Origin of the sequence: Microbacterium sp. Cr-K20, assembly GCF_000708325.1 — a bacterium.
Classification (GTDB): Bacteria; Actinomycetota; Actinomycetes; order Actinomycetales; family Microbacteriaceae; genus Microbacterium.
The window spans coordinates 282,153-335,394 of the sequence record NZ_JARE01000050.1 but is presented as its reverse complement, the minus strand read 5'-3'; the positions used below and the strand labels follow the sequence as shown (position 1 = coordinate 335,394).

Sequence of the window (53,242 nt, the reverse complement as noted above, 5' to 3'; positions counted from 1 at the left end):
TGGCTGTCGAACCCGCGGGAACACTCGGGAACGTAACGATCAAGCCGTCACTCCGGCGGAGCAGATGTGCGACCCCGACTGCCGGCGCCGTAACTGGGGCAGTGCTAGTGAGCGCTGCAGACGTCGCCAAGAACATCGCAGCACCTCCCGTCGCCGGCACCCGAACAGCGGGCAACGTGACCTTGCCGCTCGCGTCGGTCGTTCCGGTGTACGTCGTGGACCCGTCGGCAAACGTGTAGCCGTCGGAGAGCGTGACGGTGACCGGCTTGCCGGCATCCGGCGCACCGGACGAGTTCGTGAGGGTGGCCTGGACGTTCGTGATCTCCGTGCAAGCGGTACCGGCATAGGCAGGGAGCGTGAAGCTGAGGGCGCCGTCCCCCGAGGCTGCAGCGAGCGGCGTGGCAACGGCGGCCGCGATCACGGGGATGCTCCACGCGGCACCCTGAACCACGACACGACGGGAGAAGCCCGCTTTCGTCGTCGCCTGAATGTCGTCGCTCGTGGATTCGGAGGGTGATTCATTCACAGCGCTGGTTGCCTTTCGTCGCAGATTCGGGTGCTGCTCCATCGCGGCTTTCCAGCGGCGGGTGCTGAAGCAGTGTCAGTTTCTCGACAGGACATTCCCGACTGAAGAGCGCGGGCCGCATCTGCGACAAAGAGGTTCCTCGTGACAGAAAATGTTCCGTCGAGGCTTGCCTTCGGGCACGCCGAGCCGCGAGGCAGCGACGAGCGTGGGAGCGGTCAGTTCCCGCGGGGCGCGCGATGTCCCGCCCTCGTGAGCGCACGTCGCATCGTGACGACGGAGGTGAATCCGGACTCGGCGGCGATGTCCGCCATCGAGGAAACGCGCTCCCCGTCGTCCAATGCGAGACGACGCAGACCCTCCGCGACGCGATGACGCTCGATCTCTCTCCGCGGGCTCATGCCCATCGGCTGATAGGCGCGATGCAGCGAACTGGCACTCACGGCGAGGTCTCGGCATAGCACCCCGACGGTCAGGGCGGGGTCGCGAAACCGCTCGGAGATGAGCGTCTGCGCGGCGAGGAACAGGCCATCTCGGTGAACAGGATCGGTGCGGGACCGGGACGAATGCTCATAGGCCGCAGCGGCGGCCAGATGCTCCATCGCGATCCGCGAGTGGATGGAGGGCTTCACCCCGGCCCGGTTCGCGTCGAGCGAGGTGTTGGCCACAGAGGTCATGGCGAGGAGGGACTCTCGCGTGATCGACCGCGGCTCACCCAACAGTCGGCGATATTCTCGCCCCCGCAGGATGCTGTCGCGGAAGAACCAGCCGTAGCGCGCCCACGGCTTCGGCGAATGTGCATGGAGTTCAGAGTCGCCGTCGAGCAGGATGATCTGTCCCGCCTCGATCTGCACTTTGCTGCCGTCCACCGTCACCTCGGCGGTTCCCTCCACGATTGCCGCCACGTGGACGATCCCCGCGCGGCTGAGGAGCGCGGTGCTCATCCCTCCACTCCACAGCCGCGCGAACCCGAAGTCATCGGTGGCCGTCTCGTCGTACTCGTAGACCTGCGGTCGAGCGTCGTAACTCCACCCGTGCCTGAGGCTCTGGTTCAGCACCTCCACCTCGACCGCCGGTGTCAGTTCGTATAGATCACGTCGACCGCGTGGATCTCACCGGTGAAGGCGAAGGGCGCACGGTCGAAGTAGTCGAGCGAGACGGAACCACCCAGGCAGACGCCGATGTCGAGACAGTCATTGGCGGTGAACAGCAGCGGAACGCTGACGGGCACGGTGCCCGTCGCTATCTGCCGGCCGTCGAGCGAGATGTCGATGCGCAGCGGTCCGGCCGGCCGCGCTTCGACGTAGCCGGTCTCCACGACGATCTCCGCGCGCCCCACGGGTAAGCGCTCTGCGGACCGGATCTTGGTGCGGTGCACGATGAACGTGTTGTACTCGTAGCAGAGGTAGCCGTCGTCCAGGTAGCACGTGAGGCCTCCTCCGGCGCCGCCCAGCGCGTAGAGCACTCCCTCGGCGTTCTCCGGCAGCGATGCGTCGATCGTCACCCTGTTCGCGCGGTTCCCGAGCGCCGGTGCGATGAACTCCGGCATCCGTCGCAGGTCGCCGGTGAAGCTCCAGCTCCGGTACGGCGTCGAGATGCGGAACTCGGGGTGGTAGATCGGCACCCAGAGGCCACCGCCGACCGGATAGACGCTGTTCTTCGCCGCCTCGATCGCGAACAGCTCCTTGAGCTGGGCGAGCTTGTCGGGGTGCGCGTCTGCGAGGTCATGAGTCTGCGTCCAGTCCTCGTCGAGGTGATACAGCTCCCAGGCATCGTGGTCTGGGCTCCAGTCGGCGATCCCCTCCGGCAGTCCGGGAACCCAGGGGGCTCGGGGACCGAAGGCCGACGCCATCCACCCGTCGTGATAGATGGCCCGGCTGCCGAGGATCTCGAAGTACTGGGTGACGTGTGTCTCCTCGGCCTCCGGATCCGTGAGCGCCGCGGCGAAGCTGGATCCGTCGATCGGATCCTGGTGCACGCCGCGGACCTCGCGAGGCGGAGTGATCCCGATCAGGTCGTAGAGGGTGGGGACCACATCCGTGCAGTGCACGAACTGCGCCCGCGGCGTGGAGTCCGGGGTGATCCGCGCCGGCCAGCGCACCGCCAACGGATTGCGTGTGCCACCGAGGTGGGAGGCGAGCAGCTTCATACCCTTGTACGGGGTGCTGCCCGCCCAAGCCCATCCCGCGTGGTACATGTTGTCGGCCTTGGCTGTGCCGAGAGCGTCCAGGCCGCCCATCTCGTTCATCGCCTGGATGTGCATCTGCACGGTCGACGGGATGCCGTTCTGGGCGAGCAGTTCGCTGATCGTGCCGTTCTGCCCCTCACCGGACGACCCGTTGTCTCCCCAGATGTACATGATCAGTGTGTTGTCCCCGTATCCGAGCGCCTCGATCTCGTCGATGACGCGTCCCGCCTGCACGTCGGCGTGCTCGCCGAAACCGGCGGCGATCTCCATCAACCGGGTCTGGAACTCCCGTTCGTCTTCGGGGATGTCATCCCACGCGGGCATCCGCGCGTCCCGCTCGGTCAGCTCCGCCGATTCGGGGATCCAGTTCTTCTCCTTGGCACGCGCGAAGACCCGCTCGCGGTATTCGTCCCAGCCACCGTCGAATCGTCCCGAGTACTTGTCCGCCCACTCCTTCATGATGTGATGCGGGCCGTGCATCGCGCCGGACGCCCAGTAGAGGAAGAACGGCTTGTCCGGAGCCAGCGCCTTGTGGTCGCGGAGCCAGCCGATGGCATCGTCGGCGAGATCCTCACTGAGGTGGTATCCCTCGGCGGCGGTCTTCGGCGGCAGGACGCTCGTGGTGTTCCTCACGAGGTGGGGCTCGTACTGCGACGCTTCACCCGCGAGGAAGCCGTAGAAGTACTCGAATCCGATGCTGGAGGGCCAGTTGTGGAACGGCCCGGTGGCTCCCGTCTCGATCGCGGGGGTGTTGTGCCATTTGCCGAATGCGGCGGTCGAGTACCCGTAGTCCTTCAACACCTCGGCGCCGAGCGCACTGGAGCGCGGGATCTCGCCCGCGTACCCATCCCAGTCGTTCGCCAGCTCGGCGATCTGTCCGTTCCCGATCCGATGGTGATTGCGACCGGAGAGCAGAGACGCCCGCGTCGGCGAACACATCGCGGTCGTGTGGAACCTGTTGAAGCCGATTCCCTCGTCGATCACGCGGGACAGTGTGTCGGTGCGCACCTCACCGCCGAAGGTGTCCGGAAGCCCAGGTCCGGCATCGTCGATCAGGACGATGAGGATGTTCGGCGCGTCATCGGGAAGCCGCGACGGAGCCGCCCTCTGGCCGTACACCGATTCCTGCATCGTGCGACCCGCGATGCTCGCGGACGGGGTCGGCGGGAACGGGAGGACGTCTTGCGGGTTCATGAGGAGTACCTTTCGGGGGTCGACGGCTGCGCCTCGCCGTCATGGAGGACGAGACGCCGACGCAGCGCGACGAGATCAGCGGGGTCGAGACCGAGCCCATCCACGGCGTAGCCCTCGATCCCTCCGAACCTCGTGTGCGCCTCGTCGATCGCTGCGTCGAGATACTCAGCACGCACGCCGAGGACGGGAAGGAGCAATCTCGTGTCCACTCCCTTCGCCGCGGCGGCCGCGAGAAGCGGCTGCAGAGCGGGCAGCAGGTCGGTGTTGGTCTCGAGATAGTCGGCACGCACGTCGCCCTCGCTGACGCCGAGCAGCAGAAGCAGCGAAGCCGCCGCCCACCCCGTGCGATCCTTGCCCGTCGTGCAGTGGAACAGCGCCCCACCGCGACGAGCCGGATCGATGAGGTCGAGGTAGAACGCCCGGTAGGCCGCGAGTGCGGACGGGAGACTCACGATGTTCCGGTAGGAATCCCGCATCAGCTCGACGCCGCGCCCGTCTCCGAGCGTCGCAGCGAGCCCGACCGGGTCACTGGCGAGTTGGCCGACGCCCGCCGCGACATCCGTGGTGCTGTCGGCCAGCACATCCAGCCCGACGAGCCGCACGCCGTCGGGCAACCGATCGGGTGACGCGCCGCGCTCGCCGACCGTACGGAGGTCATAGACGGTCGTGATGCCCAGCCCGAGGAAGGCCTCGACGTCATCGCCTTCCAGCCGAGCGAGTGTGGCCGAGCGATAGACGGCACCGGACCGGAGGACTCCCCCGGCTGCGCGCAGCCCGCCGAGATCACGCAGGTTCGGGGCGCTGCGCAGGGGAATGCGGCGGGTGATCGGAATGCTCATCGACTCTTCTCCTGTTCTTCGACCGTCGTCAACGTTCGTCGGTCGGAATCGGCTCAGGCCGTGGCGGGACCCAGCTGCCATCGAGGACCGACTGCTGCGGACGATAGAGCCGCAGTGTGTAGTTCCAACCCGGCATGATGGGCAACGCGTTCGAGTGGCCCACCGGGTCGGCGCCGAAGTGGATGGTCACTCCGCCGTCGTCGTCTGCGACCGCCGTCAGACTGTTGATGCTGTTCACCCCGAGAGTGTTCTGCTCGAAGTAGCCGGCGGCGTTGTAGAGCGACACCGACCAGAAAGCGTCGACCGGCACGTCTTCGAGTCGCAGCCGGTAGTCAGCCACCGGCAGCCCCTCATCGATGCTGATGTAGGTGGCCTCATATTCGGGAAGGCCGCCCCAGCCGCCGGCGGTGCCGAGCAGATGCATGACCGGATCGACCTCCGCCGGCGTTCCGAAGGCGTGGTCGTAGGTGGCGACGCCGCGTCCAGGGTGAGGAGCGCGTCGCGGGTCTCTGCTTGCGACGCTTCGTCGTACTCCGGCAGCGGGAACGCCCCCACGCCGCCACCCTCCAAGACGATCGCATCCTGGAGACGGTTCACTTCCAGGACGTCGATGGCATCGTTCGGGTCGACCAGGATGCGCACCAGGATCACCGCGTAGTCGGTCCCGATCGCGTCGCGGGTGAGCACGTGGGGACCGGCATCCCGCAGCAACAGTGGACCGTAGTGGTCCTGACTCACGACGAACGCGGAGATGTAGCGACCCGCGGTGTCCGGCAGCGTGAGGGTGACATCTTCGCGCACATCGATGACGGCGCTGCTGTAGAGGGTGTCACGGTTCTGTCGGATGATCGGCTGATCATCGAGAGGCTTCAGGCCGCGGCTGTGATTCCACGCGCCGAGTCCGACCCCGGCCGCGAGGCGGGAGAACATGAGGTCGGACTCGGCGCGAGCGAAATTGCGAACGGTCACTTTCGTTGCGGGCATGAGGTTCTCTGCTATCGGTGTCAACGGATCAGGCGAGAGCCTTGGCCTTGAGCCGGTCGAACTCCTCGGAGCTGATCGCGCCCGCATCACGGAGTCGGGCCGCGGCCTCGATCTCCTCGGTCGCCGTCTTGCCTGCGACCTCCCGGATGTAGGACTCGGTCGCCTCCGCCGATTCACGCGCCGCCCTGCTGCTCCGCTCGGCCATCCCCTGGCCGCGCGCGATGAGGTAGACCAGGACGGTCAGGAACGGCAGGAAGATCAGGAAGACGACCCACACCGCCTTCCACCACCCGTTCAGGCCGCGATCGCGGAACAGGTCCGCGATGATGGCGAAGAGCGCGAACAGGTAGCCGATGAAGACGGTCGCCCACAGCATCCAGCCGAGCGTTTCCCAGAAGAGCATGTCTGTTGATTCCGTTCTCCCGCCGGAGCGCATTCGCGTCCCGCGAGGATGAAGAGCAGTGTCGGGTGCCCGTTCTGCGGTCTGGCCGAAGACACGAGCGTCGCTGAAATTCTGGCCAGTCCCGCCCCCTCGGAATGCGCTTCTCATCCGCGCCGGATGAGAGCCGGAGTCATCCGCCGCCCCCGCCTCTCCCGGCGCCGATATCGTTGACGCGTGATCGACGCCGTCCGCGAGGACATCTCCCCCACTGATCCGGAGCTCGCCCGTACGGCTCTGCGCCGGAACTGGCTCCGCCTCATCCTCGAGTCCCGGACCCGCGAACTCGAGCAGCTCTGTCTCGCTCAGCCGGATCCGCACGACGCGCACGTTCTCCTGATCCGCGCGTGCTGCCGCGACCTGCTCGGCGACTCGCACGGTGCGACATTCCTGCGCGGTCAGGGGTTGAGCGTCGCCGCAGAGGACTTCGTCGTCTGCTTCACCGAGCTTCTTCTCGCGACGGATGCTTCTGCCAAGGCCGTCGCCGCGGACCGTGCCCGGGACGCCCTCACCCGATGCGGCCCGGAGGACGACTATCCCTCCGCGCTCTTCCTGCTGGGGTGGACCGAGGTCCGACTCCGGCGGGACCTCGGCGAGGCCATCGCACTGCTCCGCTCCGCAGCGGACGAGGCGCGTCTGCACGACCGAGACGAGACCTTCCGGCTCGCCCAGTCGAACCTCGCCTTCGCGCTGACCCACGCCGGGCTCTTCACAGAGGCCGAGCAGACCCTCGATGCGCTCCCGGTCGCGGCGGCACCGTCCGATTGGGACGTCTTCGAAGGCGGTCTCCCCCAGGCGAATCGTGGAACCATCGCCTACTGGCGCGGGGACTACGACGAGGCGATCCGCCACCTGGATCCTGCGGTCGCCGATACCGCTCCCGGCCACAACTTCGAAGCCCTCGCCCGCCTCTACCTGGTGATGAGCCTCGTCGCGTTGAAGCGTGACGACCGCTACTACGCGGCATCCGAGCTGGTCCGTGGCGTGAGCAGGGCCGACAAGCACGGCATTCCGTGGGACACGCTACGGCGTGTGGTTTCCGCGCTGCTCGCGCATGCGGAGGGGCATGACCAGCGCGCGCGAACCATCGCGGCGCCCGCGCTCACACGACCCGGTGCCGCGGTGGCGCACGCAGTGCTCGCCGAGCTCTATCGGGTCCTCGATGAGCCAGCGCTCGCGGCTCAGGCGCTGCGGTTGGCGTCGGCCGGCGCCCTGCCCCGGTACGCACGTGTGAGCACACTGATCACCTCCGCCGCGCTGCGGTCTGCGGCCGGTCGCGGGCCGGAAGCACACGAGTTCCTGGACCGAGCGCTGGAGGCCGCCTCCTCGGAGCGGATCCTCGCCCCGTTCCTGTCGGACGACCCATTGATCGGTGACCTCCTCAGCGCACACGCGCATCGGGGATCACGTCATGATCCCTTCCTCGCCGTCGTCCTGGAGCGACGAGGACAACTGTCGCGACGCCTCGCCGGCGTGCTCACGCCGCGGGAGAGCGAGGTTCTCGGGTGCCTGCGCACGACGATGACGGCCGAGGAGATCGCCGCGCACCTCGGTGTGGCCTACCCGACCGTCAAGACGCACATCCGCTCGGTCTACCGGAAGCTCGGTGTGACCACCCGACGCGAGGCCGTGCGCTCGACGCTTGCCCGATGATGTGCACAGCCCGGTGGGAGAAGACGCGCACGACGACGAAGCGCCCGCCGGTCATCCCGGCGGGCGCTTCTCCGATCACAACGTCGATACGCGGTGGTTACGGCACCTTCGAGCCGGAGGTCTTCTCGCTGAGGAAGTCCGACGAGAGCGTGGTGTTCACGTACGTGTCGACGAGCGCACCCCCCGCGGACGGCAGGAGCCAGAGCACCGGCAGCTGCACGAGGTTCTCCGCGCCGTTCAGCACACCGCTGTAGGTGTAGGTCACGCTCCCCGAGGTGCCGTCGGCCGGAAGCGATCCGACGCGGGTCCATCCGTGGAGGTTCTGCTCCTGGATGCGGTAGCTGCCCGGGTTGGTCACGCCGTTACCGGCACCCCACGCGACGGTGACGGTGGCGGTCCCCGACGTGAACTTGCCCGCCGGCTCCATGTCGCCGGTGGTGCCGTCGAAAGCGTTGAAGCCGAGGGTCTGCCCCGTGTTCACCTGCACGCGGTTCGGCTGCGTGGCCGTCCAGGTCTGGACCGAGGTGCCGCCCTGCCACGACGAGAGCCCCCCTCCAGGGGCCGGCTGCGGCTGGGGGTCGGGCGTGTTCTCGCTCGCGGCGGCGAGCGGGGTGGCGACGGCTACCGCGATGACCGGTGCCGACCAGGCCGCCGCCTTGATCACGGTGCGGCGGTCGAAGCCGGTACCGCGCTGGTTCTCGTTCTCATTCATCTCGATGTTCTCCTTGGGGGTAGGCACCGTCCACTCGGGCGACCGGTGTCACGGCGTCTCGCCGCGTGGCACTGGCCACGCGGAGCTTCGACGCATCGGCACACTCGCTGAACCCGTGTGGATCGCGCGGCGGGTTCCGCGCTCGTGCGGCAGCCGCGAATGGGAGTACGGCCGGCCATCCGTCATGCTGGCAGCGGGGACGAACGGCACTTCCCGTCCGGCACGCACATGTCGCTTTCCCGACCAGGGGTGTCGCGCTGGGTATGACGCGCACCGCCGACGGGGGTCACCCCTCTCGTCGCCGTCGGACCTCCGACGGGGCACGCCGCCCCTCCTGCGCCATCGCCCGCGCCAGGCTCGACCCGCCGGAGAGGCCTGAGTACCGACCGATCTCCTCGATGCTCAGGCGGTCGTACGCGGGATCCGTGAGCAGACCGATCGCATGCTCGACGCGCGATCGGCGGATCTCCCGTTCCACCGTCGTACCCTGTGCCCGGAACGCACGTTGCAGCTGACGCAGGGAAAGCCGGAGCTGCTCGGCGACGCCGCGCGGCGACAGCACAGGATCTGACGCCTGCGCGGTGATCAGGTTCAGGGCATCGCGATGATGATCGGGCGGAAGGCCGGCCGCCGCGGCACGGGTGGCCTCGACGGCCACACCCAGCACCATCTCCTGCAGGAGACGCTCGAGGTAGTAGCTCCCGAAGGTGCTCACCGGATCGGCGTCCACGACGGCCGCCCGCTCGGCGAACGCGACCGCCGGGTCAAGCAGTGACGTCGACGGTGACACGGGCCGGATCTCGCCCGGCGTCGGCGCCGCGAACCCGGCGAGCACCTCCGCGGGCAGGACGATCGAGAGCAGACGCAGTCGCTTCAGCGGCGAAGTCAGAACGGTCGCATCGTGGTTGAGCAGAAAAGCATCGTTCTCCGCCAGTCGCACCGTTCCGGACGGGGAGCCGATGTCGATGCTGCCGGAGCGGACACTGTGCAGTCCGATCAGTCCCGGCACGCGGTCGAGCCTCGAACGCGCGTCATCGCGCCCCGCCACGAACTCGCGGATGCGCACGCTCCCGAACATGGCCAGCGTGCGCGCTCTCGTCACGGGCACGACACGACTCCCGATCGCGCTCGACAGACGCCCAGCGCCGGGAAGGGCGACGGGCGGTTCTCTCCGGCCACCTCAGCGGCGTCGCGAGAGAGTCAGCGTGTGCTTCCCCCTGAGCGCACGTGGCGCGTCGGGTTCGAACGTCGACGACCGGTCGACTTCTCTCGGTGAAACGCGTCCCCACAGCACAATGAAACCCTCCCCATGCGGTTCCCCACCGCAGCCCGGCCCCCCGGGTACGGGGCCCTCGATCCCACCATATCGGTCCGGCAGCCGTGCCGAGGCGACCGACTACGCCGCCGCGCGGACTCTGCGCTTGACCGCCGGGCACACGAATGATCAACTGGTGAGTCTGACCATCGACCGGGGGAACCATGCGCCGTAGAAGAGTGATCGCGAAGGCCGAACCGCGCACACCTGTGGAAGCCGCGCCGTCACAGCCGTCGAACGCGGTGGCCGCATATGCGCGCACGAACCCGTTCATGTTCGGTCTGCTCGGTGCGCTCGGGGTGCTGGTCGCGTTGGCGGTCGGCAGCATCATCGGTCAGCTCGCGACCGTGCTCGTCTACATCGGCGTGGCGATCTTCCTCGCCCTCGGACTGGACCCGATCGTCACGTTCATCGAGAAGAAACTCCCGCGCCCGGCCGCTGTCACCATCGTCGTCGCCGGTGTGGTCCTCGCCTTCGCGGGAATCATCCTCGCCATCGTCCCGATCCTCGTCGAGCAGATCAGCAACCTGATCAAGGACGGCCCGCAGATGGTCGAGGACTTCATGGCCAGCGCCTGGTACAAAGACGTCAGCGGCCAGTTCGGCTCGAGCATCCAGGATGCCGTCCAGGGCATCCTCGATTTCGTCGGAGACCCGGACAACTTCCTCGACATCGGCGGCGGCGTGTTCGCGGTCGGCGCGGGGATCGCCGGTGGGTTCACCGGCATCACGATCGTCCTGATCCTGACGCTGTACTTCATGGCGTCCCTGCGGAGCATGAAGCATGTGGCCGCGCGCTTCGTCCCCGCCTACCAGCGGGGAACCTTCAGCGGCCTGCTCGAAGACGTCTCCGGCGCTGTCGGGCGCTATGTGATCGGCCAGGCCAGCCTGGCGCTCATCAACGGCGTCCTGAGCCTGATCTTCCTCAGCATCATCGGGGCGCCGGTCCCCGCGCTGCTCGCCCTCATCGCCTTCATCGGATCCATGATCCCTTTGGTGGGAACGCTGACGGCATCGATCATCAACTCGCTGATCTGCCTCTTCGTCTCGCCGCTGACCGCACTGATCGCGATCATCTACTACCTGATCTACATGCAGATCGAGGCATATGTGCTCTCGCCGCGCATCATGAGCAAGGCCGTCGCGGTTCCCGGGGCGCTCGTGGTCATCGCCGCGGTCGCCGGTGGCGCATTGGGCGGCATCCTCGGAGCGCTCGTCGCCATCCCGGTCGCCGCGAGCATCATCATCATCGTGCAGAAGGTGACGTTCCCCGCTCAGGACCGGAAGATCGTGCCCCCGGTCACCGCCGTCTGACCCGCGCAGTCCACCGACCGAACACCTTTCAGCGTACGAGCAGAGCGCCGGCTTCCACGCGCACCTCGAATGCGGAGATCTCGCCCATCTCCTCGCCGTCGATCTCGAACATGAGAGGCGTCTCCAGCTGCACGGAGATGTTCTCGACGGGCAGGTGGCGCGCAGAATCGGTGCTGACCGCCTCATCGGTCGCCCCGAAGATCCGCCGGATGCCGTTGTCCCAGACGAAGGAGCGCAGGGTGTCCAACCACTGCAGGGCGCCGTCGGCACTGATCATGAGCACATCGAGCTTGCCGTCGTCGAGAACGGCATCGGGGAGCAGACGGATGCCACCCTGCACCATTCCGCAGTTGCCGATGAGCATGGTGTGCCCACGCACCGCCACGGCCTTCTCCCCGTCGATGGCGAGGGTGATGTCGGTCATCTCGGTCCCGGCCAGGGCACGACCCATCGCCTCGACGTAGGCCAGCCAGCCGGCCTTCGACTTGAGGTCGTCGTCTGTTTCGACCAGCATCTGCGCGTCGATCCCGAACCCGACCATGACGGCGAACGCGTGCTCGGTGCCGTCGTATGACACCCAACCGAGATCGATGCGACGCGGCTCCGCGTCCCGAACCCTCTGGAGGGCTGCGGCGACGTTGTTCAGCGGCACTTCGAGATTGCGGGCGAGGAGGTTGCCGGTGCCCTGCGGAACGATCCCGAGGGCGGTCTCCGAACCCGCCAGCGACTCGGCGACCGCACGAACAGTGCCGTCTCCCCCGACGGCGATCACGATGCCCCGGCCGTCTTCACGAGCCTCCCGGGCCATGCCGCGGCCCGGGTCCTCCGGCGTCGTCTCCCACCAACGGATGTCGTACTGCTCGTCGAACACGTCGCTCACCGCGTCCTGCAGAACGTTCTGATCGACCTTCGAGGGATTCCAGACGATTCCGATGCGCGTAGGGGTCATATCGTCAGCTTGGGACACGTCGCCCGATACTGCAAACCGAGGCGGTGGTTATCCGTAGAACAGCTCCTCGAAGGTCTTGCGCGCGCGTCGGGTGACGCCGAGGTAGTCCTCCTCGAGCTCGGTCGCCGAACGCTCGGGGTATCCCAGCAGGCTGCCGATCGCATCCAGCTGGCGCCGATCGGCGGGGAGCAGATCGCTCGTCTGCCCGGTGAGGAGTGTGATCGCCGAGCGTAGCCGACTCGACAGGCGCCACGCCTCCCGTAACCGCTCGGCGTCGCCCTCCTCCACGAGGTCGGCTGCGACGGCGGCGTCCAGCGCACCGAGTGTCGCTGTGGTCCGCAGGCCGGGGATCGCGTGCGCATGCTGCAGCTGCAGCAGCTGCACCAGCCACTCGACGTCGCTGAGCGTGCCGGGGCCGAGCTTCAGATGTCGCCGCGGATCAGCGCCCTGCGGCAGCCGCTCCCCCTCGACCCTGGCCTTGATGCGCTTGATCTCACGCGTTCCCTGGAGGTCGACCGATTCCGGGTAGCGGATCGTGTCCGCGAGGGCCGTGAACCGCTCGATGAGCTTCGCACTCCCCGCCACCCCCCGCGCGCGCAGGAGCGCCTGCGCCTCCCAGGAGAGCGACCAGCGCCGGTAGTACTCGGCGTACGCGGCGATCGATCGCACGACCGGTCCGTTCCGCCCCTCCGGTCGGAGGTCGGCGTCGAGATCGAGTGGGAGCCTGTGATCGGTCAGGTGCTCGCGGAGTCCTGCCACGATCTGCGTGGCGAGCTTCTGCGCCCGTTGCGAGTCGACCCCGTTCGCGTCGTACACGTAGAGGATGTCGGCGTCCGACCCGAAACCGAGTTCGGCACCTCCGAAACGCCCCATGGCGATGACGGCGAAGTCGAGCTCTGCGGCGTCATCGGGAACCACCTCCCGGATGACGGCGCGCAGGGCCGCCTGGATGGTCGCCTCGGTGATCTCCGTGAGCGCGACAGCCACCTCTTCGATCGTCAGCACGCCGAGGACGGCGCCCATCGCGGTCCGCAGCAGCTCCCGACGGCGCAGAGCCCGCACCGCTCGAAGGGCGTCGCCGATGGTCTCGTGACGGGTCTGGATCGCGCGCGCCTCTTCGTCGAGCGCCGCCGCACCGCGCGGACGCAGCCGTTCGGTGCTGTCGAGCCAGGCCACGGATTCCGGGATCCACTCCAGCAGCTCCCCGACGTAGCGTGACGAGGACAGCAGTCGTGTGAGGCTCTCGGCAGCACCCGACGAGTCCCGCAGCATCCGAAGGAACCACGGGGTGTCGCCGAGGCGTTCGCTGATGCGACGGAACGCGAGAAGCGCGTAATCGGGGTCGCTTCCGTCGGCGAACCACCGCACCATGATCGGCATCAGCGCCCGCTGGATCGTCACCTTGCGGCTGAGCCCGGTCGTGAGTGCACCGATGTGCCGCAGGGCGCCCGCGGGGTCGCGGAACCCGATGGCCGCCAAGCGGTCATGCGCCTGCGCCGTGGAGAGTGTGCGTTCCTCCTCGGGAAGACCGGCCACCGCGCTCAGAAGCGGGCGGTAGAACAGCCGAGTGTGGATCTCGCGCACTTCGCGGCGCACAGCCTCCCATCGCGTCCATACACCGTCGCCGCTCTCGGCGAGTGCCGTGCTGCGCGCCAGTACGCGCAGACCGGCGGGAGTCCGAGGAAGCAGATGCGTGCGGCTCAGTTCGCGCAGCTGCAGGCGGTGCTCCATGAGTCGCAGGATGCGGTAGTCGTCGGCGAACGTCGCGGCATCCGCTCGTCCGATGTACCCGCCGGTGACGAGGGCGTCGAGACTCTCGAGCGTGCCGCGCGTGCGGATCGACTCGTCCGTGAGGCCGTGGACCAGCTGCAGCAACTGCACGGTGAACTCGATATCGCGTAGACCGCCCGCTCCGAGCTTGAGCTGATATGGCGCGTCGTCCGGATCGATGTGCTCGGTCACGCGCTCGCGCATCCGCTGGACGCTCTCGACGAAATCCTCACGAGCGGCGCTGGACCAGATCTTCGGCTGCACCGCCTCGACGTACTCGGCGCCCAGGTCGGCGTCTCCGGCGAGAGGTCGTGCCTTCAGGAGTGCCTGGAACTCCCAGCTCTTGGCCCAGCGATCGTAGTAGGCGAGGTGCGAGGCGAGCGAACGCACGAGGGCACCCTGCTTGCCCTCGGGCCGCAGGTTGGCGTCGACCTCCCACAGCGGGGGCTCCACCTCGATGCTGTCGAGACCGCGCATCGTCTCGCGGGCCAGCCGCGTCGCGATGTCGATCGCGCGGGCCTCCGTCACGACCTCCTCGTCGCTGGTGCCGCCCACGAAGATCACGTCCACGTCGCTGACGTAGTTGAGCTCGCGGGCGCCCGCCTTTCCCATGCCGATGATCGAGAGCCGCGTCGCCGCTACCTGCTCCCGCGGGGTGGTCTCACTGAGACGCGCGCGTGCGATCGCGAGCGAGGCCTCCAAGGCCGCTCCGGCGGCGTCCGACAGTGCGGCGGACACCGCGGCAACCACCGTCTTCGGCTCGGGGTGGGTCAGGTCATAGGCGGCGATGGCGGCGAGGCTGCGTCGGTACGCGACACGCACGGCCACGACCGCGGCATCGTCCGCTGACGTCGCGAAGCCATCTCGGGCGCCGACCGATGCCAGCAGCTGCGTCCGGAGCGACTCCGGCGACGGCAACGCGTCGAGGGCCTCCCCCAGCACCGAGAGCTGATCGGGATGGCGGAGGAAGAAGTCGGCCAGCCCTTCCGAGGCACCGAAGACCCGCCACACGCGGTGACGCGTCTCAGCGATGTCGAGCAGGCCCTTCAGGGGTCCGGGGTCCCGTCGCGCGACACGGACCATTCCCCGCACCGCGGCGTCGGGGTCGGCAGCATCCGCTCCTTCGAGAAGTGACGATCGCGAGATTCCGAGAACCGTCGCCAACTCGGACAGGGATGCCGCCGCCTCGCTCAACTCGGCGAAACCGAGCCTCGCCAGGGCGGAGAGGGAGACGGAGTCGTCCGGTCGGGCCATCGGCGCAGGTCAGAGCAGTTCGAGGTTGCTCTTCAGCTCGAACGGGGTGACCTGGCCACGATAGGCCTCCCATTCCTTGCGCTTGTTGAGCAGCACGTAGTTGAAGACCTGCTCCCCCAGCGTCTCGGCGACGAGTTCGGATGCCTCCATGTACTCCAGAGCGTGGTCGAGGCTCGCAGGAAGCGCCTCGTATCCCAGTGCACGCCGCTCGGCGTCGCTCAGGGACCACACGTTGTTCTCGGCCTCGGGCGGCAGCTCGTAGCCCTCCTCGATGCCCTTGAGTCCTGCCGCGAGCAGCAGCGCGTAGGCGAGGTACGGGTTCGAGGCGGAGTCGATGCCGCGGTACTCGACGCGCGACGACTGGCTCTTGTTCGGCTTGTACATCGGCACGCGGATGAGGGCCGAGCGGTTCGCATGCCCCCAGGTGACGAAGCTCGGCGCCTCGTCGCCTCCCCAGAGCCGCTTGTAGGAGTTCACGAACTGGTTCGTCACGGCGGAGATCTCGTTCGCGTGTCGGAGAAGACCCGCGATGAAGTGTCGGCCGGTCTTGGAGAGCTGGTACTTCGCGCCCTCCTCGTAAAAGGCGTTCTGATCACCCTCGAACAGCGACATGTGGGTGTGCATGCCGCTGCCGGGCTGATCGCTGAGCGGCTTCGGCATGAACGTCGCGTAGACGCCCTGCTCGATCGCCACCTCCTTGATCACCGTGCGGAAGGTCATGATGTTGTCGGCCGTGGTGAGGGCATCCGCGTAGCGGAGGTCGATCTCGTTCTGTCCGGGTCCACCCTCGTGGTGGCTGAACTCGACGGAGATGCCGAGGTCTTCGAGCATCCGCACCGAACGGCGACGGAAGTCGTGAGCGGTGCCACCGGGAACGTTGTCGAAGTAGCCGGCCGAATCGACGGGCACGGGACCGTCAGGTCCGAACGACGACGACTTGAGCAGGTAGAACTCGATCTCGGGGTGCGTGTAGAACGTGAAGCCGGCATCCGCGGCCTTCGCGAGGGTGCGCTTGAGCACGTGCCGCGGGTCGGCGACGGCCGGCTGTCCGTCGGGCGTCGTCAGGTCGCAGAACATGCGCGCCGTCGGATCGATCTCGCCGCGCCACGGCAGCGTCTGGAACGTCGTCGGATCCGGCTGCGCGAGCAGGTCCGACTCGTAGGTGCGCGTCAGCCCCTCGATCGCCGAACCGTCGAAACCGATGCCTTCCGCGAACGCCCCCTCGACCTCGGCCGGAGCGATCGCCACGGACTTGAGCGTGCCGATGACGTCGGTGAACCACAGCCGCACGAACTTGACGCCGCGCTCCTCGATCGTCCGGAGGACGAAATCCCTCTGCTTGTCCATGGTTACTCTGCGCCCTGGCCCTTTGCGTCGCCCGCGTTCTGCGAGCCCTTGGCGTCCCAGCCCTGCTCCACGGCTTCCTCTTCGGCCCAGGCGCGCGAACGCTCCTTGAGCACCTCGGGCGCGCGGCGGGCTTCGGCCTCCGTGTCGAAGGGCCCGATCCGGTCGATGGAGGGCGAGATCATGCCGAACTCGACCTCGCCGGTCTCGGAGTTGTACCAGTACTTGTGGTCACCGTCAGACATGCCTGTCCCTTCTTCACGTGATGTCATCGATCCTACTGGCGTGCACCGTGGTCGCTAAGCTATCGCCCATGGCAAAAGCGATCGGCGTCGACATCGGCGGCACGGGAATCAAAGCAGGAATCGTCGACCTCGAGCACGGAATCATGGCATCCGACCGGGTGCGGGTCCCCACCCCTGAAGGCGCATCGCCTCAGGATGTCCTGAACGCCGTGCAGACCGTTCTGAAGACCCTCGACGTGCACGACTCGACCCTCCCGCTCGGTGTCGCCTTCCCGGCCATCGTCAAGCGCGGCAAGACGCTCTCCGCGGCGAACGTGTCGAAGGAATGGATCGATTTCGATGCGGAGCGCTTCTTCCGCGACGGACTCGGCCGCAACATCGTGTTCGTGAACGACGCGGATGCCGCCGGCGTCGCCGAGGCCCGCCACGGCGCGGCCAGGGACGTGCGCGGCTTCACCTTGCTCACGACCCTGGGCACCGGCATCGGGTCCGCCTTCCTCTATGACGGCGTGCTGCTGCCTAACACCGAGCTGGGCCACCTCAACTTCGGTGAGTACGAGTCGGTCGAGACGTATGCCGCGACATCGGCACGCGAGCGCGAGGGCCTCAGCTGGGCCGCATGGGCGGAGCGCCTGCAGGCTTTCTACTCGCACATCGAGTTCCTGTTCAGCCCCGACCTGTTCGTTGTCGGCGGCGGCGTGTCGAAGAACGCCGGAGACTTCCTCCCGCTCCTCGACCTCAAGACCCCGATCGTGCCGGCCATCCATCGCAACAACTCCGGGATCATCGGCGCGGCGTCGCTCGCCGGCGACTGATCCTCACCCGCTCCTGAACCTCGAAGGCCCCGATGACTCTGCAGTCATCGGGGCCTTCGTCATGAGTCGGGCGGCGTGGACGAACCCGTCTCGACCGGTCAGCGGCGCTCCGTGCGAACCCCGAGGTGGGCGCGGGCAGCGATCGCGACGGAGGACTCCGGGTCGGCGGCCAGCGTCTGCAGCACCGATTCGACGTCGGGCCCGGGGATGCACGCGAGCATCCCGACCAGGCGCCGACGACCATCGGCGTCGGTCATCGCCATCACCGCCGTCGAAGCACGGACGAGCTCGCCCGTGAACCCTTCACGAGAGGCGAGCGCCTCCAGAGCGTCGCTCGCCTCCATGTCGAGCTCCCCCGCGGCCACCTGCGCGACCAGTGCGGCGACCACGGCGATGTCGCCCGACATACTCCCGACGATGTTCGCGCGAGCACGAACTCGCGGGTCCGCGTGCGTCGTCTGCCGGGCCACGGACGCCAGCGCTCGAGGCGTGCCGATCTTGAGGAGCGCCTCCAGCGCACGGTGTCGTCGCTGCGCGTGCGCTGAGGTGAGCTCCCTCGCGAGAACGGGAACCGCGGGGTCTCCGATCAACGCGAGGGACCAGAGGACCGCGCCGGCCACGTTCGGTTCATCCTCGCGGAGCAGAGCCTCGATGAGGACGGCCGTGTCGCGCTCGTCGCCCTTCTCGAGTGTCAGAGCCAACCTCTGTCGGCCGGACGCGCTCACGGAATCGAATCCACGAATGAGTGCGATGACACGAAGCGCATCGGCCACGTCGCGAGGATCGCTCGCGCGAATGCGATCCAGACGCGAGACGAGTTCGGTCGCGGCGCTCTGTTGGGCCCGCGCGCGCTCGACGAGGCGCTCGACGAGATCCGCCGATGCGAACGCCTCTGAGTCGAGTGCGTCGGCGACCTCCGCCAAGCTGAGGCCGAGCGATCGGAGACTCTCCACGTGGAGCAGCCGCTCGACATCCACTTCCGCGTACTGGCGATAGTGGCCGCTGGTGCGCGCCGTCGGCGAGACGAGACCGATGCGGTCGTAGTGGCGCAGCATGCGTGCACTCACCCCGCTTCGCCGAGCGACCTCGCCGATGAGCATGTCAGTCGTCTCCGACCGTCCGTGCGTCCCGAAGCGCGACCACTCGCCGGGCTTCCTCGATGGCCGCCTCGAAACCATCGTCCGGGTATGCCATGACATGTGCTGTGGCCAGCGCGTGCTCACGAACCCCGGGGTCCGGCGCATCCGTCGCCGCGTCGACGACGGACTCGGCGGCGGGGCCGAGCATCGCGATCGCCCGGCTCAGGCTTCGCTGGAGCTCACGATCTCCGCGGCCGAGGTTGCGAGCCAGGTCGCGGGCGAGTGCGGGGTGCTCACTCTCCGGCGCGAGGCCTGCCGCGGTGCGCCACGCCGCCTTCGCGACTTCGACGTCGTCGTCACGCAGCAAGTCCACGGTGATCGCTGACCAGGCACGCCGGTCGCCGAGCTTCGAGAGGCTGTGCAGGGCCTGGCTCCGGGCCTGAGCAGTCGTCGAGTCGAGCTCGGGCAGCAGGAGATCGACGGCCTTCGTCCGATCCTGGCGGGTGATCGCCCATGTGAGCATGTCCCGCACGTAGAAGTCGGGCTCGACCGAGCACCGCTCGATGAGCACCGGCAGGTACGCGTCGTCCGTGTGGATCCCTGCAGTGAGCGCCGTCTGCAGCCTGACTGATGCGTCCGACGTGCTCAACGCTCTGCGCAGCCGGCTCTCGGGGGATGTCATGTTGTCTTGGGTCATGAGGACCACCTCCACATCCCACTTCACACCTTGTCAGCGTGTCAAGGTCAAGACGGGAACAAGACGCAGTTCCGAGGTGCCTCGAAAGTGACCAGCGGATCAGGCCGATTCATGCGAATGGGCCGACCTGTACGCCGGGTTCTGTTCCGGGGTTCTTCGCCCCTTCGACGGCCATCTCTCTCGGCGACACGTTGCCGTGGCACTCTAGCGGTCTACCCGAGGACTCGGCGAGCCGCGTCATCATCCTCTGTCTGACCTTGCTCCGGACGAGGTTTACCTGGCGGGCCATGTCACCATGGCCCCCGGTGGTCTCTTACACCACCCTTTCACCCTTACCCCTTGCGGGGCGGTCTATTCTCTGTGGCACTTTCTCGCGGATTGCTCCGGGTGGGCGTTACCCACCGTCCTGCCCTGAGGAGCCCGGACGTTCCTCGGTGCGGTCACCCGCCACGCGGCCGTCCAGTCGACCCATTCGCACTCCCAGTCTACTTCTCGGGAGGCCATTCCTACTTCTCGGCGGACTCTGCGATCCGGAGGTCCAGGGGCACGTCGATCGGGAAGGACCCGAAGAGGCGGGTCGTCGCGACCGCGGCCGCTTCACGCACGGCCTCGGCCGCCGCTTCTGCGTGCTCCTGCGGAACGTGCAGGATGACCTCGTCGTGCAGGAAGAAGGCCAGGTGCGGTGCCTGCGCGAAGGGACCGGATGCCGCGGCCGTGGTGAAGCCCTCGGGGATCTGCTGCAGGCGGTGACGGATCTCGGCGAGCCAGATCAGCGACCACTCGGCGGCAGTCCCCTGCACGACGAAGTTCCGGGTGAATCGCCCCCAGTCACGCGCCCGGCGCCGAGCGAGCGCCACGACTGCCGGATCGGCATCAGCGCCGGTGGCATCGGCCTGCAGACGCATCCACTCCACCGAGGGTCGGGGCGATGATCGGCCGAGCCAGGTGGACACGATGCCGCCGTCCTCGCCCGTGCGCGCCGCCGCGTCGACGAGCGCCATGGCGCGCGGATACACCTTCCTCAGCCGTGGAACGAGCCGCCCACTGTCGCCGGTCGTGGCGCCGTACATCGCACCGAGCACCGCGTACTTCGCCTCCTCCCGCGTGGCCACCGCTCCGGAAGCGACGACGCCGGCGTACAGATCGCTCCCCCGCGCCGCCCGCGCCATCGCCTCGTCGGAGGCCATCGCAGCGAGCATCCGCGGCTCCAGCTGCGCGACGTCCGCCACGACGAGAGTCCATCCAGGGTCGGCACGCACCGCAGGGCGCAGACTGCGCGGAAGCTGAAGCGCGCCTCCGCCGGCAGAGGCCCAGCGCCCGGTGACCACGCCACCGGGGATGTACACGGGACGGAACCGCCCGTCGTGCACCCACTCGGCGAGCCACGCCCAGCCGTTGGCACTGAGCAGCCGAGAGAGCTTCTTGTACGCGAGCAGCGGTTCGACGACCGGGTGGTCGTGCTCGGCGAGCTCCCACCGGCTCGTGGACTCCACCTGCACCCCGACACGATGCAGCGCCCTGAGCAGCTTCTGCTGACTGTCGAGGTGCAGTGAGGGGTCGCCGAGGAGTTCCCGCACTCGATCGCCGAGCTCGACCATACGACTCGGCGTTCCACCGGCGACCGGACGCGTGCCCAGCGTGTCGGTCAGGATCGCATCGTGCACGCCCTCGTCCCAGGGCAACCCCGCGGCCCGCATCTCCTCGGCGATGAGTCCGCCCGCCGACTCCGCCGCGCACAGCAGCGTGAGGCGACCATCCGGCGCCGCAGCGATCGTCTCCCGCTGCGCCCGGTACTGACCGAGGGCCGTGACGATCGGGTCCTCTCCGCTCGTGTCGTCGAACACGTCGAACAGCGACGGCGCCGCAACGGTCGGCTCACGCCGCTCCCACTCGTGCGACGCGGGAAGCGGGGTCGGCACCGCAGAGGTGTCGCGCAGGATCGCATGGCACAGCACCAGATCATGGCTGCGAGAGATCCGCACTCCGTCGCCGAGGAGGAGGGCGTAGGTCTCCGCGGCGGTGCGCATGATCCAGCGCGGAGCGTCGGAGGTCTCCGCGGCGTGGACCCATGCGGACAGCTCGTCGGTGCGCAGAGACGTGCGGTTCTGCTCTTCGTCGTCGGCGTCGAGCTCGATCGCGACGTACTCCTGTGCGCCGACGGAGATGAGCGCGATGCGGCGTTCGATCCCCGACGCCGGCGCTGTCATCGGCGGCGGGCGCGGGCACCGCTCATGCGAGCCCGGATTCCTCGGTGCGCACGAGGATGCAGCCGCACTCGGGGCAGGAGACCACGAAGTCGTCCGCCGCGCGGCGGATGTCGTTCAGATCGGTGCTGGGAAGCAGGATGCGGCATCCTTCGCAGGTGCCGCGGGTGAGAAGAGCCGCGCCGGCACTGTTCGTCGCGCGACGGGAGTACTCGGCCAGGAGTTCCGGCGAGACGCCTTCGGCCACGGCCGCTCGATCGCGGGCGAGCTGCGCACCCAGATCCGTCGCCGCGGCGACATCTGCCTTGGCCTGGGCGGTGAGCGCCGACCCCTCGGCGGTGGTCGTCTCCAGGAGAGCCTGCTGTGCGGCGACTGCGGCCTCCGCCTCTTCGAGCCGCCCCATGACGTCGAGTTCCGCGTCTTCGAGGTCGCTCTGCCGCCGGGCGAGGCTCGCCAGCTCGTGCTCGAGCGCCTGCGCGTCCTTCGAGCTGGTCGACGCGGCGAGTCGCTCGGCGTCACGGTTCCGGCGCGCCTCGACGACCGCGACATCGGACTCAAGGCGCTTCAGCTCGGTGCGCACATCGTCGCGAGTGCCGGTGAGGGTCGTCAGCTCGCGGAGCTGCTCCTGGCGGATGGCGACGAGCTCGGTGATCCGCCCCGCCTGGCTCGGCTTGGTACGGGCACGCTCGGCCTGCGCGATGCGCCGGTCGAGGTCGGCGATGTCGAGCAGGGTGCGCTGGTTCTCGGGGCTGGCGTTCACGCTCTCAAATCTAGTCGCTGCGCCGACATCCGCCCATCAGCTCACGTCGCCGTCGACGTAGTACCACTGCCGGTCCTCGCGGACGAAGCGGCTGCGCTCGTGCAGGGAGCCCCGCTCGGCGCCCTGCCGCCAGATCGCCTCGAACTCCACGATGCCCTGGTCATCGAACGGACCGCCGGCCACGCGATCGAGCACGAGCAGCCGCAGCCACTCGAGATCCGGCTCGAAGTCGATCGTCCGCGGCCTCGATGTCGGATGCCAGGTGCGCAGCAGGTGACCCGCATCGTGGCGCCCGAACGCCGTGTACCGCGACCGCATCAGGCGCTCCGCCGTCGGAGCGGGGGCGCCGCGCAGCAGTGGACCACAGCAGCCGCCGAACACCTCGCCGGACGAGCACGGGCATCGCATCGCGTCGTCGATCACCACGTCATCCGACGCCATGTCCGTCTCTGCTGTCATTCCCTCAGCGTACGCTCGGAGGAAACGCAACGGAGGAGTCACGATGACCACTGTCCCCACCTTCACCGCCCACAACGGCTTCGCACTCCCGGCGATCGGGCTCGGCACGTATGCGCTCAACGGCGATGCCGGAGCGGATGCCGTCACAGGGGGCATCGAAGCGGGGTACCGGTTGATCGACACGGCCTTCAACTACGAGAACGAGGGTTCGGTCGGCCGAGGAGTTGCCGCATCCGACGTCGACCGCTCGGAGATCATCGTCACCACGAAGCTCCCCGGACGCCACCACCCGTCTGCGAAGGCGCGCACCAGCATCGAGGAGAGCCGTTCGCGTCTCGGGCTCGAGGCGACGGACCTGCACCTGATCCACTGGCCGAACCCGAGCCAGGACGAGTACGTCCAGGCCTGGGCTGCGCTCGTCGACGCGCAGGCGCGCGGCGTGGTCCGGCAGATCGGCGTCTCGAACTTCCTGCCGGAACACCTGGAACGCATCGAGCGCGAGACCGGTGTGCGCCCCGTCGTCAACCAGATCGAGGTGCACCCGTACTTCCCGCAGGAGGAGCAGCTCGCCTACCACCGCGAGCACGGCATCCTCACCGAGGCATGGAGCCCTCTGGGACGCGCCAAGGAGCTGCTCGACGAGGCAGTGATCCATGAGGTCGCCGCCGCGCACGGCGTGACACCGGCGCAGACGGTCCTCGCATGGCACGTCGCCCGTGGCACGGTGTCGATCCCCAAGGCGTCGTCCCGGGAGCACCAGGTCGCGAACCTCACGGCGGCCGAGATCGTGCTCGGCGATGCCGAGGTGGCAGCGATCACCGCACTCGGGCGCCCCGACGGACGGCTGTTCGACGCCGACCCGAGGACCCACGAGGAGTCCTGACCCGCGTCTGGTCAGACGTTCTGCGTCCCCAGCACCCGCAGGAACTCGAGTTTGCTCGCTGCCTCGCTGCCCGGCGCCGCCGTGAGCACGATCAGCGCCTGGGACTCGTCCTCGGTGAACAGCGCCTGACAGTCGACCTCGATCTCGCCGAGCTCGGGGTGCACCATCACCTTGTGCTGCTCGAACCGGCGGCTCACCTCGTGCGCGTCCCACAGCTCGACGAACTCCGGACTCCGCGCAGTGAGCGCCGAGACGATCTCGCCTGCCCGTGAACGCGCCCCCATCACACCGTGGGCCGCACGCAGCGACCCGACGAGCGCACGAGCCTGTCTCGCGTGGTCGGCCTCGCGATACCGACGCCGCTCGTCGTCGGGATAGGCGAACCACCGGTAGATGCCACTGCGGTCGAGACCGGTGAGCGTGCTCGCGTCGCCCACGAGCGCGCGGGAGGCGTCGTTCTGCACGAGCACCTCGTCGAGAAGCGAGACGACGAAAGCCGGGGTGTCGTGCAGCCGGTCGAGCACGCGGAGGATGCCGGGGCGCACGTAGTCGGTGACATGTGCTCGGTCGGGTGCGCTGTGTCCGCAGAGTCGGAACAGGTAGTCGCGCTCGTCCTCGGTGAGCCGGAGTGCGCGCGCGAGCGCCGCGAGGATCTGCACGCTGGGTTGCGGACCCCGCCGCTGTTCGAGGCGGGTGTAGTAGTCGGTCGACATGGTCGCCAGCTGCGCGACCTCCTCGCGGCGCAGGCCCGCCGTGCGACGCCGCGGCCCCGTCGACAGCCCGACGTCGGCGGGCGTCAGAGCATCACGGCGGCGGAGGAGGAATTCGGCCAGTGCATCACGGTCCACCCCCGAAGTATCTCCCGGCGGCGTGATCCGATCCAGGGAGCGCCCGTCCCTGGATGACCGCTCTCTGGAGGGAGCTCGCCGTCGCTCGGATGCTGAATCCATGGACATCAGCGGAAACACCATCTTCATTCCCGGCGCGACCAGCGGCATCGGCCTCGCTCTCGCTCTGCGCCTGCACGAACGCGGCAACACCGTCATCGTAGGCGGACGCCGACAGGACCGGCTCATCTCGATCGCCGCGGAGCATCCCGGCATCCACACGGTCCGGATCGACACGACGGATGGGCGCAGCATCGATGAGGCCGCGCAGCTTGTACTCGCCGAGCATCCTGCACTCAACGTGCTCGTCACGATGGCCGGCGTCATGCGCGCCGAGGACTGGACCACGCCTTCCGGATTCCTGGAGATCGCGGAAGAGACGGTCGCCACGAACATCCTCGGTCCGATCCGCCTCATCGCCGCGTTCATCGACCACCTGCGTGCGCAGCAGGACGCCACGATCATGACCGTGTCGTCGGGGCTCGCTTTCGCCCCGCTTCGTGTGACGCCCACATACAACGCCAGCAAGGCCGCGATCCACATGCTCAGCGAATCACTGCGCCTGCAGCTGGCGGGGACGAGCGTCTCTGTGCTCGAGCTCGAGCCGCCGGCGGTCCGTACGCAGCTCATGCCGGGTCACGAGGACAACGAGGCAGCGATGCCGCTCGACGAGTTCATCGACGAGGTGACGGCACTGATCGAGTCACAGCCGCACCCCACCGAGATCCAGGTCGAGCGGGTGAAGTTCCTCCGCTACGGCGAGGCTCGGGGCGACTACGACCAGGTCGTCGCGACGCTGAACCGGACCGACCCGCACGGACGCTGAGAGCGAGGGGCTGCCGGTTCGCGCCGGCGTCCCCTCAGCGGCGCAGATCGGCCGCGGCCGTCTGCAGCGCATCCGCGGACTGACGGAGCAGCCCGAGCTCATGGTCCGAGAACGAGGTGTTACGGATGGGCACGGCACCCTTCGCACTCACGATCGACGGCACGGACAGCGCGACCCCGTCGAGACCGTGGAAGTCGCGCAGCACGGTGCTCACGGGCATCACGGCGTGCTCGTCGCGCAGGATCGCCTCGACGATCCGCGCGCTGGACAGACCGATCGCGTAGTTGGTCGCGCCCTTGCCCTGGATCACCTTGTACGCGGCGTCTCGGACGTCGACCGCGATGTCCTGGAGCTCATCAAGGGTGAATCGTGGGTGCCCAGGCGTCTCCCACTCGAGGATCGGGACCGTGCCGATCGTCGCCCGCGACCACAACGGGAACTCCGTGTCGCCGTGCTCGCCGATGATGTGCGCATGGACGCTGGCCGTCGACACTCCGGCGCGCTCTCCCAGCTTCCACCGCAGCCGGGAGGTGTCGAGCACGGTTCCGGATGCGAAGATCCGCTCGGGCGGAAGACCCGTCTCCTCCTGCGCGATCACGGTGAGCACATCGCAGGGGTTGGTGACGATCACGTAGACGGCGTTCGGCGCGACCGCGAGCAGATCCGGCATCATGCGACGGATGATGCCGGCGTTGACCTCGGCGAGCTCGATGCGGGTCTGTCCCGGCTTCTGCTTCGCTCCGGCGGTGATGACCACGACATGCGACCCCGCGGCCACCGAGATGTCGCTGCCGCCGACTATGTCGCTCGAACCGGTGAACTGCGTTCCGTGGGCGAGGTCGAGCACCTCGGCCTCCACCTTCTCGGTCGCGATGTCGTAGAGCGCGACGTGTCGGGCCGACCCGCGGATCAGCGCCGCGTAGGCGACACTCGATCCCACGCTTCCCGCACCGACGACCGTGAGCTTCGAGTTCTCGATGATCTCCATGCGCTCAGTCTTGCAGTGCCGGGCGCCGATCCGGGAGGGGTGGCGCCGGGAGATCTCAGAGCGCTGCGGCGACGGCGGCGGCCGCGGTGGCGTGCGTGAACCGGAACCCCGTGCGCTCGAGCACCTGAGGGCGCACGTCCGCGTCCGGGAGCAGCAGAGACTCCGCCGCATCGCCGAGTGCGAACCGGAGTGCCCAGGTCGGCACCGGCAGCCAGAACGGACGGTGCATCCGGGCCGCGAGGGCACGGCCGATGTCGTTCGCGGAGGCAGGAGTGGGCCCCGTCAGATTGACGGGACCGGCGATCTTCTGGTCCAGCACGTGACGGATCGCCGCCACCTCGTCGTCGAGTGAGATCCACGGCCAGATCTGCGTGCCGCGTCCGAGCGGGCCGGAGACGCCGAACCTGGTCAGCTGGATGAGGGGCTTGAGCACTCCGCGCCGGTGGATGACGGGCGCCGTGCGCAGCAGCGCGACCCTGGTGTGGTCCTCGGCCTGGCGCGCCTCGGCCTCCCAGCGCACGGTGAGGTCGGCCAGGAACGTCTGACCAGCAGTGGAATCCTCCGTGAGCACCTCGCCGGGAACGGACCCGTAGTAGCCGACAGCGGACGCCGACACGAGGGCCGGGGCTTCGGAGCGCAGAGAACGCAGAGCGGTCGTGATCGTCCGCGTCGCCTGCAGACGAGAGTCGACCAGCTCACGACGGTACCCCTTTGTCCACGGCAGCCGCCCGACACTCGCACCGCCCAGTGCGACGATGGCTTCGGCCCCGGCGAGCACGTCCGGATCGAGGGCACGCTCCCCCGGTGCCCATTGCGCCTCGGCGTCGGACCGCGGAGCCCGGCGGACGAGTGCGGTCACCTCGACGCCGTCGGCGCGGAGCGATGATGCGAGGGCGGACCCGATCAGTCCCGATGCCCCGCTGATGACGATGCGTCGCGCCATTTGTGAGAACTCCCCGTCCCTGATCATCGAGTCTTGCCGTGGGTCCGAGGGTACGCGCTCGAGGCTCGAGGAGCTGCGGGCCTTGCGCCGATCGCTCGCGAAGGGTAGGTCCGGTGCTCGATTCCTTCCCCGTCTGTCGCAGTCAATCGGCGCGTCGGTAGTGCGTCCAGATAGCTCCGTTCCGGAGCGGCGTCGCCGAGATCAGCGCGAGCCGTCGCGTGCTCGGCAGTCCGCTCTCGTAGAGGGTCGGTCCGTGACCGACGATCCGGGGCTGGACGAGGAACCGGTACTCGTCGACGAGGCCGAGCCGGTCGAGTTCGGCAGCCAGAGAGATGCTGCCGAGCAGCACCCCCGCCGGTGTCTCGTCCTTGAGCTTCTGCACACCCGCGCGCAGATCTCCGGCGATGCGGTGGCTGTTCGCCCAGGGGAAGACCTCGCGGGTGGAAGACACCACATACTTCGGCTTGGCGTCGAGCTTGAGCGCCCATTCCCGCATCGTGGAGTCCGCTTCCACGTCTCCACGAGCGACCGCCGGCCACGCACTCTCCATCATCTCGTAGGTCGTGCGACCCCACAGCATCGCGCCTGACTCCTCCATGAGCTGAGTGAAGAGGGGATGGGTCTTCTCATCGGCGATGCCCTCCCGATGGTCGACGCAGCCGTCGAGGGTGACGTTGATGCTGAAGGTCAGGAGTCCCATGCGGGGAGCATAGGACTGCGACGCGGCGACCGCCAGGGTTCGAGGTGGTGTGGGCCCTGCCGGGATCGAACCGACCACATCCACGGTGTAAACGTGGCGCTCTACCAGCTGAGCTAAAGGCCCTGGTGCACCCAGTGTATCGGCCACCCGATGCGCACCCTGAACGGAGTCGGGTAGCCGGAAAGAGCAACCCGTCACGAACGCTGCGTCCGTTTTAGACACGAAACGCAGGCTCCTCTGTCGCCAAAACCTTCGCGGTGAACCTATCCTCCGAAGGCTGCCAGCGTAAGTCCAGCAGCGATTGCAACGGCTCCATCGGCAACCTTGTCCACTACCCATGCACGGACTTCGCGAAATCTTTCGGTCGCGGTCGCCCGGTCGGAGGCAGACTCAAGTGCGTTGACTTCGTCGAGCGTCTTCGCCACTGCTTCTTGATCTGAAGCCCTCGCGAAATCTGCAAGTTCCCGTAGCGCTTCGGGAACCGACGGAAGCACGATCTGGTTCTGCGTGATGTCTCCATCGACCTTCGCTTTATGTCCCATCGATCCGACTTGACCGTTGTTGACATACTCTTGCTTACCCAAATCAAAGGTCCCTTCTTGAACGTAGATGATCGGGGCTCCCGAATTGGAAGTCGCGATCACTGGAGCGCTGGGAACGGCCGGCGATTCGGTCGCATGTGAACCCTGCAGCGGTAGTGATTGGCGTATCAGATCGACTTGAGAACCACCATGATGCGTCCGGACGACGTCCCGGTTTAGCCCGGTCAGACGAGGTGGAAGTCTGGGAAAGTAGTAGCTTGGGAATGGAGCCATACGTGCCGGAACGTCATCCCAAACGTGCATCCAGAGCTTCTCATCGTTCATCGTCATGTCGGTCGTGATTTGGTCGGTTGCGTTCGAGATCGAATCAATGTAGGTGTCGGCGTCACCATTACATAGAGCCACAACGGCGCTGAGCCAGCGAGATGCAGCGTTGCGGACACCACCGAGCTGCGTCATCGCTTCGGCTGCCTGGGTAAATTGTCCGAGGGCAAGGTGGCAGAAGATCGCCTGCGCTGCCACAGCGCCGTCTCGGCGACCACCCTCCGCGGCGCGAAGAGCCTCCCGATAGTCACCGCGGAGCATGGCTGTCAGCGTAAAGGCCAGGGCGGCTGACTGCTTCGTTAGCGAATCCTGCACGCTTGCCGCATAGCTTGCGACCTCCATCAATCGATCGATCGCCTCATGCTGGAACGCAAGAAATGTCGCCTCTTCAAGGAGTCTGTCGATTAGCTTTCCCGGGCCCCCTTCTCGATGGCGCGCAAGCATCACTTCAAATGCGCCTGCGAAATTCCCAGTGCGATCGAGGATAAAGGACTTTAGTCGAATCAGGTAAACATCGGCGGGCCGGGAAATAGATGCAGACGCCTCATCGATCAACCTAAGCGCCATTTGGGCTTGGCCTCGAAGAAACAACTGTTCGCTGATCGCCACCACAACGCGCTCCGGTTCGCGAGCGCATCGATCTATCGCTCGCTTCGCGAGAGAAATCAAGAACGCATCGGTTTCCACTCGGACCGCGATACGCGTGTACGCCATCCAAAAAGCGAGCGGCGTCTTCGCTTGAGAAGCGAGTCTGGCATGCCGCAGAGCCGTGTAGTCGTCACCCTCGGCTCCCCGCGCTTCAAGCAGCTGGGTTAGAGCAGCGCGCAGAGGCTCAAACCCCTCGTCGTCGTGATCCAGGGCGGCCAGCAGGATCGGGATGCGTTCTCGGGCCACGGCCGCGTCTGTCAGGTCGATCTGAGAGCCGCGATAGGCGCGAAGCAAAAGGCCCCGATACTTGCCAGCAATAGCGTCGACCATATCGTCGCGCCCCGCCTCGCGATAGTGGTGCCTCGCCTCGACGAAGTAACCGCCCGCCGTATTCGCGTCGCGATACGCCGAAGCGTCAATTCTCTTGGCGAAAAAGTCAGCGGCGCGTGCGTGCGCCGTTACATGCCTTCGTTCGAGCTGCACCAATCTGCCGGACGTAAGTTGGCGAACGACGGGGTTGAGTTCGTACCAGGCGTTCGAGCGATCAAGAATAAAAGACAGTGCTAACCTGTTCCTAGCATTCTCCCAATTGTGAATCGTCGCACCAGCTGCCCTGATCGCCTCGATCCGAAATGGGCGACGGAAGACAGAGAGATTCTCCGCCAGCGTGACCGACTCTGGGTCCAGCCTTCCAAGCGACTGGTGCCAAAAATCGCGTTCGAGTCGTGCCGTGAGTTGAGCAGATCGAGGGGTATGTCGTAGCTCCCACGACTCCCGATCGCGCTCGATCATCTCTTCCAATGGCTGGCCGATGAGGCACGCCACGAAAGCTCGCATAGCCCGTGGGTTGTTCCCCAACCAGACCGACACGTCGACCAATAGGGCTTCGTCGAAATCGTCGAGCTTCTGCCGCTCCTCAAGCATCGTGCGAAGTATGTGAACGCCTTGCTCGCTCCCAAGCTGGCCCATGGTGCGGTACTGCGATCGCTCTGTCCACTCGTCTGGGCTCGGCGAACGAGAGGAGACGATGCAGACTCGTCCCGAATGCACTGAAGCAAGCTTCGCAAGCAGTCGTCGCAGATCGACGGAGAGCACGATTCCGTCGGCATCCAGTTGCGTCTCAAAATTATCCAACACGAGGAGAAGACCCTCGTCCTGAACCGCGCGCACGATGTCGTGCTCCCAGTCGCCACTGTCGCCGACATCCTTAATGCCTGCCATCTCAATCTCTGAGACGACGCTGAGAAGAAACTCCTCGTATAGCGCTCCTTCCACGAGCGTTACGAGCACCTTGGGACCGCTCCATGCTTTGAAGTAGTTCCGAACCGACGTCGTCTTCCCTACCCCTGCGAAACCTTCAACGATGGCTAGCGGAAACTCGGCCTTCCACCCGTCGAAGAGCCAACCAACAATCTCTTGCACGCGACTAGCCACGAATCTCCGTATCCTCAGGTCTGAAGACAGTATGGCGCACACCGACAGACGACACAGAGGCGCCGCGACGGAACGATTACCGAGGCGAGGGAGCAGGACCACTTTCTAGGTGGGCCCTGCCGGGATCGAACCGACGACATCCACGGTGTAAACGTGGCGCTCTACCAGCTGAGCTAAAGGCCCTGGTGCCCCCAGTGTATCGGCCACCCGATGCGCGACTGTGTCGTAGAAGAGGGATAGGCTGATTCCGGCGCGCGTTGTGCACAGCTGACAAGGCTGCCCGTGTCGCTTCCCGTTTCCTTGGCATGACCTGCCAGCTTGACGAAAGGTTCGCCCCGTGACCGTGCACGACCAGGATCCTTATTCCCAGGGCCCACTCGACAGCGATCCGGAGGAGACCGGCGAGTGGCAGCAGTCCCTCGACGAGCTGGTCGATGCCAAGGGCCACGGCCGAGGCCGCGAGATCATGCTCAGCCTGCTCAAGCGCTCGAAGGAGCTGCACCTGGGCGTGCCGATGGTCCCGACGACGGACTACATCAACACGATCGCGTCCGAGAACGAACCCGAGTTCCCCGGTGACGAGGAGATCGAGCGCCGCTACCGCGCCTGGATCCGGTGGAACGCCGCGATCACGGTGCACCGTGCGCAGCGCCCGGGTATCGGCGTCGGCGGTCACATCTCGACCTACGCCTCGTCGGCGGCTCTGTACGAAGTCGGCTTCAACCACTTCTTCAAGGGTGCCGACAACCCGGGCGGCGCCGACCAGATCTTCATCCAGGGTCACGCCTCCCCCGGCACCTACGCCCGCTCCTTCCTCGAAGGACGCCTGAGCGAGGACCAGCTCGACGGCTTCCGCCAGGAGAAGTCGCACGCGCCGCACGGCATCCCCTCCTATCCGCACCCGCGCCTGATGCCGGAGTACTGGCAGTTCCCGACCGTGTCGATGGGTCTCGGCCCGATCAACGCGATCTACCAGGCGATGTCGAACAAGTACCTCGAGAACCGTGGCATCAAGGACACGTCCCAGTCGCACGTCTGGGCGTTCCTCGGCGACGGCGAGATGGACGAGGTCGAGAGCCGCGGCCAGCTGCAGGTCGCCGCCAACGAGGGCCTCGACAACCTGACCTTCATCGTCAACTGCAACCTGCAGCGCCTCGACGGCCCGGTGCGCGGCAACGGCAAGATCGTCCAGGAGCTGGAGTCGTTCTTCCGCGGCGCCGGCTGGAACGTCATCAAGGTCGTCTGGGGCCGTGAGTGGGACGACCTGCTCGCCCGCGACACCGAGGGCGCTCTGCTCAACCTGATGAACGTCACCCCCGACGGTGACTACCAGACGTACAAGGCCGAGTCCGGTGCGTACATCCGCGAACACTTCTTCGGCCGCGACGAGCGCGCCGCCGCCCTCGTCAAGGACTACTCCGACGACGACATCTGGAACCTCAAGCGCGGTGGCCACGACTACCGCAAGGTCTACGCCGCGTTCAAGGCAGCGACCGAGCACAAGGGCAAGCCCACCGTCATCCTCGCGAAGACCGTCAAGGGCTACGGCCTCGGTCCGCACTTCGAGGGCCGCAACGCGACCCACCAGATGAAGAAGATGACGCTGGACAACCTCAAGACGTTCCGCGACGCGATGCACATCCCGATCACGGACGCGCAGCTCGAAGAGAACCCGTACCTGCCCCCGTACTACAACCCGGGACCCCAGGACGAGACGATCCAGTACATGCTCGAGCGCCGCAATGCGCTCGGTGGCTTCCTTCCGGAGCGCCGCTCGACGCACGTCGGGCTGTCGCTGCCGGACGACACTGCGTACGCGCTTCCCAAGAAGGGTTCCGGCACGCAGGAGATCGCCACCACCATGGCTTTCGTCCGTCTGCTCAAGGACCTGCTGCGTTCGAAGGACTTCGGCCACCGCATCGTGCCGATCATCCCGGACGAGGCGCGCACGTTCGGCATGGACGCGTACTTCCCCTCGGCGAAGATCTACAACCCGAACGGCCAGCACTACACGTCGGTGGACCGTGAGCTGCTCCTCGCCTACAAGGAGAGCCCGCAGGGCCAGATCGTCCACGTCGGCATCAACGAGGCCGGCGCACTGGCGGCCTTCACCGCCGCCGGAACCTCCTACGCCACGCACGGCGAGCCGCTCATCCCGGTCTACATCTTCTACTCGATGTTCGGCTTCCAGCGCACGGGCGACGCTCAGTGGGCGGCCGGAGACCAGATGGCCCGCGGCTTCATCATGGGCGCCACCGCCGGTCGCACCACCCTCACCGGTGAAGGCCTCCAGCACGCCGATGGCCACTCGCATCTGCTCGCCGCCACCAACCCGGCGACGATCTCGTACGACCCGGCCTACGGCTACGAGATCGCGCACATCGTGCGCTCCGGTCTCGAGCGCATGTACGGCGGCAACCACGAGGACCCGAACGTGATGTACTACATCACGCTCTACAACGAGCCGATCGTGATGCCCGCCGAGCCGGAGAACGTGGACGTGGACGGTATCGTCCGCGGCATCCACCGCATCTCGGTCGGCGAGGGCGACGGCCCCCGCGCGCAGCTGTTCGCGTCGGGTGTCGGACTCCCCTGGGCTCTCGAGGCCCAGGAGCTGCTGAAGAACGACTGGGGTGTGATCGCCGACGTCTGGTCGGTCACCTCCTGGACCGAGCTGCGCCGCGACGGCCTCGCCGCTGACGAGCACAACTTCCTGCACCCCGAGGCGGAGCCCCGCACCGCGTATCTCACCGAGAAGCTCCAGGGTGCCGAAGGTCCGGTCGTCGCGGTCAGCGACTTCATGCACGCCGTGCAGGACCAGATCCGCCCGTGGGTCCCGAACCGCTTCGCCACGCTCGGCGCCGACGGCTTCGGCTTCTCGGACACCCGTGCAGCTGCTCGTCGCTTCTTCAAGATCGACGGCCCGTCGATCGTCGTCCGCACGCTGCAGTCGCTCGCCGAAGACGGCAAGGTCGACCGCTCGCTCGCGGCGCAGGCGATCGAGAAGTACCGTCTGCACGACGTGAACGCCGGCACCAGCGGCAACGCGGGTGGCGAAAGCTGAGCCCTCAGTGACAGGTTCTTCTCCTTCCGGCATGGACAAGGCCGCGACGCTCACCTGGCTGCGCCGGATCTCCGGTGACATCGCCTCGGTGACGATCAAGCGCCTGGAGGACACCCTCCCGTGGTACGCCGACATGCCACCAGCCCGCCGCTCCGCGGTCGGGCTGGTGGCCCAGGCGGGAATCACGTCGTTCATCCAGTGGTACGAAGACCCCAACTCCACGCCGTGGATCGCGGCAGACATCTTCGCCGCGGCACCGCGTGAGCTGCTGCGCAGCGTCAGCCTCCAGCAGACACTGCAGCTCATCCGGGTGACCGTCGAGGTCACCGAGGAACGCGTCGCCGGCAGGGGGAACGATCTCCGCGAGGCGATCCTGCTGTACTCCCGCGATGTCGCCTTCGCGGCAGCCGACGTGTACGCCAGAGCCGCAGAGGCTCGAGGCCTCTGGGACGCGCGTCTCGAGGCGCTCGTCGTCGACTCCATCCTCACCGGAGAAGCCGACGAAGAGCTCCCGAGCCGGATCGCGGCACTCGGCTGGCACGGCCACGGCGAGGTCGCCGTCCTGGTCGGCACCACCCCTCCGCAGTTCGACGTGGACCTCGTCCGCCGAACGGCCAGGAAGCTCGCCGTCGACGTGCTCATCGGCGTTCAGGGCTCTCGTCTCGTCCTCGTCCTCGGGCGCGCACGCGCCGAAGGAGCTGAAGGGGAAGAAGAGGAGCTGGGGTTCCAGGAGATCGCGACCCGGCTCGAGCCGTCGTTCGGACCGGGTTATGTCGTACTCGGGCCCGCTGTCGCGGCACTCGTCGACGCGAGCCAGAGCGCGCGGGCAGCCCTCGCCGGGTTCGCGGTCGCCCGTGCCTGGCGCAGCGCACCCCGTCCGGTCGAAGCCGACGACCTGCTCCCGGAACGAGCCCTCGCCGGAGACCCGCTCGCGAAGCAGACGCTGATCGAGCGCATCTTCCGTCCCCTGCAGGCGCACTCCACAGACCTGGTCACCACACTCTGGAGCTACCTCGACAACGGGCGCTCGCTCGAGGCGACGGCCCGCGAGCTCTTCGTGCACCCGAACACCGTGCGCTACCGACTCAAGCGCGTGAGCGAGGTCATCGGGTGGGATGCCACCGGTCCCCGCGAGGCGCTCATCCTGCAGACCGCGCTGATCCTCGGCTCCATCGGCACGGCGGAGCAGGTGCGGCGACGAGCCCCGCTTCGGCGACAGCAGCGCTGATACCCGGCCGATCTGTGCGCCACACACAAGGGTTTCTCGCAATCTTGTGATGGATCATCCACCGCTCTGCCGCAATCGTTGGCAGACTGGGTGGGTGATTGTCGTCGTATGCCCAGGTCAGGGCTCGCAGACCCCCGGTTTCCTCGCTCCTTGGCTCGAGCTCGACGGAGTGGCCGAGCGCCTCGCCGCGTACTCGGATGCCGCAGAGGTCGATCTCCGCGAACACGGCACGGTGTCGGATGCCGATACCATCCGTGACACGCGCATCGCGCAGCCGCTCATCGTCGCAGCGTCCCTGATCGCCGGTGACGCACTCGTCCAGAAGGCGGGACGCCGCGCCGACGGCATCGCCGGACACTCGGTGGGCGAGATCGCGGCGCTCGTGGGCAGCGATGTGATCGACGCCGAGACCGGCATGCGCCTCGTCGGCATCCGCGGTCGCGCGATGGCCGATGCCGCAGCGCAGGAGCAGACCGGCATGAGCGCGGTTCTCGGTGGCGATGAGGAAGCCCTCCTCGCACGACTCGCCGAACTCGACCTCGCCCCCGCGAACTACAACGGCGGTGGACAGATCGTGGTCGCCGGCGCGCTTCCTGCCCTCGCAGCTCTCGCCGAGGAGCCCCTCAAAGGCACGCGCGTGATCCCCCTCCAGGTCGCCGGTGCGTTCCACACCCGCTACATGGCCTCGGCCGTCTCGGCCCTCCGCGATGCGGTCGCCGATGTCACGCCCGCGAACCCCGACATCACGCTGTGGACCAATCGTGACGGCTCTGCCGTCGCTGACGGCGCTCAGGCGCTCAGCTACCTCGTCGACCAGGTCTCCTCCCCCGTGCGCTGGGACCTGTGCATGCAGTCGTTCTCCGACGCCGGCGTCACCGGTGTGATCGAACTCGCTCCCGCTGGCGCCCTGGTCGGACTCGCCAAGCGCGGCCTCCGTGGCGTGCCGACCGTTGCTGTGAAGACCCCCGAAGACCTCGATGCAGCCGTCGCGCTGCTGAACGGAGAAGCCGCATGAGCGTCACCCTCGCCCAGGTCACCGGCCCCGCCTACACCCGCATCTACTCGTACGGTGCCGCCCGCGGTGAGAACGCCGTGCCGAACGAAGACCTGATCGGGCCGATCGACTCCAGCGACGAGTGGATCCGCCAGCGTACCGGCATCATCACTCGTGCCCGTGCCGACAAGGGCACCGACGCCATCGACCTCGCCACCACGGCCGCAGCCGAGGCCATCGAGAAGTCGGGCGTGCCGGCCGATCAGGTCGACCTGGTGATCGTCGCGACCATCAGCAACCCGAAGCAGACCCCCTCGGTCTCGGCCATCGTCGCCGACCGCGTCGGTGCGAATCCGGCCGCCGCCTACGACATCAACGCGGCCTGCGCCGGATACGCCTACGCGATCGCCCAGGCCGACGCCCTGATCAAGGCCGGAGCAGCCCGCTACGCACTGGTCGTCGGCACCGAGAAGCTGTCCGATGTCGTCGACCCGACCGACCGCAGCATCTCGTTCCTCCTCGGCGACGGGGCGGGTGCCGCACTGATCGGCCCGAGCGACACGCCGGGCATCGCCCCCGCTGTCTGGGGCTCCGACGGCTCGAAGGCCGACGCCGTGGGCATGAACGGCACGCTGACCGACTTCCGCGACGGCGTGGTGCCATGGCCGACCCTGCGCCAGGAGGGCCAGACGGTCTTCCGCTGGGCCGTGTGGGAGATGGCCAAGGTCGCACGCGAGGCGCTCGACCGGGCCGGCGTCGAGCCCGCCGACATCGCCGCATTCATTCCGCACCAGGCGAACATGCGCATCATCGACGAGTTCGCGAAGCAGCTGAAGCTGCCGGAGACCACGGTGATCGCCCGCGACATCGAGACCACGGGCAACACCTCGGCGGCGTCGATCCCCCTGGCGAGCCACCGTCTGATGGCCGAGCACCCCGAGCTCTCGGGCGGTCTCGCCCTGCAGATCGGCTTCGGCGCCGGACTCGTGTTCGCCGCACAGGTCGTCGTCCTTCCCTGAGAATGCGCTGACCTTCTCTAGACTGTTCCACGGTTCCGAATACAACCCGTAAGAAAGAGGAAGACCACATGGCTTTCACCAACGATGAGGTCCTCGCAGGCCTCGCAGAGCTCATCACCGACGAGACCGGCATCAACGCCTCCGAGGTCGCCCTTGAGAAGTCGTTCACCGATGACCTCGACATCGACTCCATCTCGATGATGACGATCGTCGTCAACGCCGAGGAGAAGTTCGGCGTCACCATCCCCGACGACGAGGTCAAGAACCTGAAGACCGTCGGCGACGCCGTCAGCTTCATCGTCGCGGGCCAGGAGTAATCCCGGCAGGATGCCACCCCCCACCTCGCGGGGAGTGGCATCCTCCGCCCTGCCCTCTCACCCCCTTCGACGTTCGACAAGGAACCACACCCCATGACCAAGCGCATCGTCGTCACCGGCATCGGCGCCACATCCGCCATCGGCGGCACGGCCCCGGAGAACTGGACGAACCTGCTGGCCGGAATGTCCGGCACCCGCACGCTCGAGCACGACTGGGTTCAGCAGTACGAGCTGCCCGTCACGTTCGCCGCCGAAGCGATCGTGCGCCCGGAAGAGGTGCTCCCCCGCCACGAGGCCAAGCGCCTGGATCCGTCGTCGCAGTTCGCCCTCATCGCGGCCCGCGAGGCATGGGCCGACGCCGGTTCCCCCGAGGTCGCGCCCGAGCGCCTCGGCATCGACTTCGCCACCGGCATCGGTGGTCTCTGGACCCTGCTGGACGCCTGGGACACGCTGCGTGAGAAGGGCCCGCGACGGGTCATGCCGCTGACGGTCCCGATGCTCATGCCGAACGCCGCTGCGGGCAACCTCTCGCTGCAGTTCGAGGCTCGCGCCTATGCGCAGACCGTCGTCAGCGCCTGCGCCTCCAGCACGGAGTCGATCATCCACGCTTTCCACCACCTGCAGGACGGCCTCGCGGACGTCGTGATCGCCGGTGGCACCGAGTCCGCGATCCACCCGATCACAATGGCTTCGTTCGCATCGGCGCAGGCACTGTCGCGTCGGAACGACGATCCTGCCCACGCCTCCCGCCCCGGGGCCATCGACCGTGATGGGTTCGTCATGGGTGAGGGTGCGGCCGCGCTGATCCTCGAGACCGAGGAGCACGCCAAGGCTCGCGGCGCCAAGATCTACGGCTACGTGCTCGGCGGCGGAGTCACTGCCGACGCGTACCACATCACCGGGAACGACCCCGAGGGCAACGGCGCAGCACGGGCCGTCACGCAGGCGCTCGACGAGGCCGGCGTGACCGCTGACCAGGTCACGCACATCAACGCGCACGCGACGTCGACCCCGGTCGGCGACCCGAACGAGTACGTCGCTCTCAAGAAGGTCTTCGGCGACCGGATCGACGAGATCCCCGTGTCGGCGACGAAGGCCTCCACCGGACACCTGCTCGGTGGTACGGGGGCACTCGAAGCGATCTTCTCGCTTCTCGCGCTGCGTGATCGCGTCGCTCCGCCGACCATCAACATGACCGAGCCCGACCCGGCGGTTCCTTTCCGTCTTTCCGGCGAGGCCACGCCGCTCGGCGACGGCCCCCAGATCGCCATCAGCAACTCGTTCGGGTTCGGCGGACACAACGCCGTGCTGGTCGTCGCCAGCGCCGACTGACCCTGCATACACGAAGAGAGGCCCCCGGGATTCCGAGGGCCTCTCTTCGCGCAACAGGACCGGAGTCCGAAGCCGCTCAGACGGCGCGCAGTGCCCCGAGCTGACGCGAACGGGCTTCACGGATGCGCGTGATGCGGGGCAGGAACCACCCGATCAGCGGACCGACTCCGAAGGCGAAGAGCACCGTTCCGACGCCCACCGGGCCGCCGAGGAGGAAGCCGACGAGCAGCACACTTCCCTCGATCAGGGTGCGGACGAGCCACACCGCCCATCCGGTGCGGCGGACCAGCCCCGTCATCAGGCCATCGCGCGGCCCAGGCCCGAAGTCTGCAGCGATGTAGAGGCCCGTCGCGAAGGCGAGGAGCAGGAGCCCGAAGACGAACATGGGGGCACCGATCCACACCGAAGAGGGCTGCGGGATCAGGAAGAGCGCCAGATCGGCGCTCGGGCCGACCAGGAGCGCGTTCAGCACCGTGCCGAGCCCCACCCGCTGACGCAGCGGGATCCACAGCAGCAGCACGACGATCGAGACGAGCACGGTCATGACTCCGTATCCGACGCCTGTCTGCCCCGCCAGGCCCAGCGCCAGAACATCCCACGGCGCCACACCGATGCCGCCTCGTACCATGAAGCCGAGTGCCACACCGTAGAGGAACAGACCGACGAGAAGCTGCACGAGCCGTTCGACGAGGTCACGCCGGCTGGTGGCGGCTATGGGGAGGAACAGAGAACGGAGGAACATCCTCCTACTCTGGCCCGTGGACCACGGTCCGATGCGAAGCCACTCGCCGCAAAGTGGCCTGCGCATATCAGTCCACTTTGCGTCATGCTGGAGGCATGGGATCACGGCTCGTCGAACAGCTCGGAGCGGACAACGTCGCAGGAGCGACGGGGACGGCGCTGGCCGACAGCATCAGGGCGCTGATCCTCGATGGCCGCCTCACGGTCGGCGAGCGTCTGCCGAGTGAGCGGGCGCTCGCGCTCGAACTGCGCCGATCACGCTCGACGATCACCCGCACCTACGGCCTACTGGAGGCCGACGGCTACGTCTCCCGCCTGCACGGAGGAAGCACCCGGGTCACGCTGCCGCACGGTCGCACCGCGGCGGGCGCGGACGCCGACGACGACGCCATCGACCTCTCGATCGCCTCGATGGATTCGACACCCGGCCTGTACGACGCGACAGTCCGCTCCCTTCCCCGCCTCGCGGCCCTGCGCGGCACCAGCGGGTATTCGCTCCGCGGGCTCCCTGAGCTCCGTGAAGCCGTCGCCCAGCGGTTCCGCGATCGCGGAGCACCGACCTCCGCCGACGAGATCATCATCACGTCGGGGGCGCTCAACGCCGTGAACCTGATCCTCACGGCCATCGGACGTCGCGGCGAGAAGGCACTGGTCGAGCAGCCGACGTTCCCCCACGCGCTCGAAGCGCTGCACCGGCACGGATACCGACCGGTGCCCACGCCCGTCGACGTCGACGGCTGGGACACCCGGCATCTGAACGAGACGCTTCTCGGGTCGCGTCCGCACATCGCCTACCTCATCCCCGACTTCCACAACCCCACCGGCGCGACGCTTCCCGATGACGAGCGCTCGAGGATCGTGACGACGGCTCGGAACGTCGGCACCCACCTCATCGTCGACGAGACGACCGCAGAACTCGACATCGACCGCGGATGGACGCCTGCACCGATGGCTGCGAGCGGACCGAATGTCATCACCGTCGGATCGATGTCGAAGATCGCCTGGGGCGGTATGCGCATCGGCTGGATCCGCGCGGAGCGCTCTGTGATCGCGCGACTGCTCGCCGTGCGCCCCTCCTTCGAGCTGGGCACCGCCCTGCTGGAGCAGTGCATCGCCGTGGAGCTGTTGGACGACATGCCGGCGTTGACGTCTCACGTTCGCCGCAGGTTGCGCGCAGGGCGCGACGCGGTCGAGCGCGGCGTCTCCGGGATCGCCGGGTTCCGGATGCCGTCTACGCCCGGCGGCCTCTCGGCCTGGATCGACATCGGGGCGCCGCTCTCCACCTCCCTCTCCCTGGCGGCGCGAGAGCATGGTCTCGTCTTGCCGCCGGGCCCCCGCTTCACGACCGGCGGCGTGCTCGAACGTCGACTGCGCATCCCCATCACTCTCCCGCCGGAGCGGACGACCGAAGCCATGCAACGACTGGCTCCCGCCTGGGAAGACGTGCGCGGCGGCGCGCACTCGCGCACCCACGAGCTGCAGCACACCGCCGTCATCTGACCGGCGAGCCACCTCTGCACGACGAGGACCCCGCCTCTTTTCGGGGCGGGGTCCTCGTCGTGCGGAGCGGGGATACGTCTTCTCAGCGTCCGGGATGATTCACCGGCATCCGATACTCACGCCTCCCCCGCTCCCGGTCTGTGGTGTCGGCTAGCCGACCTTGTGGAGCCAGACGACTCTGGCGTCGTCGCTCGCGTGCCGGAACGGCTCCAGTTCCTCGTCCCAGGCGGACCCGAGCGCGATGTCCAGCTCGCGCTGCAACTCGATCGCACTGCCCGCGGCGATCTCCATGGCGTAGCGGATCCGGTCCTCGCCGATGACGATATTGCCGGCGGCATCCGTCTGGGCGTAATGGATGCCCAAGTCGGGAGTGTGCAGCCAGCGTCCGCCGTCGCTGCGCGGAGTGGGGTCCTCGGTCACCTCGAACCGCAGATGCTCCCACCCGCGGATGGACGTCGCGAGAGCAGCACCCGTGCCGACAGGGCCATCCCAGTAGAACTCGGCCCGCCGGGCACCCTCGAGGACGGGCTGCGCGGTCCAGTCGAAATTCACCGCACGCCCGATAGCGCGACCCACCGCCCATTCGAGGTGTGGGCAGAGCGCGCGAGGCGCAGAGTGGATGAACACCACTCCGCGTGAGTAAGCCGTCGCCATGATCTCTCCGTTTCATCAGGTGCGTCTTCCCCAACGACCTGAACCACGAAGTGGCGAGAATATGCGGTTGTGGGCCCATTCTCGCCGAGATCTCCTGAAATCACAAGCATGTGATTCGACGACGAAGGCCCCGGTCACAGGGACCGGGGCCTTCGCAGTGCTCAGAAGAGGATCAGGCCTCGCTCATGGCCTGCTTGACCTGCTGGCCCTTCGCCGCGTAGTACGCCGCACGTGCAGCGTCCTTGCGCGCCTGCTCCGCGTAGCCGAACTCCAGCGTCTCCTGGTCGACCTCGTAGTTGGGGACATCGTCAGTGCCGTTGTACTTCTCGATGTAGGCGTCGAGCTCGGGGCCCGAGGTCCACGACGTGATGAGGCAGTAGCGCGGCTCGGTGCCGTTGTGCGTGGCCGCGTGCCACAGGCGCTGAGTGTCGACGATGAGCTGCGCGCCGGCCGGAAGAGCGATGCGGTACTCGATGCTCGGGTCGGTGCGGTTCTCGCGCAGGACGAAGTAGCTGTCCTTGTCGTCCGTCAGGTTGAAGAAGCCGCGGACCACCCAGCCGGTACCGTCGGGGTTCAGACGGTTGTTGTCGTCCTGGTGCAGGTTGTAGAGGCACTCGCCGTAGGGGGTCGGCTGCAGCTCGATCACGCGGCACCGGCCGACGTTGGCGCCGGGCTCCTGCGCGCGACGCGTCAGGTTCGGAGCCTTCTCGGTCTGCGAATCGATCCAGACGCCGTCCTTGTCGGTGCGCGGCGGCTTGTGGTTCCAGAAGCCGTTGCACTCGATGTCGCCGAAGGCACTGGCGAGCGGCGCGAAGCGGGTGTCACCCGACGACTTCCAGTCGTTGTACTCGATGTCGAGCCATTCCTTGGGGTCGAGCTCCTGGTTGTAGCTGTCGAGGACGACGAATCCCTTTTCCTCGAGGGCAGCGGACTTGATGTAACCCATGATCGAGTCATGTTCCTTTCATCGGGGGCCAGCACGTTTTAACAGGCCCTGATAAGGCAAGCCTAACAGCGAAGCCCGCGAGCCCTTCGGAGGTCGGCCGTGGATAACCGAATAGACTGATCGGGGCGCCCGGCGAGTCCTCGGCACCCGTCGCTACGGGAGGACGAGACACCAGTATGAGCACCGCGACCAACGTCGAGGCGACAGCAGTCAACACGATCGAGTGGCTCGCGGCGGGCACCACCACCATCGTCGTCCCCGTGTATCAGCGGCAGTACCGCTGGGACATCGGCGGGTGCGAGCGTCTCCTCTCCGACATCCGCGCCGTCGCGCGGGAGGACGACGCCCACCGCCACTTCATCGGCTCGATCCTCTCCGCCGAAGACGGCACGTCGACCGATTCCGACCTGATCCTCATCGACGGCCAGCAGCGCATCACCACGCTGATGCTGCTGGTCGCCGCGCTGCACCATGCGATCCGCGACACCGATGCCGCTCTGGCCGCCTCGTTGGAACGCGTGCTCGTACGCTCGGACGACCGCGGCCGCACCAAGCTGCGCCCGCACGATGCGTGGGCCGAGTTGTACGAGTCCGTCGTGCTCGACCGCCGCGACGACGCGGACCGCGAATCCCGCTTCGACGACAACTACGCCTTCTTCCGCAGTCAGATCCACGTTGACGAGGTTCCCCTCATCTGGCGTGGGCTGCAGAAGCTCGAGCACGTGTCGATCACCCTCGGAGCCCAGGCGAACGCCCAGCAGATCTTCGAGAGCCTGAACTCCACGGGCGAGCCGCTGCGCGACCACGAGCTCATCCACAACTACATCCTGATGGGGCTCAGCCACGCGGAGCAGGTCGACGTCGAAGCCCGGTTCTGGGTGCCGATCGAGCATCACACCGGTGAGGCCATCGGCGCGTTCTGGCGGCACTACCTCGTGCTCGTCACCGGCCGCGAGGTGGCGGCGAACGGCGAGCACGGCGTGTACAGCGCGTTCCGGCAGTCCTTCCCCCGCGTCGACGTCACCCACCTGCAGGCAGACGCGGAAGAGTGGCGGCACTACGCAGAGGTATACGGCATCCTCCTCGATCCCTCACGGGAGAAAGACCCGGAGATCGCGCAGCAGCTGCGGCACGTCAACACCTTCGGGCGCTCGTCGTATCCCCTCGTGCTGAGCGTGTACAGCGATCACGCGCGGGGCGTCATCGACCGCGCCGAACTCCTCCAAACGCTGGAGTGGATCCAGTCGCTGTACCTCCGCCGCGCGCTGGTCAACCTTCCGGCCGAGAGGCTGATCGCCAGGCTCTGCCGCGCACGCCGGGAAGGTCGCGATTCGCTCGCACGCGCCTTCGCGCGGATCACCCCCTCCGACGAGCGTGTGAGCGCGGTACTGAAGTACAGCGAGCTCCCCCACCCCGCGTACGTGCTCGGTCGCCTGGAAGGCGTCGGCGACGTCGACGGGTTCGACGTGGAGCACATCGTGCCCACTGTCCCCGGCGACGCCTGGTCGGGAGACGGAGAACGCCCCTGGAACGAGTACTCCGAGGACGAACAGAACAGCCATCGCGCGCTCGCCCCGACTCTCGGCAACCTGACCCTGCTCGAGCAGCCGTTGACCGAGCGCGTGTTCGGCGCCGCCTTCCCCGTCAAGCGAGATGAGGCGTATGCCCGCAGCGCGGTGCCGGCGACCCGCGAGCTGGCCGAGGTCCCGACGTGGAACACGGCCGCCATCACCCAGCGCACGGTCGCCCTCACCGCCGACCTGATCCGCATCTGGGCGCGACCGGCACTGCCGGAGATCGACGACGACGGCCTGACCCCGATCCTGGATGCCGTGCGCCGTCGCGGCTGGCCGACCGGCTGGGAACGCGAGTTCGACTACGTCGAGTACCGCGGTGAGCGCTGGGAGGTCCCCGACGTGAAGTACCTCTTCAACCGGGTCTTCCGACGCGCGTGGACCGACACGAGGGCCGCTGCCCTCGCCTACTGTGCCGCCCACGGCGGGCCGATCTACCAGGGCATGGCGTGGAGGGGGCAGTGGGACGAGCTCGACGAATCCCACTTCCTCTACATGGGCTGGGACTCCAATTACATGATGACCGCTGTGCAGGGGGTGCTCGAGGAGTCGGGCATCGCCTCGGAGGTCTTCGTCAAGTACTCCTACATCGGGAATGTGATGTGATCATGACCACCGTCGTCCGCAAGCTGCTGGATCTCACCGTCGAAGAGCACACGCTCACCGTCCCTCTCGTATGGGGCGATCCCGCCGACTCCCGCACCATCGACATCTTCGCGCGCGTGGTCGCCCGCGAAGGCGGTGAGACCCTCCCCTTCCTGGTCTTCCTACAGGGCGGACCAGGGCACGAAGCTCCCCGCCCGTTCCATTCTTCGACGTCGCCGGCCTGGCTGGATGAAGCTCTCGCCCACTACCGTCTCGTACTCCTCGACCAGCGCGGAACCGGGCAATCGACCCCGGTCGGCGATCACGATCTCGCCCGCGGCGCCGAGGCCGTGGCCGAGCACCTGACCCACCTGCGCGCCGACTCGATCGTGCGCGACTGCGAGGCGATCCGCGAACACCTGGGAGCTGCCACCTGGAGCGTGCTCGGGCAGTCCTTCGGCGGCTTCACGACGCTGGCCTACCTCTCGACGGACGCGTCCTCGCTGCAGGACGTCTTCATCACGGGCGGACTCAGCACGATCGGGCGCCACCCCGATGATGTGTACGCGCTCTGCTACGAGAAGATGCGCACGACATCCGAGCGTTACTACCGTCGGTTCCCGGAGCACCGCGACGCCATGCGGCGACTCGTCGATCTGGCAGACGCCGGCGACATCGTCCTCCCCGACGGCGAGGTCGTGTCCCGATCGCGGTTGCGATCGATGGGCTCGGCCCTCGGCACGAACGACGGCTGGCAGACCGTCTGGTCGTTGCTCGAGCGTGACCCTTCCTCCAATGCCTTCCGGCACGACCTGATGCACGCGATGCCGTTCGACGGCCGCAATCCGCTGTATTTCGCGTTCCACGAGTCCAGCTACGCCGACGGCCACGCCACCCGATGGTCGGCCGAACGCACAGAGCCCTCCGACTTCCGCGACGACCCGACGCTCTTCACGGGCGAGCACATCCGGCGCGACTGGACCGAGACGGTTCCCGCCTTCCGCCCCTGGCGTGACGTCACCCTCGCGCTCGCGGAGTACGTATGGCCGAGCATCTACGACGCCGAGGCGATCGCCGCGTCCGGGGCTACGGGCGCCGCCGCCGTCTATGTCGACGACGTGTACGTCCCGATGGAGTTCTCACTCGAGACAGCACGCCTGCTACCCGGCGTGAAGCTGTGGGTGACCAGCGAGCACGAGCACAACGGGCTGCGCTCGGGTCCCGTGCTGTCGCGCCTCATCGACCTGGCGCAGGGCCGCCGCCTGCGCTGAGGATCTCCGCCTCGAGGAGGATGCCGCTCTTCTCCGTCACGCCTATCCTGAAGTCATGAAGGACGTGATGGCGTGGGCGACCGTGATCATCGTGCTGGGCATGGGCCCCGCTCTGCTGATCTTCGGGATGATGCACACCTTCTCGCGGAAGCCGGTCGAGGAGAAGTACGAGCACGTCGCCAACGGCGGCCTCGTCGGCGTCTTCGACAGCGTCTGGTCGCCCACTGCCCATGAGGCGAACCAGGAACGCGACCGGCAGACGCAGCGGACGGCACCGGCGCCCTCGCCAGGCGACCCGCCGAGCCGCATCGACTCCGGCCGTATCGTCATCGACGTCTGAGACTGTCGCAGAACCCTCGAGGAACGAAGAAGGCCCCACGCTCCGCGGAGCATGGGGCCTTCTTCGTGGCAGTCGTTACTTGGACGAGCCGCCGAAGCCCTTGAAGCGCTGGTTGAACTTCTCGACGCGGCCGGCCGAGTCCATGATGCGCTGCTTGCCCGTGTAGAACGGGTGCGACGCGGACGAGATCTCGACATCGATGACGGGGTACTCCACGCCGTCCAGCTCGATGGTCTTGTCGCCGGTCACGGTCGAACGGGTGAGGAACGTCTCGCCCGAGCCCAGGTCGCGGAACACGACAGCCTTGTACTCGGGGTGAATGTCAGTCTTCATGGGATTCCTTAGTTGCTGCCCTGGATTGTGCCAGGGACGAGGGAAGTCTGCGGTGCGGAGAGCACCAAGGATCGATTCTATCAGACCTGGATCAGGATGCTGCGCGGGCGGCGTAGCGGCCGTCTTCGCTGCTGAGCACGATGGGCATGCCGAACGTGTCGGTGAGCGCCTCGGCCGTGAGCGTCTCGGCGATCGGTCCGGCCGCGACGATCGCGCCGTCGCGAATCAGCATCACGTGCGTGAAACCCACCGGGATCTCCTCGACGTGGTGCGTCACCATCAGCATCGCCGGCGTCGTCGGCGAGGAAGCGTACCCGCTGAGCAGCGCCAGCAGCTCTTCTCGCGATCCGAGATCGAGCGAGGCGGTCGGCTCGTCCAGCAGCAGCAGCTCGGGATCGGTCATCACGGCGCGCGCGATCTGCACGCGCTTCTGCTCGCCATCGCTCAGCGTGCCGAACGTGCGGTCCGCCAGGTGGTCGAGGCGCCAGTCGGCGAGGACGCGGAGCGCGCGGCGCTCATCGATGTCCTCGTAGTTCTCGTTCCAGCGACCGAGCACCGAGTATGCAGCGGTGAGCACGGTGTTGAGCACCGTCTCGTCGCGGGGAACGCGCTTGGCCATCGCGGACGAGGCGAACCCGATGCGCGGGCGCACCTCGAACACGTCGGTGCGGCCCAGAGTCTCGCCCAGCACGGTCACGGTGCCCGAGGTCGGGTGCATGAGGGTGTCGGCCAGCTGCAGGAGGGTGGTCTTGCCCGCCCCGTTCGGTCCGAGGATCACCCATCGCTGATCGTCGTCGACCTCCCAGGTCACGTGATCGATGATGTTGCGTCCTTCACGGCGCACGACGACGTCGGTGAATTCCAGAGCGCTCGGCATGGTTCCAGCCTATCGGCTCAGGCGGTGAGCTCCGCGTAGAGCGCGCGCGTCGTCTCCGCGATCGCGGCCCAGCTGAAGTCGTCCCGCGCGCGCTCGCGTCCGGCCTCACCGTAGGCCCGCGCGCGCTCCGGATCCATGGCGACCTCGGTGAGCACGGCGGCCAGGTCCGCCACGTAGCGCTCCGGATCCACCGGCGTGCCGGTGCCGTCCTGCAGCTGTTCGATCGGTACGAGCCGACCCGTGACGCCGTTGGACACGACCTCGGGGATGCCCCCGGTCGCGGTGCCGACGACCGCAGCGCCGCAGGCCATCGCCTCGAGGTTCACGATCCCGAGAGGTTCGTAGACGGAGGGACAGACGAAGGTCGTCGCCGCGGTGAGGATCGCCGACAACTCATCGCGCGGCAGCATCCGCTCCACCCAGATGACGCCTTCACGCGTCTCCTGCAGAAGCCGCACTCCCTGTTGCACCTCGGCCATGATCTCCGGAGTGTCCGGGGCGCCGGCGCACAGGACGAGCTGCACCTCGGGCGGCAGGAGTCGGGCGGCCTGCAGCAGATACGGCAGACCCTTCTGCCGCGTGATCCGGCCGACGAACACGACGGAGGGACGTGCCGGATCCATTCCGATCGACTGGAGGAATGCCGCGTCCTGCACCGGGCGCCAGCGTTCGACGTCGATGCCGTTGTGGATCACGCGGACCTTCGCAGGATCCACCTGCGGATAGCTGCGGAGGATGTCGGCGCGCATGCCGGCGCTCACCGCGATCACCGCGGCGGCGTTCTCGTAGGCGAGTCGCTCGATGCCACTGGAGATCGCGTACCCGCCACCCAGCTGCTCGGCCTTCCAGGGGCGGAGGGGCTCCAGGCTGTGCGCGGTGAGAACGTGCGGGATGCCGTGAAGCTGCGAGGCCAGGTGGCCGGCGAAGTTCGCGTACCAGGTGTGACTGTGGACGAGGTCGGCGTCGGCGATGGCGGCGACGATCTCGAGGTCTGTCCCCAGCGTCTGCAGCGCGGGGTTCGCTCCAGTGAGTTCCGCGGGCGTGCGATAGGCGAAGGTACCGGGTTCGTCGCGGGTCGCCCCGAACGCACGCACCCGCACGTCGACGTGCTCTCGAAGCGCGGCGACGAGTTCCGCCACATGCACTCCGGCACCGCCGTAGACCTCGGGCGGGTACTCCTTCGTGATCATTTCGACTCGCATGTCTGAACGCTAGTACAGCGGCCGGGAACGCATCTATGGTGGAGCCATGTCCGCTCCAAAGAAGGTCTTCGGGATCATCCTCGCCGGCGGCGAGGGCAAGCGCCTCATGCCGCTCACGGCGGATCGCGCGAAACCCGCAGTGCCGTTCGGCGGACAGTATCGCCTGATCGATTTCGCCATCTCGAACCTCATCAACTCCGGCCTGCGGCAGATCGTCGTGCTGACGCAGTACAAGTCGCACAGCCTCGACCGGCACATCTCGCAGACCTGGCGGATGTCGGCGCTCCTCGACTCGTACGTGACCTCGGTCCCCGCGCAGCAGCGACTCGGCAAGCGATGGTTCTCGGGATCCGCCGACGCGATCCTGCAGAGCATGAACCTGATCAACGATGAGAAGCCCGACATCGTCGTGGTCATCGGCGCCGACCACGTGTACCGGATGGACTTCCGGCAGATGCTGGAGGCCCACATCGAATCCGGTGCGAAGGCGACCGTCGCCGGGATCCGCCAGCCCCTCGCCCTGGCTTCGCAGTTCGGGGTGATCGATGCCGATGCCGAGTCCGGGCGCATCAAGCAGTTCTTGGAGAAGCCGACCGACATCGCCGGCCTCGAGGATTCGCCGCACGAGGTGCTCGCCTCGATGGGGAACTACATCTTCGACGCCGACGCACTCATCGCCGCCGTCGAGGCCGACGGCGAGTCGCCGACCTCCGGGCACGACATGGGCGGCGACATCGTCCCGTACTTCGTCGACCGCGGCGAGGCCGGTTACTACGACATGAAGCAGAACGACGTGCCCGGCTCCTCCCCGCGCGATCGTTCCTACTGGCGGGACGTGGGGACGATCGACTCGTTCTTCGACGCGCACCGCGACCTGATCTCGACCCTGCCCGTGTTCAACCTCTACAACATGGAGTGGCCGATCCACTCGCAAGCGGTCAACTCGCCGCCCGCGAAGTTCGTGCGGGACTCGGTCGGGCGCATCGGGAATGCGATCGACTCGATCGTCTCGCTCGGATCGGTCCTGTCCGGCACCCATCTGGAACGCAGTGTGGTCGGCCCCTGGACGCTCGCCGGCGGCGGCTCGACCATCACGGACTCGGTGGTCTTCGACCACGTCCAGGTGGGGCAGGGCGCGCGCATCCATCGGGCGATCCTCGACAAGAACGTGGTGCTGGCCGACGGGGCTACGGTGGGCGTCGATCGCGAGCGGGACCTCGCACGGGGTTTCACCGTGACGGAGTCCGGCATCACCGTCGTCGGCAAGGGCGTTTTCATCGAGCGCTGACGCCGTCATGGCGCATCGGCACGCCAGGTGATCGATAGGCTCGACGGGTGACCGCTGCGCGCTTCCTCGTCGTCCTCGATGCCGACTCCACCCTGATCCGCAACGAGGTGATCGAGCTGCTCGCCGACGAGGCCGGGCGCCGCGCGGAGGTGCAGGCGGCCACGGAGGCGGCCATGCGCGGCGAAGTCGACTTCTCCACGAGCCTTCGTTCCCGGGTCGCGGCCCTTCAGGGCGTGCCGGTCTCGGCATTCGAGCGGGTACGTGCACGGATCGAACCCACGCCCGGAGTGCGCGATCTCACCGCCGCCGTCCACGACCGCGGCGGTGTCGTCGGAGTCGTGTCCGGGGGGTTCCACGAGATCCTCGACCACATCGCGCCGGGGCTCGGAGTCGACCGGTGGCGCGCCAATCGCCTCGAAATCGCCGATGGGGAGCTCGCCGGTCGTGTCGACGGCGACATCGTCGACGGCGCGGTCAAGGCCACCTCGCTCCAGGAATGGGCGGCCGAGCTCGGCGTACCGTCGCACGCGACGATCGCGATCGGCGACGGCGCGAACGACCTGCAGATGATGGCGGTCGCCGGACTCGGCCTCGCCTTCAACGCGAAGCCCGCGGTTCGCGAAGCCGCGAGCCTCGTCATCGGACCGCAGGATCTGTCCGAGGTCATCGCGCTGCTCCCGTAGCCGAGACCTGGTGAATGTCGGTCGCCGCAGCTAGCGTCGGCTCATGGACATCATCCTCATCCCCGGGCTCTGGCTCGACGCCGCGAGCTGGAACGACGTGATCCCCGCTCTCGAACGGGCAGGGCACCGCGTGCACGCCCTCACCATGCCAGGGCTCGGCGAACCCGCGGCCGCCACCTCCGATGTCGGCATCGCGGACTGGGTCGACGCCGCGGTCGCCGCAGTCGATGAGGTCGACGGCGATGTCGTGGTCGTCGGACACAGCGGAGGTGGCAACGTCGCATGGGGTGTCGCCGATGCGCGCCCCGACCGCGTGAGCCGAGTGATCTTCGTCGACACCGTCCCTCCTCCGCCCGGAAACGGGATCAGCGAGTTCCCGATCGTCGACGGGGTCGTTCCGTTCCCCGGCTGGGACTTCTTCGAGGATGAAGACGTGCACGACCTCGACGAGGCCACACGCGCACGCACAGCGCCGCTCACGTCGAGCGTCCCCGCACGCGTGCCGACCGACGGCATCGCCCTCACCGACCCCGCGCGCTATCGAGTGCCCGTCACACTGCTCATGGGCGATCTGGACCAGGCGACGTTCGAGGGGCTGATCGACCAGTGGGGCCCATTCGGCGAGGAGTACCGCGCGATCGAGGATGCGGAGGTCATCCGGATCGGCTCCGCCCACTGGCCGCAGTTCACCGTGCCGGATCGCCTCGGCGAACTCCTCACCGCAGCGATCTCGCGCTGATCGAACGGCGTAGGGTCAGTGCCCCATGCCGAGACCACCGTCGACGGGGATGACCGCACCAGATATGTAGCCGGCATCGTCGCCTGCGAGCCAGGTCACGACGCCCGCGACCTCGTCGGGAGTGGCGAATCGTCCGGCCGGGATGTTCGCCTTGTACTGCTTCTGCGTCTCTTCCGGGAGCTCGGCCGTCATGTCGGTCTCGATGAAGCCCGGGGCGACGACGTTGGCGGTGATCCCCCGCGCGCCGAGTTCGCGGGTGATCGAGCGGGCGAACCCGACGAGCGCGCTCTTCGACGCGGAGTAGTTGACCTGCCCCGCGGAACCGTAGAGCCCCACGACGCTCGAGATCAGGATGATGCGACCGAAACGTGCGCGGAGCATGCCCTTGGAGGCGCGCTTGACGACACGGAAGGTGCCTCCGAGGTTCGTCGCGACCACGCTGTCGAAGTCGTCCTCGCTCATGCGCAGGAGCAGCGTGTCCTTCGTGATGCCGGCGTTCGCGACGACGATCTCGACCGGGCCGAGCTGCTGCTCCACCTCGGTGAACGCGGCGTCGAGAGCCGCGGCATCCGTCACGTCCGCACGGACGGTGAGCGTGCCCTCCGGTCCTTCGCCGCTGCGGGCGGTGACGGCGACCCGGTACCCGTCGCGCACGAAGCGCTCTGCGATGGCGCGGCCGATGCCGCGATTGCCGCCGGTGACGAGGACGACGCGCTCAGCACTCATGGGGGACACTCCTGATCTGGCCGGTCGGCCCGCGGTCCCGGGCCGTCATCGATCCTATCGACCATGCCGCTGCCGGCTGCGCCCGCGTGCCGGGTCGGCTGCATCCTGGTGTTTGACAGACGGGGACGCTGCTGGAACCCTGATCGAGACGAAAGGCTTCATCGTGAGCGACAACCGCATCCCCTCTCCCGGTGGCGAGCCGCCGTTGACACCGCCTCCTCCGCCCGTCGCCCCCACGGCCACGCCGGCGCTTCCCGCCGAGCCGGTACGGCCCGGTCCGCAGCCGACGCAGAGCCACCCGGGAGCCGCGCCGACCTATGCGCCTCCGGCATACCCGGCCTACGGCGCGCAGCCGGCCGCGGCACCGCAGCCGGGATACGCTCCACCGCCCGCACCGCCCGGTCATGCCTCCCCAGCCGACTATGCCGCGCCCGCCTCTCAGCCCGGCTACGCCACACCTCCGGTACAGCCCGGCTACGCCCCGCCTGCCTCTCCATCCGGTTACGGCGCCTACCCGAGCGCGGGGTATCCCGCCGCCGCGTCTCGCCCCACCAGTCCGCTGGCTGTCACCTCACTCATCTGCGGCATCGCCGGGCTCGTCCTGATCTGGGCCATCATCCCGGTGCTGGCTTCGATCGCGGCCGTCATCACGGGGCACATGGCGCTCGGACAGATCAAGCGCCAACCCGGAGTCGGCGGGCGTGGGCTCGCCATCGCCGGTCTCATCCTCGGCTATGCGGTGGTCGCGATCGGTGCGTTCACGATCGTCAGCACCATCATCAGCTTCCTGTTCGTCGGGGTGTTCACCCTGCCGTTCCTGTTCTCGAGCTGAGTCGCCGAACGGCACGCCGAGAGGGCTGCACCGGCGTAGGCTTGAGACATCGTGAAGAACGCGCGTCAAGTCCCGGCCGTCACCTC

The 53,242-nt window shown here is 67.6% G+C and carries 48 protein-coding genes, 2 tRNA genes, 1 other RNA gene and 2 pseudogenes (1 of these 53 running past the window's edge); 20 read left to right on the top strand and 33 right to left on the bottom strand.

What is annotated here, in order from left to right; all coding sequences use genetic code 11:
• The 7 genes and pseudogenes from GZ67_RS0112460 to GZ67_RS0112425 form a co-directional block, all read right to left on the bottom strand.
• A pseudogene (locus tag GZ67_RS0112460) lies at positions 1–526 on the bottom strand (hypothetical protein); the annotation flags it as partial.
• A gap of 215 nt (positions 527–741) precedes the next feature.
• Complete coding sequence (locus GZ67_RS20195) at positions 742–1,581, bottom strand: helix-turn-helix domain-containing protein (protein WP_136025714.1); 840 nt, start codon at positions 1,579–1,581, stop codon at positions 742–744.
• 20 nt (positions 1,582–1,601) lie between these two features.
• Entirely contained in the window at positions 1,602–3,905 is a 2,304-nt protein-coding gene (locus GZ67_RS0112440) for an arylsulfatase (RefSeq protein WP_029261813.1), read from the bottom strand.
• A complete protein-coding gene (locus GZ67_RS0112435; RefSeq protein ID WP_036303301.1) occupies positions 3,902–4,744 on the bottom strand; it encodes a tyrosine-protein phosphatase in 843 nt (280 codons plus the stop codon). The genes GZ67_RS0112440 and GZ67_RS0112435 overlap by 4 nt, the downstream gene beginning before the upstream one ends.
• A 28-nt stretch (positions 4,745–4,772) precedes the next feature.
• Positions 4,773–5,168 (bottom strand): DUF1214 domain-containing protein, encoded by a 396-nt coding sequence (locus GZ67_RS20820; protein ID WP_231481790.1) that lies wholly within the window; start codon positions 5,166–5,168, stop codon positions 4,773–4,775.
• Between the two features lie 371 nt (positions 5,169–5,539).
• Positions 5,540–5,674 (bottom strand): annotated as a pseudogene (locus GZ67_RS21230) (carboxylesterase); the annotation flags it as partial.
• A gap of 82 nt (positions 5,675–5,756) precedes the next feature.
• Positions 5,757–6,131 (bottom strand): SHOCT domain-containing protein, encoded by a 375-nt coding sequence (locus GZ67_RS0112425; protein ID WP_029261811.1) that lies wholly within the window; start codon positions 6,129–6,131, stop codon positions 5,757–5,759.
• A gap of 213 nt (positions 6,132–6,344) precedes the next feature.
• Between GZ67_RS0112425 and GZ67_RS0112420 the strand changes: the two genes are divergently transcribed.
• On the top strand, positions 6,345–7,820 hold the full coding sequence (locus GZ67_RS0112420; RefSeq protein WP_051662510.1) for a LuxR C-terminal-related transcriptional regulator: 1,476 nt from the start codon (positions 6,345–6,347) through the stop codon (positions 7,818–7,820).
• A 97-nt stretch (positions 7,821–7,917) separates the two neighbouring features.
• Here the strand turns inward: GZ67_RS0112420 and GZ67_RS0112415 are convergent, their stop codons facing one another.
• Together GZ67_RS0112415 and GZ67_RS20815 are read right to left on the bottom strand one after the other, a co-directional pair.
• Positions 7,918–8,532: a hypothetical protein gene (locus GZ67_RS0112415; protein ID WP_029261809.1), complete on the bottom strand. Its 615-nt coding sequence runs from the start codon at positions 8,530–8,532 to the stop codon at positions 7,918–7,920.
• 286 nt (positions 8,533–8,818) lie between these two features.
• Positions 8,819–9,640, bottom strand: coding sequence for a helix-turn-helix domain-containing protein (locus GZ67_RS20815; protein ID WP_197021036.1), 822 nt, complete (start codon positions 9,638–9,640; stop codon positions 8,819–8,821).
• A gap of 371 nt (positions 9,641–10,011) precedes the next feature.
• Here GZ67_RS20815 and GZ67_RS0112405 point away from each other — a divergent pair, with 371 nt between their 5' ends.
• A complete protein-coding gene (locus GZ67_RS0112405) occupies positions 10,012–11,160 on the top strand; it encodes an AI-2E family transporter (RefSeq protein WP_029261807.1) in 1,149 nt (382 codons plus the stop codon).
• A gap of 28 nt (positions 11,161–11,188) precedes the next feature.
• On the opposite strand, the gene GZ67_RS0112400 is transcribed toward GZ67_RS0112405, so the two are convergent.
• The 4 genes from GZ67_RS0112400 to GZ67_RS19800 are packed head-to-tail and all read right to left on the bottom strand — an operon-like array spanning position 11,189 to position 16,722.
• Positions 11,189–12,109, bottom strand: a complete 921-nt coding sequence (locus GZ67_RS0112400; RefSeq protein WP_029261806.1) for a diacylglycerol/lipid kinase family protein — start codon at positions 12,107–12,109, stop codon at positions 11,189–11,191.
• A 48-nt stretch (positions 12,110–12,157) separates the two neighbouring features.
• Positions 12,158–15,133 (bottom strand): bifunctional [glutamine synthetase] adenylyltransferase/[glutamine synthetase]-adenylyl-L-tyrosine phosphorylase, encoded by a 2,976-nt coding sequence (locus GZ67_RS0112395; protein WP_029261805.1) that lies wholly within the window; start codon positions 15,131–15,133, stop codon positions 12,158–12,160.
• Positions 15,134–15,142: 9 nt separating this feature from the next.
• Complete coding sequence (gene glnA, locus GZ67_RS0112390; protein WP_029261804.1) at positions 15,143–16,480, bottom strand: type I glutamate--ammonia ligase; 1,338 nt, start codon at positions 16,478–16,480, stop codon at positions 15,143–15,145.
• Between the two features lie 2 nt (positions 16,481–16,482).
• Positions 16,483–16,722 (bottom strand): hypothetical protein, encoded by a 240-nt coding sequence (locus tag GZ67_RS19800; protein ID WP_036303297.1) that lies wholly within the window; start codon positions 16,720–16,722, stop codon positions 16,483–16,485.
• Positions 16,723–16,790: 68 nt separating this feature from the next.
• Here GZ67_RS19800 and ppgK point away from each other — a divergent pair, with 68 nt between their 5' ends.
• A complete protein-coding gene (ppgK, locus tag GZ67_RS0112380; protein WP_029261802.1) occupies positions 16,791–17,537 on the top strand; it encodes a polyphosphate--glucose phosphotransferase in 747 nt (248 codons plus the stop codon).
• Positions 17,538–17,635: 98 nt separating this feature from the next.
• On the opposite strand, the gene GZ67_RS0112375 is transcribed toward ppgK, so the two are convergent.
• From GZ67_RS0112375 to GZ67_RS0112355, 6 genes are all read right to left on the bottom strand, one after another.
• Positions 17,636–18,637 carry a MerR family transcriptional regulator gene (locus GZ67_RS0112375; protein WP_029261801.1) on the bottom strand — a complete coding sequence of 334 codons (1,002 nt, stop codon included), beginning with the start codon at positions 18,635–18,637 and terminating at the stop codon, positions 17,636–17,638.
• A 1-nt stretch (position 18,638) separates the two neighbouring features.
• On the bottom strand, positions 18,639–19,313 hold the full coding sequence (locus tag GZ67_RS0112370) for a HEAT repeat domain-containing protein (RefSeq protein WP_036303296.1): 675 nt from the start codon (positions 19,311–19,313) through the stop codon (positions 18,639–18,641).
• Positions 19,314–19,427: 114 nt separating this feature from the next.
• Positions 19,428–19,784: RNase P RNA component class A (gene rnpB / locus GZ67_RS20200), an RNA gene on the bottom strand.
• Positions 19,785–19,819: 35 nt separating this feature from the next.
• Positions 19,820–21,520: a bifunctional 3'-5' exonuclease/DNA polymerase gene (locus tag GZ67_RS0112365; RefSeq protein ID WP_029261799.1), complete on the bottom strand. Its 1,701-nt coding sequence runs from the start codon at positions 21,518–21,520 to the stop codon at positions 19,820–19,822.
• Between the two features lie 22 nt (positions 21,521–21,542).
• Positions 21,543–22,277 carry a zinc ribbon domain-containing protein gene (locus tag GZ67_RS0112360; protein ID WP_029261798.1) on the bottom strand — a complete coding sequence of 245 codons (735 nt, stop codon included), beginning with the start codon at positions 22,275–22,277 and terminating at the stop codon, positions 21,543–21,545.
• A 36-nt stretch (positions 22,278–22,313) separates the two neighbouring features.
• Positions 22,314–22,736, bottom strand: a complete 423-nt coding sequence (locus GZ67_RS0112355) for a YchJ family protein (protein ID WP_029261797.1) — start codon at positions 22,734–22,736, stop codon at positions 22,314–22,316.
• A 43-nt stretch (positions 22,737–22,779) separates the two neighbouring features.
• Here GZ67_RS0112355 and GZ67_RS0112350 point away from each other — a divergent pair, with 43 nt between their 5' ends.
• Positions 22,780–23,619: an aldo/keto reductase gene (locus tag GZ67_RS0112350; RefSeq protein WP_029261796.1), complete on the top strand. Its 840-nt coding sequence runs from the start codon at positions 22,780–22,782 to the stop codon at positions 23,617–23,619.
• Between the two features lie 11 nt (positions 23,620–23,630).
• On the opposite strand, the gene GZ67_RS0112345 is transcribed toward GZ67_RS0112350, so the two are convergent.
• Entirely contained in the window at positions 23,631–24,467 is an 837-nt protein-coding gene (locus GZ67_RS0112345; RefSeq protein ID WP_029261795.1) for a helix-turn-helix transcriptional regulator, read from the bottom strand.
• 100 nt (positions 24,468–24,567) lie between these two features.
• Between GZ67_RS0112345 and GZ67_RS0112340 the strand changes: the two genes are divergently transcribed.
• Entirely contained in the window at positions 24,568–25,332 is a 765-nt protein-coding gene (locus tag GZ67_RS0112340; protein WP_029261794.1) for an SDR family oxidoreductase, read from the top strand.
• Between the two features lie 34 nt (positions 25,333–25,366).
• On the opposite strand, the gene GZ67_RS0112335 is transcribed toward GZ67_RS0112340, so the two are convergent.
• The 6 genes from GZ67_RS0112335 to GZ67_RS0112310 form a co-directional block, all read right to left on the bottom strand.
• Positions 25,367–26,320, bottom strand: a complete 954-nt coding sequence (locus GZ67_RS0112335; protein WP_029261793.1) for an L-lactate dehydrogenase — start codon at positions 26,318–26,320, stop codon at positions 25,367–25,369.
• A gap of 55 nt (positions 26,321–26,375) precedes the next feature.
• Positions 26,376–27,263, bottom strand: a complete 888-nt coding sequence (locus GZ67_RS0112330) for a TIGR01777 family oxidoreductase (RefSeq protein WP_029261792.1) — start codon at positions 27,261–27,263, stop codon at positions 26,376–26,378.
• Between the two features lie 142 nt (positions 27,264–27,405).
• On the bottom strand, positions 27,406–27,963 hold the full coding sequence (locus GZ67_RS0112325) for a dihydrofolate reductase family protein (RefSeq protein WP_029261791.1): 558 nt from the start codon (positions 27,961–27,963) through the stop codon (positions 27,406–27,408).
• Positions 27,964–28,013: 50 nt separating this feature from the next.
• Positions 28,014–28,086 (bottom strand) — tRNA-Val (locus GZ67_RS0112320).
• Between the two features lie 140 nt (positions 28,087–28,226).
• Positions 28,227–30,911 (bottom strand): hypothetical protein, encoded by a 2,685-nt coding sequence (locus GZ67_RS0112315; RefSeq protein ID WP_136025718.1) that lies wholly within the window; start codon positions 30,909–30,911, stop codon positions 28,227–28,229.
• Positions 30,912–31,021: 110 nt separating this feature from the next.
• Positions 31,022–31,094 (bottom strand) — tRNA-Val (locus tag GZ67_RS0112310).
• Positions 31,095–31,248: 154 nt separating this feature from the next.
• Here GZ67_RS0112310 and aceE point away from each other — a divergent pair.
• The 6 genes from aceE to GZ67_RS0112280 all read left to right on the top strand — a co-directional run bounded on the left by aceE (position 31,249) and on the right by GZ67_RS0112280 (position 38,865).
• The gene (aceE, locus tag GZ67_RS0112305) at positions 31,249–33,975 is read left to right on the top strand and encodes a pyruvate dehydrogenase (acetyl-transferring), homodimeric type (protein ID WP_029261789.1); all 2,727 of its coding nucleotides are present in this window, start codon (positions 31,249–31,251) and stop codon (positions 33,973–33,975) included.
• Between the two features lie 31 nt (positions 33,976–34,006).
• Positions 34,007–35,203: a PucR family transcriptional regulator gene (locus tag GZ67_RS0112300; RefSeq protein WP_029261788.1), complete on the top strand. Its 1,197-nt coding sequence runs from the start codon at positions 34,007–34,009 to the stop codon at positions 35,201–35,203.
• Positions 35,204–35,297: 94 nt separating this feature from the next.
• Complete coding sequence (locus tag GZ67_RS0112295; RefSeq protein WP_029261787.1) at positions 35,298–36,218, top strand: ACP S-malonyltransferase; 921 nt, start codon at positions 35,298–35,300, stop codon at positions 36,216–36,218.
• The gene (locus GZ67_RS0112290; RefSeq protein WP_029261786.1) at positions 36,215–37,216 is read left to right on the top strand and encodes a beta-ketoacyl-ACP synthase III; all 1,002 of its coding nucleotides are present in this window, start codon (positions 36,215–36,217) and stop codon (positions 37,214–37,216) included. The genes GZ67_RS0112295 and GZ67_RS0112290 overlap by 4 nt, the downstream gene beginning before the upstream one ends.
• A 68-nt stretch (positions 37,217–37,284) precedes the next feature.
• A complete protein-coding gene (locus tag GZ67_RS0112285; protein ID WP_017830435.1) occupies positions 37,285–37,533 on the top strand; it encodes an acyl carrier protein in 249 nt (82 codons plus the stop codon).
• Between the two features lie 93 nt (positions 37,534–37,626).
• The gene (locus tag GZ67_RS0112280) at positions 37,627–38,865 is read left to right on the top strand and encodes a beta-ketoacyl-[acyl-carrier-protein] synthase family protein (protein ID WP_029261785.1); all 1,239 of its coding nucleotides are present in this window, start codon (positions 37,627–37,629) and stop codon (positions 38,863–38,865) included.
• Between the two features lie 76 nt (positions 38,866–38,941).
• Here GZ67_RS0112280 and yczE read toward each other — a convergent pair whose 3' ends face one another.
• Complete coding sequence (gene yczE / locus GZ67_RS0112275; RefSeq protein WP_029261784.1) at positions 38,942–39,607, bottom strand: membrane protein YczE; 666 nt, start codon at positions 39,605–39,607, stop codon at positions 38,942–38,944.
• Between the two features lie 95 nt (positions 39,608–39,702).
• Here yczE and yczR point away from each other — a divergent pair, with 95 nt between their 5' ends.
• Positions 39,703–41,106 carry a MocR-like transcription factor YczR gene (gene yczR, locus GZ67_RS0112270; protein ID WP_029261783.1) on the top strand — a complete coding sequence of 468 codons (1,404 nt, stop codon included), beginning with the start codon at positions 39,703–39,705 and terminating at the stop codon, positions 41,104–41,106.
• Between the two features lie 150 nt (positions 41,107–41,256).
• Here yczR and GZ67_RS0112265 read toward each other — a convergent pair whose 3' ends face one another.
• Both GZ67_RS0112265 and GZ67_RS0112260 read right to left on the bottom strand, forming a co-directional pair.
• Positions 41,257–41,760 carry a DUF3145 domain-containing protein gene (locus tag GZ67_RS0112265; protein WP_029261782.1) on the bottom strand — a complete coding sequence of 168 codons (504 nt, stop codon included), beginning with the start codon at positions 41,758–41,760 and terminating at the stop codon, positions 41,257–41,259.
• 172 nt (positions 41,761–41,932) lie between these two features.
• Entirely contained in the window at positions 41,933–42,706 is a 774-nt protein-coding gene (locus tag GZ67_RS0112260; RefSeq protein WP_029261781.1) for a hypothetical protein, read from the bottom strand.
• Between the two features lie 176 nt (positions 42,707–42,882).
• On the opposite strand from GZ67_RS0112260, the gene GZ67_RS0112255 reads away from it, so the two are divergent.
• From GZ67_RS0112255 to GZ67_RS0112245, 3 genes are read left to right on the top strand one after another with little or no spacing between them, the layout of a single operon-like run.
• Positions 42,883–44,886 (top strand): DUF262 domain-containing protein, encoded by a 2,004-nt coding sequence (locus GZ67_RS0112255; protein WP_029261780.1) that lies wholly within the window; start codon positions 42,883–42,885, stop codon positions 44,884–44,886.
• A complete protein-coding gene (locus GZ67_RS0112250) occupies positions 44,883–46,136 on the top strand; it encodes an alpha/beta fold hydrolase (RefSeq protein ID WP_136025771.1) in 1,254 nt (417 codons plus the stop codon). The genes GZ67_RS0112255 and GZ67_RS0112250 overlap by 4 nt, the downstream gene beginning before the upstream one ends.
• Positions 46,137–46,191: 55 nt before the next feature.
• Positions 46,192–46,476, top strand: a complete 285-nt coding sequence (locus GZ67_RS0112245) for a hypothetical protein (RefSeq protein WP_029261778.1) — start codon at positions 46,192–46,194, stop codon at positions 46,474–46,476.
• A gap of 75 nt (positions 46,477–46,551) precedes the next feature.
• On the opposite strand, the gene GZ67_RS0112240 is transcribed toward GZ67_RS0112245, so the two are convergent.
• From GZ67_RS0112240 to glgA, 3 genes are all read right to left on the bottom strand, one after another.
• Positions 46,552–46,809 (bottom strand): type B 50S ribosomal protein L31, encoded by a 258-nt coding sequence (locus GZ67_RS0112240; RefSeq protein WP_028501712.1) that lies wholly within the window; start codon positions 46,807–46,809, stop codon positions 46,552–46,554.
• A 91-nt stretch (positions 46,810–46,900) separates the two neighbouring features.
• The gene (locus GZ67_RS0112235; RefSeq protein WP_029261777.1) at positions 46,901–47,686 is read right to left on the bottom strand and encodes an ABC transporter ATP-binding protein; all 786 of its coding nucleotides are present in this window, start codon (positions 47,684–47,686) and stop codon (positions 46,901–46,903) included.
• 17 nt (positions 47,687–47,703) lie between these two features.
• Positions 47,704–48,888 (bottom strand): glycogen synthase, encoded by a 1,185-nt coding sequence (gene glgA, locus GZ67_RS0112230; protein WP_029261776.1) that lies wholly within the window; start codon positions 48,886–48,888, stop codon positions 47,704–47,706.
• Positions 48,889–48,934: 46 nt separating this feature from the next.
• Between glgA and glgC the strand changes: the two genes are divergently transcribed.
• Genes glgC through GZ67_RS0112215 form a run of 3 tightly spaced genes read left to right on the top strand, consistent with a single transcriptional unit; the run spans position 48,935 to position 51,598 of the window.
• Positions 48,935–50,176 carry a glucose-1-phosphate adenylyltransferase gene (gene glgC, locus GZ67_RS0112225; protein ID WP_029261775.1) on the top strand — a complete coding sequence of 414 codons (1,242 nt, stop codon included), beginning with the start codon at positions 48,935–48,937 and terminating at the stop codon, positions 50,174–50,176.
• A gap of 47 nt (positions 50,177–50,223) precedes the next feature.
• The gene (gene serB, locus GZ67_RS0112220) at positions 50,224–50,859 is read left to right on the top strand and encodes a phosphoserine phosphatase SerB (RefSeq protein WP_029261774.1); all 636 of its coding nucleotides are present in this window, start codon (positions 50,224–50,226) and stop codon (positions 50,857–50,859) included.
• Positions 50,860–50,902: 43 nt separating this feature from the next.
• A complete protein-coding gene (locus GZ67_RS0112215) occupies positions 50,903–51,598 on the top strand; it encodes an alpha/beta fold hydrolase (RefSeq protein ID WP_029261773.1) in 696 nt (231 codons plus the stop codon).
• A 15-nt stretch (positions 51,599–51,613) separates the two neighbouring features.
• Here GZ67_RS0112215 and GZ67_RS0112210 read toward each other — a convergent pair whose 3' ends face one another.
• Complete coding sequence (locus GZ67_RS0112210; RefSeq protein WP_029261772.1) at positions 51,614–52,324, bottom strand: beta-ketoacyl-ACP reductase; 711 nt, start codon at positions 52,322–52,324, stop codon at positions 51,614–51,616.
• A gap of 163 nt (positions 52,325–52,487) precedes the next feature.
• Between GZ67_RS0112210 and GZ67_RS20440 the strand changes: the two genes are divergently transcribed.
• Positions 52,488–53,156 (top strand): DUF4190 domain-containing protein, encoded by a 669-nt coding sequence (locus tag GZ67_RS20440; protein ID WP_168380838.1) that lies wholly within the window; start codon positions 52,488–52,490, stop codon positions 53,154–53,156.
• 51 nt (positions 53,157–53,207) lie between these two features.
• Positions 53,208–53,242, top strand: the beginning of a protein-coding gene (locus GZ67_RS0112195) for a DUF3099 domain-containing protein (RefSeq protein ID WP_029261771.1). It continues 313 nt past the right edge of the window; 35 of the gene's 348 nt are visible here — the first part of the coding sequence; it begins with the start codon at positions 53,208–53,210; the stop codon falls past the right edge of the window.

Coding starts and splice junctions, on each gene's coding strand:
- GZ67_RS0112440 (WP_029261813.1), bottom strand. CDS start 3,905: ATGAACCCGCAAGACGTCCTCCCGTTCCCGCCGACCCCGTCCGCGAGC.
- GZ67_RS0112435 (WP_036303301.1), bottom strand. CDS start 4,744: ATGAGCATTCCGATCACCCGCCGCATTCCCCTGCGCAGCGCCCCGAAC.
- GZ67_RS20820 (WP_231481790.1), bottom strand. CDS start 5,168: ATGCATCTGCTCGGCACCGCCGGCGGCTGGGGCGGCCTTCCCGAATAT.
- GZ67_RS0112425 (WP_029261811.1), bottom strand. CDS start 6,131: ATGCTCTTCTGGGAAACGCTCGGCTGGATGCTGTGGGCGACCGTCTTC.
- GZ67_RS0112415 (WP_029261809.1), bottom strand. CDS start 8,532: ATGAATGAGAACGAGAACCAGCGCGGTACCGGCTTCGACCGCCGCACC.
- GZ67_RS0112405 (WP_029261807.1), top strand. CDS start 10,012: ATGCGCCGTAGAAGAGTGATCGCGAAGGCCGAACCGCGCACACCTGTG.
- GZ67_RS0112400 (WP_029261806.1), bottom strand. CDS start 12,109: ATGACCCCTACGCGCATCGGAATCGTCTGGAATCCCTCGAAGGTCGAT.
- GZ67_RS0112395 (WP_029261805.1), bottom strand. CDS start 15,133: ATGGCCCGACCGGACGACTCCGTCTCCCTCTCCGCCCTGGCGAGGCTC.
- glnA (WP_029261804.1), bottom strand. CDS start 16,480: ATGGACAAGCAGAGGGATTTCGTCCTCCGGACGATCGAGGAGCGCGGC.
- GZ67_RS19800 (WP_036303297.1), bottom strand. CDS start 16,722: ATGTCTGACGGTGACCACAAGTACTGGTACAACTCCGAGACCGGCGAG.
- ppgK (WP_029261802.1), top strand. CDS start 16,791: ATGGCAAAAGCGATCGGCGTCGACATCGGCGGCACGGGAATCAAAGCA.
- GZ67_RS0112375 (WP_029261801.1), bottom strand. CDS start 18,637: ATGCTCATCGGCGAGGTCGCTCGGCGAAGCGGGGTGAGTGCACGCATG.
- GZ67_RS0112370 (WP_036303296.1), bottom strand. CDS start 19,313: ATGACCCAAGACAACATGACATCCCCCGAGAGCCGGCTGCGCAGAGCG.
- GZ67_RS0112365 (WP_029261799.1), bottom strand. CDS start 21,520: ATGACAGCGCCGGCGTCGGGGATCGAACGCCGCATCGCGCTCATCTCC.
- GZ67_RS0112355 (WP_029261797.1), bottom strand. CDS start 22,736: ATGACAGCAGAGACGGACATGGCGTCGGATGACGTGGTGATCGACGAC.
- GZ67_RS0112350 (WP_029261796.1), top strand. CDS start 22,780: ATGACCACTGTCCCCACCTTCACCGCCCACAACGGCTTCGCACTCCCG.
- GZ67_RS0112340 (WP_029261794.1), top strand. CDS start 24,568: ATGGACATCAGCGGAAACACCATCTTCATTCCCGGCGCGACCAGCGGC.
- GZ67_RS0112335 (WP_029261793.1), bottom strand. CDS start 26,320: ATGGAGATCATCGAGAACTCGAAGCTCACGGTCGTCGGTGCGGGAAGC.
- GZ67_RS0112330 (WP_029261792.1), bottom strand. CDS start 27,263: ATGGCGCGACGCATCGTCATCAGCGGGGCATCGGGACTGATCGGGTCC.
- GZ67_RS0112325 (WP_029261791.1), bottom strand. CDS start 27,963: ATGGGACTCCTGACCTTCAGCATCAACGTCACCCTCGACGGCTGCGTC.
- GZ67_RS0112300 (WP_029261788.1), top strand. CDS start 34,007: ATGGACAAGGCCGCGACGCTCACCTGGCTGCGCCGGATCTCCGGTGAC.
- GZ67_RS0112290 (WP_029261786.1), top strand. CDS start 36,215: ATGAGCGTCACCCTCGCCCAGGTCACCGGCCCCGCCTACACCCGCATC.
- GZ67_RS0112285 (WP_017830435.1), top strand. CDS start 37,285: ATGGCTTTCACCAACGATGAGGTCCTCGCAGGCCTCGCAGAGCTCATC.
- GZ67_RS0112280 (WP_029261785.1), top strand. CDS start 37,627: ATGACCAAGCGCATCGTCGTCACCGGCATCGGCGCCACATCCGCCATC.
- yczE (WP_029261784.1), bottom strand. CDS start 39,607: ATGTTCCTCCGTTCTCTGTTCCTCCCCATAGCCGCCACCAGCCGGCGT.
- yczR (WP_029261783.1), top strand. CDS start 39,703: ATGGGATCACGGCTCGTCGAACAGCTCGGAGCGGACAACGTCGCAGGA.
- GZ67_RS0112265 (WP_029261782.1), bottom strand. CDS start 41,760: ATGGCGACGGCTTACTCACGCGGAGTGGTGTTCATCCACTCTGCGCCT.
- GZ67_RS0112260 (WP_029261781.1), bottom strand. CDS start 42,706: ATGGGTTACATCAAGTCCGCTGCCCTCGAGGAAAAGGGATTCGTCGTC.
- GZ67_RS0112255 (WP_029261780.1), top strand. CDS start 42,883: ATGAGCACCGCGACCAACGTCGAGGCGACAGCAGTCAACACGATCGAG.
- GZ67_RS0112245 (WP_029261778.1), top strand. CDS start 46,192: ATGAAGGACGTGATGGCGTGGGCGACCGTGATCATCGTGCTGGGCATG.
- GZ67_RS0112240 (WP_028501712.1), bottom strand. CDS start 46,809: ATGAAGACTGACATTCACCCCGAGTACAAGGCTGTCGTGTTCCGCGAC.
- GZ67_RS0112235 (WP_029261777.1), bottom strand. CDS start 47,686: ATGCCGAGCGCTCTGGAATTCACCGACGTCGTCGTGCGCCGTGAAGGA.
- glgA (WP_029261776.1), bottom strand. CDS start 48,888: ATGCGAGTCGAAATGATCACGAAGGAGTACCCGCCCGAGGTCTACGGC.
- glgC (WP_029261775.1), top strand. CDS start 48,935: ATGTCCGCTCCAAAGAAGGTCTTCGGGATCATCCTCGCCGGCGGCGAG.
- GZ67_RS0112215 (WP_029261773.1), top strand. CDS start 50,903: ATGGACATCATCCTCATCCCCGGGCTCTGGCTCGACGCCGCGAGCTGG.
- GZ67_RS0112210 (WP_029261772.1), bottom strand. CDS start 52,324: ATGAGTGCTGAGCGCGTCGTCCTCGTCACCGGCGGCAATCGCGGCATC.